Origin of the sequence: Tardibacter chloracetimidivorans (genome assembly GCF_001890385.1) — a bacterium.
Taxonomy (GTDB): domain Bacteria; phylum Pseudomonadota; class Alphaproteobacteria; order Sphingomonadales; family Sphingomonadaceae; genus Tardibacter; species Tardibacter chloracetimidivorans.
The window spans coordinates 776017-832422 of record NZ_CP018221.1 but is presented as its reverse complement, the minus strand read 5'-3'; the positions used below and the strand labels follow the sequence as shown (position 1 = coordinate 832422).

Sequence of the window (56406 nt, the reverse complement as noted above, 5' to 3'; positions counted from 1 at the left end):
CGCCCGTCACGACGCGGGCGCCATCCTCGCGGCCGGAATCGAAAAAACCCATCACCCGGGATAGCTGCTCGTCGGAAACCAGCGGACCCATCTCGCTGTCTTCGTCCAGGCCGGGGCGGACCTTGATCGCGTCTGCGCGATCGCTGATGTCCGCGACCACCCGGTCGAACGCCGATTCATGCACGTAAACGCGCGAACCGGCGCAGCATACCTGACCCTGATTGTAGAAGATGCCGGCTGCTGCGCCTTGGGCGGCCGCATCAAGATCGGCATCGGGAAAGATGATGACGGGGGACTTTCCGCCGAGTTCCAAGGTGAGCCGCTTCAGATTACCCGTCGCGGCCTTAGCGATCAGCTTGCCGACCTCGGTCGATCCCGTGAAGGCGACCTTGTCGACATAGGGATGCGCGGCAAGCGCCGCGCCGGCGGTTTCGCCGAAACCCGATAGGAAATTGACGGCGCCAGCCGGGAAGCCGACCTCCTCGAAGATCTCGGCCAGCTTGAGCGCGGTAAGCGGCGTCTGCTCTGCGCTTTTCAGCACAACCGAACAGCCGGCCGCCAGCGCCGGCGCGATCTTCCATGCGGCCATGAGCAGCGGGAAATTCCACGGTACGATTTGCGCGGCGACGCCGACGGGCTCGCGCGATGTATAGCTGTGGTGCGGGAAGCCGACGGAAAGCTCCATCGTTTCTCCGACGATCTTCGTCGCCCAACCGCCCATGTAGCGGAACATGTCGATCGCCAGGCCCACGTCGCCGCGCGACATCGACAATGGCTTTCCGTTGTCGATCGTCTCGAGCCTTGCAAACGCCTCGGCGTCGCGCTCGAGCAGGTCAGCGACCTTCCACAGCAGCCGGCCACGCTCCGCCGGGCTGACCCGCGACCATGCGCCGCCGTCGAACGCGGCGCGGGCGGCCGCCACGGCTATGTCGACATCCGCCTTGTCACCCTCGGCCACCTTGGTAAGGACCTCTCCGGTTGCCGGATCAAAAACATCGAAGGTTCGGCCCGAAACGGCATCGACCCACTTGTTGTTGATGAACATCCGGCCGGCATGTTTCAGCAGCTTCTGCTTTTCGTCATGGCTGCGCTCTAAAGTCGCCATCGCTACTCTCCTGTGAAGATCGAGATTGAATATCCGCTAGATACGCCGTCATTTGCTAGACGCCCGCATGCCACCCACCATCAACAATCAATTCCGCGCCCGTGATGAAGTTCGCTTCATCCGAGCAGAGGAACAATGACGCGGCCGCGATGTCGCGCGGAACGCCCTTGCGGCCCATCGGCGTCGCTTTCAGGATCGCTTCGACGTCGCCCGGCAGCGTGTCCTCGTGGCTCTTGGCCTCTATCGATCCGGGATAGATCGAATTCACCCGGACGTTCTTGGGGCCATATTCCGAAGCCGCCGCCATGCTCATCGATCGCACGGCACCCTTGGCCGCATGATAGGTGAAGCAGCGCAGGCTGCCGGTCAGCGCCATTGTCGAAGAGATGTTGATCACCGCGCCATGGCCGCTTGCCACGAGGTGTGGCATCGCCGTCTTCATGCCGAAGAACACGCCTGTCTGATCCACCGCGACCAGGCGATTCCAGCCTTGCGTGGTTTCGTCCTCAATGCCTGCGCCGTGGTAGATGCCAGCATTGTTGATCAGCGTGGTCAGCTTGCCATACCGCTCGACGGTCGCCGCAACCAAGCGCGCCCAATGCGTCTCATCGGTGACGTCCAGTTCCATGAATGTTACCGGATAGCCATCGTCGGCTAGACGCTCCGCCAGCGCCTTGCCCTCATCGATCAGGATGTCCCCGATCATCACGCCGGCGCCTTCCTGGGCGAACATTTCCACATGGGCAGCTCCGAGGCCGCGCGCCCCCCCCGAGACGATCGCCACTTTTCCCTGCAACCTTCCAGCCACCGACAATCTCCTGGTTTCCGGTCAGGCATGCATTTTTCGCTGCCTGTTCGGAGGACGGGTAACACGCGCCGCATGCGATCCGTCAACATGGATCTGATGCCTTGGCCGTCCCAAGTTCCAGCACCCAACTCCAGACTGAACTCCCGTCGTGATATTGTCAATAATCATTAGCTGAGAACGGCGGAGCAATATTCGACCACGGTAGCGGCGGGATAGTCCTGCTGCGGGCGGCGTAAAAGTCGTCCACCTTGAAGCCTTTCTGCCGAGTCAGGGAGGTGTGGGGATCTACAGCGTGGAACTTTATCTTCAGGTCCGTCTGGCTTGCGCGGATGGCATGAGCCAACGGGCGGCGGCGAAGCGTTTCAATGTGTCGCGCGATACGGTACGCAAGATGCTGTCGTTTTCATCGCCGCCGGGTTACCGGCGCCAGTCCGTACCGCAGCGCCCGAAGCTGGACGGGTTTGTGGCGATCATTGATGGATGGCTTGAGGGTGACCGCAGTGTCCCGCGCAAGCAACGCCATACGGCGAAGCGGGTATTCGACCGTTTGCGCACCGAGCATGGTTTCACCGGCGGCTATACGATCATCAAGGATTACATCCGGGAGCGCGAACAGCGCAGCCGGGAGATGTTCGTGCCGCTGGCGCACCCTGCGGGAGATGCGCAGGCCGATTTCGGGGAAGCGCTGGTGGAGATCGGCGGGGTGGAGCAGAAGGCCTACTTCTTCGCGCTCGATCTGCCGCACAGTGATGCCTGCTATGTGCGGGCCTATCCGGCGGCGGTGGCGGAGGCCTGGGTGGACGGACACGTGCATGCCTTCGCGTTTTTCGGCGCGGTACCGCGCTCGATCGTCTATGACAACGATCGCTGCCTTGTGGCGAAGATCCTGCCCGACGGCACGCGGCAGCGTGCCACGCTGTTCAGCGCTTTCCTGTCACATTACGTGATCCGCGACCGCTATGCTCGCCCGGGCAAGGGGAACGAGAAAGGCAATGTGGAGGGGCTGGTAGGCTATTGCCGGCGCAACTTCATGGTGCCGATCCCGAAGTTCCCGACCTGGGAGGCGTTCAACCTGTGGCTGGAGGAGCAATGCCGCAAGCGCCAGCAGGACAAGGTGCGCGGGCAGAGCGAGACGATCGGTGAGCGCTTGGAACGCGATCTCGCGGCCATGCAGCCTCTGCCCGCTACACCCTTCGAGGCCTGCGATCAGAAAGGCGGGCGGGTCTCCTCGCAATCCCTGGTGCGCTACAGGACCAACGATTATTCGGTTCCGGTGGCCTGGGGCCATCAGGAGGTCTGGATCAGGGCCTATGTCGATGAGGTGGTGATCGGCTGCCGCAGCGAAGTCATCGCCCGTCATCCTCGTTGCTATGCCCGCGAGGAGGTTGTCTTCGACCCGCTCCATTATCTCCCGCTGATCGAGCAGAAGATCAACGCATTCGACCAGGCTGCGCCTTTGCAGGGCTGGGACCTGCCCGAAGCGTTCACGACACTGCAGCGGTTGATGGAAGGGCGCATGCACAAACATGGCAAGCGCGAATATGTGCAGGTACTGCGCCTGCTGGAAACGTTCACCCTCGCCGATCTCCAGGCGGCGGTCGAACAGGCCATCGATCTTGGCGCCATCGGCTTCGATGCCGTCAAGCACCTCGTCCTGTGCCGGATCGAACGCGTACCGCCCAGGCTGGACCTGGACGTCTATCCCTTCCTGCCACGCACCACGGTCGAGAAGACCTTTGCCAGAGCCTATCTGAGCCTGCTCTCCGACCGGCAGGAGGCCGCATGAGCGATCAGGCCCCGGAGATCCTTCTCGCTCACCATCTCAAGGCGCTCAAGCTGCCTACGTGCCTGCGTGAGCATCACAAGCTCGCGCGGCAATGTGCCGCTGAAGGCGTCGATCATATCCGCTTCCTCGCCCGCCTCGTCGAGATGGAAATGATCGACAGGGAGCGTCGCATGGTCGAGCGGCGCATCAAGGCCGCGCGCTTCCCCGCCGTCAAAAGCCTCGACAGCTTCGACTTCGCCGCCATCCCCAGGCTCAACAAGATGCAGGTGCTCGAGATGGCGCGCTGCGAGTGGATCGAGCGGCGTGAGAACGCCATCGCTCTGGGGCCATCAGGCACCGGAAAGACGCACGTAGCGTTGGGGCTCGGACTGGCAGCATGCCAGAAAGGACTGTCGGTGGGCTTCACCACCGCGGCAGCGCTGGTCAGCGAAATGATGGAGGCCCGCGACGAGCGCCGTCTTCTGCGCTTCCAGAAGCAGATGGCCGGATACAAGCTGCTCATCATCGACGAACTGGGCTTTGTGCCGCTCTCCAAGACCGGCGCCGAACTGTTGTTCGAGCTGATCTCCCAGCGTTACGAACGCGGCTCCACCTTCATCACCAGCAACCTGCCCTTCGACGAATGGACCGAAACCTTCGGATCTGAGCGTCTCACAGGCGCGCTCCTCGATCGCCTGACCCATCACGTCAGCATCCTCGAGATGAACGGCGAAAGCTATCGCCTCGCGCACAGCCGGGCCCGCAAGGCCAAAACCAGACCCTGAAAATTACACCAATGCCGGGGGGAGTGGCCCTCGGGCTACGCCCTCACGCCACTCCCCCCGGCATGTAACACGATGGCCTGGTTTTACGCCGCCGAATGGCCGACTTTTGCTCCGCCGTTGACAACAGGGCATCTTCGATCGAGGCGCTTCGCGACCGACTTGCTGATGCTGCTCTGCAAATGGGCTTTCCCTTTGTTGCGCTCGTCCAGCATGGCGGCCTTCCACGGCTCGTCGAGCACTCGATGGTGGTTACGAACTACCCTGCGGAATTCGTTCAATCCTACAGAGAGAATCATTATTTCATCATTGATCCAGTCTATGACGTGAGCCAGCAGCTCGACCGGCCGTTCGGCTGGGAGGAGATCGCCAACTTCGTCGAGCTTGCCGACCACCAGCTGGCCCTGTTCGAGGAAGCACGGCGCTACGGTATCGTTCACGGCATCACCGTGCCGTTGTGCATACCGAGCGTATCCTATGCGTCCTGCACCTTCGCCCGTTCGGAGCCGATCGAAATAACGCCGTCGCTGATGACCACGCTCCAGATCGTCGCGGGTTTCGCGTTCAAGGCGGGCCTTTATCTTCATCACGCCATGCACGGCCGCAATGTTCCCAGGCTCACGCGGCGCGAAGCCGAATGCACGGCGCTGATCGCACTCGGCAAGACCGACTGGGAGATCGGCCAGATCCTCGGCATCGCCCAGACCACAGTGCGGTACTTCATTTCGCGAGCCAAGCAACGCTACGGCGTCTTCAGGCGCTCGGAGCTGGTCGCGCGTGCGATCGTCGATGCTCAGCTCATCCGCGATGGCCAGGACAGGGTGCCCGACAGCGCCGGCGATAAGCCAGAGTGTGAATAGTCTCCATGGTGCTCCCCGTGGTGTGATGGGAGCAAACTGTTGCCCAAATACGGCCTGGACCTTTTTGCGGCGAGCAGCGCGGAAGGGTGGAGGTTGGTTGAGGCGGGGTAGTAGAACCGGAAAGGTGGGGAGTGGGGAAGCGTGTTGAGGCCCCCCGAGCGTACCCGCCGTGCTCTTTTAAGGCGTACACTGCTTGACGAACTGCAGCGGAAGGGTGTACCTATTGAAGCCGTACGAGTGGAGGCACACAATGCCGCGAGCAGTAGTGGAAGACAACAGGCGCATGAGCCTGCGCATTCGGCCTGAGCAAAAGGCTTTGCTCGCCCGGGCGGCTGCGCTCAAGCACACCGATCTCACGACCTTTGTAACACGTTCGGCGCTGCGTGAGGCCGAGAACGTGATCGAAGAGGCGGAGCGGACGAAGCTGAGCGAGAGAGACAGCCTGCTCGTTCTTGATCTGCTCGAGAACCCGCCGCCGGCGAATGCGAAACTGCGCGCTGCCATCGCTGCGATGCCGAAGTTGGCATGACCCTTCCTTCATGGCACGAGGAAGCGATTTCGAAAGCGCATGATCGGGCTTCATTCGACTGCGGCGACAATGATCTGAACGTCTACTTGCAGCGCTATGCGCGGCAAAGCCATGAGGCAGGCGGGGCGAAGACGTTCCTCGCCATCGACGACACCGACAACAAGACGGTTCTCGGCTTTTACAGCATCGCTCCGGGCAGCATGGATCATGCGGATACGCCAGAACTGGCGAGGCGAGGACTCGCCAGGCATGAGGTGCCGGGCTTCCGGCTCGCGCGGCTTGCGACGGATGTGCGTGTGCAGGGGAAAGGACTCGGGGGTCAGCTCCTGGGCGCGATCGGGCGCAGATGCATTCGCGTCGCGGCCGAGGTCGGCGGGGTTATGCTGATCATCGACGCCAAAAACGAGCGCGCTGCCGAGTGGTATGCGAGCTACGGCGCAATTCCGCTGCACGACAAACCGCTGACACTCATATTGCCTTTTGCGACACTCGAACGTGAATTGAGAGCTGCTGGCCAGATCTAGGCGTTTAGGGTGCGATGCGCCGAGCAACGTCGTTCGCGTTGGACGTAAGTTCCACACTGGCGGGCACTCACACGACCATATCCCGCATCGAAACGCCAAGGCAGAGGCGCGCTCCAGATCAGCTTGCAGAGAACAGAATCAGCGGGATCAAACCAGTGTTCCGGTGCGATTTGCCGCACGAAACCGACTATGAACGATGGAACAATGACAAGATCTCTGCTATAGTCGCCTGCGAGGAACTATCGATGAATACCGCAGTCGACATGCCCCCAACCGACCCTGCAGCGACACGGCTGAAGCTAGGGTCCAAACTCAATCAGCCTCTTGAAAATCGTTGGTCTCATTGATTCAAGGCGTTTTCGCTGAAGAGGAGGCCTTGGGGATGTCGCGTTCGTTGTTCTGGCTATCGGATGAAGCGTGGACAGCAATCGAGCTCCACTTGCCCAAGAACCAGCCAGGAGCACGACGTGTTGATGACCGGCGGGTGATCTCCGGCATCGTTCACATGCTCAAGTGCGGCGGTCGCTGGGCAGATTGCCCCGCCGAATACGGGCCGGCGACGACGGTCTACAACCGATGGAACAGGTGGAGCCGGCGGGGCATCTGGACACGCATCCTGGCTGCACTGACCGAAGAAGGCTGGATCGCCGAGACCGGGCAGATCGATAGCAGCTACATCAAGGCTCACCGTAGCGCCGGTGGGGCAAAGGGGGGGCGCGAGCCAATGCCATTGGGATCTCGCGTGGCGGCCGGACAACAAAGATCCACGCCCTTGTCGACGTCCTCGGACGGCCGCTTCGTCTCGTCCTGACGCCCGGCAACACATCGGACGTGAAGGGCGCCGACCTGCTCATCAACGAAACAGCGGGAATGAAGCGGGTGATCGCCGACCGCGGCTACGACGCCAATCGCATTAGGACCATCCTGCGCGAACAGGGCACGACCCCGGTGATCCCCGGCCGCCGCAACCGCAAGCGCCCGATCCAATATGACAAACGCCGCTACAAAGATCGCTGGCGGGTCGAGGCTATGTTCTGCCGCCTCAAGGATTTCCGCCGGATCGCTACTCGCTACGACAAGCTTGCACGAAACTTCCTCTCAGCCGTAAGCCTCGCTGCCGCTGTGGCTTTCTGGCTCTGATTGAGTCTCAACCCTAGCCGATTGGCTGTGGCGTCCGTGGTATGCGAAGGCATGGTGGGCCGCGATCCCGGTCTGGTGGATCGGCATGGCGGTTTCCACCAAGGTCGCGCCGCTCGAAGCCTTTTACGACAGCGCGCTCCCCGGTTTTCTCAATGTCCTGTTCTTCCCGATGACCGCGCTCATGGTGTTGGGCATCGGCTATGTGCAGCATTGGTTGGCAGCGTTTTCGCCGCAGGGTGACGGTGTTCCGCTATCCGATGACGCACGGGCCAACATTACCCGGGTGTGGGAGGACCATGATCGGGCCATGGAAGCTCTCCGTGCTGGCAGCGATATTCACGATCCACGGTCCGGGGCGCTATACATCGGCAATCCGATAAGTCCCAACAATGGCGCTCGTATCAGCGTTTTTTGAAGCTGCTGTCTCCATCGCCGGGGCTGTTATCCAAATCGACCGAGAACCTTCCACCTTTCAGCACTGAGTTCTGCTCGATGGAAGTCAGCGGGCCGGTGATATCGAATGTCGCTCGTCCGGAATCCGCATCCTGAAGGTAGCGGTTACGCATGCCGTTCGGACCAAGGATACGGTCTGACAGTTCCCGGGAGAAGGCTGCTGCGGGATCATTGGATCGTGCAGCTGCACGCTCGGATGCCGCAATCGCTTCGCGCACGTCGTAGTTCACTATATCGAGACTCGATTGAGCATTCTCCGTCGTGATTCCGACATCACGGCTCTCGAAGCCCAGGCTGGCGCCAACCCGTCCCGTAGTGGAGCGACCCTTTTGGGTGGTTGGGGTTTGGCTCGATTGCTGCCCTTTTCCGCTGGGTTGTCCGCGACCTCCAATGGCTTCGGATTCGTGTGTGTCGACACTCCCTCCGAGGTGGGCACCGAGCGACGTGCCCATGGTTGTCTGATCCTGCGCGGACCGCGATAGCCCGCGCTGCCATCCGGTCTGCGCGATGATCGCCTGCACGTCCCTGGTCAGCGTATCCGCAACCTGCGGATTGAGTCGCCAGTTGCCGTGGCGATCCATCTCGAACCCGCCGCGAAGCCAGTTCTGCATCATGGCCTGCCCTTGCTCGCCGCCGCTCAGGAAATGCTCGATCGTATCCGGCCCGGCCTGTTTGCCGGCTTCGAAGCGCGTGCTGGTGTCATTGCGTGCTGACAACCCGACCGAACTCGAAACAAGGACGTCGTTGTCGGCGAATGAAAAGCGGGCACGCCCACCATTTGCGATGGCGCCGAGCTGGCTTTCGTTGATGAGCCCGCCCCGCCACATCTGGGCCGCGGTCTCTGGCGTCAGATTGAGGCTGAGGTCGCCATTCTGCGCCATGGCGATCTGCCGCTTCGACATCTGCACGCCGTGCTCGCCCAGCAATTGCTGCATGCGGGTCAGGCGCTCATTCTCGACGATGCGGGTGAGACGCTCGTTGCGGGCACGATCGGCGATGCCTGCCGCGCCGCCTTCGGCCATGTCGACCTGGTTGCCGGCGCCTTGGCTCAAGGTGCGGATAAAGCTGTCGAGCCGCGCCGCCTGCCGCACCGACATGCCGGCCGCCGCCGCGCCTTCCGCGAACCCCGCGTTGTCGGCTTGCCGCCGCTGCTCGCCGATCCGCGCGGCGGATCGCGTGCCGTCGTGACCGACCTCGCGCTGGGCATCGAGTTTGCCCGACCGCTCGGCGAAATCGTACCCTGCCGCCTCGCGCGTGCGGCCATAGACGCTGGTGCCTTCGCGCGCCGCCTCGGCGGTTGCTCCATCGGCAGTGCCGACCTGCGCGGCGGCATTGTAGGTTTCCAGCGCCCGCATGACTTGCGCTTCGTTGCGGCCCGTTGCGCGGGAGAGCTGGGAGATGGCGGTGGAGCGGGCTTCGCCCGAGAGGGCGTTGATGAAGGCGATGCGGCGCGAGGTTTCTTGAACGGGGAGACCGAGCATGGCGGAGGCGTTGCGCTGGCCCTCGTTGCTGCCCGTCCGGTGCGCCTGTTCGGTTGCGACATTGCCGCGTTCAATGCGAGCGACATTGTCGCCCGCGAAATCCCGGCGGCCTTCCATCGCGCCAACCTGCACCTGCGCTGCCGTCAGATCGTTCCTCAGCATCTGCTCCTGATCGAACGTATTGGCGATCAGCTTGGCGAAGGTCGGATCGGCCGAGGCCTGCGCGATCACCGTTGAGGCTTTCAGCGCCGCGTCCTTCTGGTCATAGCCGTTCCGCTCAAAATGCCGCTGAGCGCCGGACATCATCATGTCGAAGGCGCGCGTATCACCGAATGCCTTCCACTGGACCATCCTCTGCGCGAAGGCGGCAAAGGCACTTTCGCCAGCCTGGCCCTGTCCGAAGTAGCCCGTGCCGAGAGCACGGAGCGCATCCTTCTCCGCGAAATTGTGGATCGCCGACGTGGTCGCATTGTCGCGCACGGCGCGCATCGTCGCGGGATCGGTAAGACTGCGGCCGGTGAGCGCAGGAGATAGCCCGCCGAGCTCGCGCCCGGCATCGAGCCCGCCCATGCCAAAGGCGGCCGTCCCGTTCGCGCCGCCGCCATGTACGGCGAGCACGCGGCTCGCGGCGCCGAACGCCCGGTTGGCGCCGAAGGTCGTGCGCTCCCCGAAATCCCCGAAGTTCGAAGCCGCACCGCGCCGCGCCATGGTGCCGGCCGCTGCTGCCTGCGTTTCGAGCGCACCGGCATAGCCCTCGCTGGTCGCGAGCGGTGCGGCTGCCGCCGTCCCCTGGCCCTGGACGCCGAGCGCGCCGGAGGTGAACGACGTGAAAACATTGCCGCTGAACCGGAACACGGTGAATACGAACGCGCCAGCCAATCCCGCCGCGGCAGTGCGAAAGCTGCCGAAGATCGCCAGCGCTTTCATCGCTGAGGAGGGTGCGAGCATCCATGCGTTCGCGGCGACATTGTTTGCGCGCATCTCGGCCAGCACATCGGTCGCGCGGCCGAGCGTCAACTGATATATCCCGGCATCAATCACGCCCCACAGCGCCACGAACACGAACAGGCCGAGCGTGAAGCTGGCGACGCGCAGGTTGATGGGGGTCAGGATGAACAGGAGCGCGATCGGCATCATGAACAGCATGATTCCGAACACCGTAGCGCGGATGGTCGGCATCCACTCATTGGCGGTCGACATGGTGGCAAGGCCGGATGAGACGACGGCGCGGTTGGCCATGACGCGGGCGGCGGTCGCGGGGCTATCTTCGAACAGCACGTCGCCGACAGTGCTGCCGAGCATGACGTTGGTCAGGAATTGCTGAAGCGACTGCGGGGTGTCCATCATCATCTGACCCAGCTCGCCGATGTTCGAGCGGCAGCGCTGAAGCTGAGTGGTATTGGTGATGTCGTATCCGGTGCGCGTGCAGACCTGTGCGACATAGTTGTCGAACAGCGTGGGCTCGGAGAGCCGCGTCGAGATATGCTCCCAGGCCTCGTTGCAACTGACCGTCGTGCCGCCCTTGTCGGTCGAGGTGAATACCGTGCTGAAGGTCGCGGGCCCCGCCATGCCCGCAAAGGCGGCGGGCAGATCGGTCGCGGTGCGAAACAGCATGTCATCGTCGACGCCATAGGCGGGCGAGACCCGCGCCACCGGATAGCATTGGCGGACATAGTCCTTGATCGTCGCGTCGAGGAAAGTGTCGGTCATAGGACCGCGTGGGCTTGCGGCATTGAGGAAGAGATCGAACGTGTGGCCACCCGCGCCGAACTCGAGTTTCGCATGAGGATCGGTCGTATTATCGTCGATCACCTCGGCAAGCGCGCGCTCCATCATGTTGGTCATGCCCGCGACCAGCACGATGAGGTTGGGGACATCGCCTACCGGCTGATAGGCGTTGCGGACGCGGTCATAGACATGGACCGTGCCCGTCGTCGCCACCATGCCGACGAACAGGCCGACGCCGATCAACATCTGGAATCCGAACCCGACCAGCCCCATGCCCGAGCCGCGAATACTGGCGAGCAGGACGCCCAGGCCGATGCCGACCGCCGCGACGATCAGCACCAGCGTCTCGTAGCGCGGATCGCCGAAGATCATCGAGACCAGGCGGAAGGCGTCCACGGTCTCGGCAAAGCCGTCATAGGTATGGAAGCTGGTGTCGATCGCGAATGCGGGCGCGGCCGCGAAAAGCGCGATCAGGACTGACAGGGCGCGAAGGATGCGGATCATGGCGTGGCCCTCGCTCAGCGGTTGCGGTTGGCGGCAGCGCCGGCGGCGTCGCGCGCATCACGGTCGCGCTGGCGAACGACGCCGGCATAGTTCGCCGAGAGGTTCGCCTGGTTGAGCGCGGCCATATAGGACTGACGCATCTGCGCGCGCTGGCGCAGCACCTCGTCTCGAAGGTCCCCGAGCTGCTCGATCCCCTTGGAGAGGATGCGAGTCTGGCAGACCTTGGCATTGCCCGCGTCGCTGGCACCCGCCGCGCTCGCGCCGCGCTCGGCGTTCGACACGGCGAAATCGATGCTGCGCGTGAGGTCGTTGAGCATCTGATAGGCGAGCGTCAGCGCCACCAGTTCGTCGGTATCACCGATCACGCTCTCGACCATGCCCTGGCGCACGCCCCATTCGAGCAGCCGATAGACGGGAAGCGTGCGGACATTGGCGACGAACTGCCGTTCCTCCGGCGTCAACGCCGCGCGCGTGCGGATCTTGATGGCGATCGATTCCATTCGAGTACGTGCAAGGATGAGAGCACCCTTGCCATTACCGTCCACCGAGCAGTCCGCCGATTTCGGCGGAACCGACAGTGTGCGAGACTGGACCTTGCCGGTCAGAAAATCGTCGACGCTTTCGGTGTCCTGGCGCGGGCAGGCAGGTATGGCTGAGAAGATCGGCACCTTGTCGGTCGCATCCCAGCGCATATAGACGTCCCCGACGCGGGCGCGCATGACGCCGGCCCAGTCAGACGCGCCGACACGCGCGGCGGCGTGCGCCAGCAGCGAGCCGGTCTTGAATATCTCGGTGACTTCGGCGGGGCAGTTCTCCAGCGCATCCTTGAGGTCTTCCGTGGGATTGCCCTGATTGGCCTGGATCTTCTCGCGGCTCTGCTGATAGCTCTTGGAGAAGCCCGCGCGCACCGACTTGTAGCCGGTCATCTCCTCAATAATGCCCGACATGTTGTCGTCACCCTTGGCGATCTGCACCATGCGATTGGCAAGCCGGCAGTCATTCACCTGGATAGAATTAAGAAAATTCGTGGCCGCCTCCATCTTCGAGATGATGTTGCCCATCTTCTCGTCGAGCGTTTCGAGCAGATACTGGAATGCGACGGCGGGCGCGGCCTGGAGGATGCTTTCGAGCTTCTGAACGAGATAGTCCGGGTCAAGGAACGACATGCCGCCGAGGAACATGTCGATACCGCCGCATCCCGCGCGGATTTTTGGCAGCGTGACGCTCATCAGATAGTCGTTGTGGAAGTCGACCCGGCCCGACATGCCGCCTGCCGTGATATAGCCACGGGTCTGATCCTCGAAACTGCCCGGCGACGTGTATGTCACATTGTCGAACCAGCTCTCGGCCCAGCTTTGCGCGGAAGCGGGAGTAGTTGTTGATTTCCGTTGAGAGTTGACCCGGGATTTTCATCGAGAAGTGACCCTGGTGGATGTGTGTCTCCCGCGTTGCGGGATGTGGGTCAAGCTGGTGATTTTTCCTTTCTGGTTTTGGGTGCGGCAGAACTCGCCCTGAACCGGAAGCTGTCGTTGCCGGTTTCCAGGATGTGGCAGTGGTGGGTGAGCCGGTCGAGCAGCGCGGTGGTCATCTTGGCATCGCCGAACACGCCAGCCCATTCGCTGAAGCTGAGGTTGGTGGTGATGATCACGCTGGTCTGCTCGTAGAGCTTGGAGAGCAAGTGGAACAGCAGGGCGCCGCCTGACGGGCTGAACGGCAGGTATCCAAGCTCATCGAGGATGACGAGGTCGAGGCGCAGCAGGCGCTCGGCAAGCTGGCCAGCCTTGTTCATGGCCTTTTCCTGTTCGAGCATGTTGACCAGGTCGACGGTGGAGAAGAACCGGGCCTTCCTGCGGTGGTGTTCCACGGCCTGGATACCGAGCGCGGTGGCCATGTGGGTCTTGCCCGTGCCGGGGCCGCCGATCAGCACGACATTATCGGCGCCGTCGATGAACTCGCCGCGATGGAGCTGGCGGACCAGGGCTTCATTGACCTCGCTGGAAGCAAAGTCGAACCCGGCGAGGTCCTTGTAGGCCGGGAACCGGGCCGCCTTGATCTGATAGGCGATGGATCGCACTTCGCGTTCCGCCATCTCGGCCTTGAGCAGCTGGGAGAGGATCGGCACGGCGTCATCGAAGGCCGGGGCGCCCTGGGCGATGAGATCGCTCACTGCCTGGGCCATGCCGTACATCTTGAGACCGCGCAGCATGACCTCGACGGCAGCGCTGGCGGGATCATGACGCACGGCGCAGCTCCCGCAGGTTATCATAGCGGCCGACGTCGGCGAGCGGTTCCTGGGCAAGGCGCAGGGCTTGCGGCGCATCGATCGGTGATGCTGGCGGCGCCTTGCCATCGGTCAGCCGATGCAGGATGTTGAGCACGTGGATCTTGGTCGGAACACCGCCCTCCAGCGCCAGCTCGACGGCGCCCAACACCGCCTGTTCGTCGTGGTGCAGCACAAGCGAGAGTATCTCGACCATCTCCCTATCGCCGCCCGGGCGCTTGAGAAGATGCCCCTGCAACTGGCGGAACGCATCGGGCATCTCGGTAAACGGCGCGCCGTTGCGCAAAGCACCGGGCTTACGCTGGATCACCGCCAGATAGTGCCGCCAGTCATAGACGATCCGTCCCGGCAGATGATGTGAGCGGGCGATGATCCGCCCATGCTCGCACAGGATCCGCCCCTCGGCGGCGATGACGATACGGTCCGGATAAACTCGCAGACTCACCGGGCGGTTGGCGAAGGAGGCCGGCACTGAGTACCGGTTGCGCTCGAAGTTTACGAGGCAGGTCGGCGATACCCGCTTGGTATGCTCGACGAAGCCGTCGAAGGGCCGCCCCAGCGGCATCAGGCTGGCGACCTCCGCGGCATGCATATCGGCGATGCTGCCGGGTAGCGCGCCGTGGGGGATATGGCTCCACTGGGCGATGCATTGCTCCTCGAGCCAGGCATTGAGCGCATCGATATCCGCAAAGCTGGGTATCGGCTGCCACAGCCGGCGACGGGCATCCTGGACGTTCTTCTCGACCTGCCCCTTCTCCCACCCCGAGGCCGGGTTACAGAACTCGGGCTCGAACAGGTAATGGCTGGCCAGCGCCGCGAACCGGGCGTTGACCTGCCGTGCCTTGCCACTGCCGATCCGATCAACCGCGGTCTTCATGTTATCAAAGATCCCGCGCTGCGGCACACCGCCCAGCACCCGGAACGCCTGCGTCAGCGCATCGAACAGCATCTCGTGGGTCTGGAGCAGATAGGCCCTGACGATGAACGCCCGGCTGTGCGACAGCTTGGTGTGCGCCACCTGTAGCTTGGTCTGCTTGCCGGCAATGATCGCCCAATCCTCGCTCCAGTCGAACTGGAACGCTTCGCCAGGCTGAAACACCAGCGGCACGAAGGTCCCGCGCCCGCTGGTCTGGGCATCACGCTGGCGGTCGGCCTTCCAACTGCGCGCAAAGGCCGCAACACGTCCGTAGGAGCCATCGAAGCCCAGGGCGACGAGATCGGCGTGCAGCTGCTTGACCGTGCGCCGCTGCTTGCGCGAGCGACCAGCCTCGATCCGCAGCCAACCCGCCAGCTTCCCTGCGAACGGGTCCAGCTTGCTTGGCCGTTCGGGAACCTTGAACCTGGGCTCAACCGTGCCCGCCCGAAGGTACTTGCGGATCGTGTTGCGCGACAGTCCGGTCCGTCGCTCAATCTCCCGGATCGGCATCCCCTCACGAAAATGCCAGCGCCGGATTACGCTCAGTAACGCCATGTCGATCACTCCAATGTCCCCCGACGCATCAGCCAGGGGGAAGGTCAGAACATGGGTCACTTCTCAGTGGAAATTTATGCCCCTCCCGGGTCAACTCTCAACGGAAATCAACAGTGTTGCAATCTCGCCGATCCAACGGCTGCTATAAGGCTCGTCGCGATGGCAGTCAGTGCGAGGTCAGCAGCGCGGCGCGGATGTCGGCGATCGATCGCATAAGGATCGACGGATTGTCTCGCGCCGGAACAAAACCCCAGCTTTGCCAGTAGCGCTCCGCTTCGACGTCGATCGCGCGGACGACGATGGCGCGGCCACCAATGATCTCTGCGCCCGCTATGCAGCGCCGAAAGGCATCGGCGACGAGCATTGAACCGATCCCGCGCCCCTGCTGGCGGCGGTCGACCGCTATCTGACCGATCAGCAGACAAGGTATTGGATCGGGCGGCCGGCCGGTGCGGACACGGCGGGGCGCAGCGCTTGGATCGACCGCGCTTGGCGCGAGGCCATAGTAGCCAACGACCTTTCCATCCTCGTGGATCACCATGACGCGCGTGAAATCCTGGCGCTGGTTGGCGCGCGCAAATGTCCTGAGCCACTCATCGAGCGCAGGCTTGCCGCACTCGAAACCGTCGAGATCATGGGCGTCGGAAAGCGGCTCGACAGCCGAGAGCGGCACGATGAGTCAGGCCGGCAACACGTTTCGACCAAGGCGCTCGATCGCTTTGGCAGGCAGTGGCTGCACAGGACCATCGATCGCCGCCAGGAAATCGGCATAGGTCTCACTCGAGACGCGTACGACGGTCTGGTTGAGCATGGCGAGCTGAGCGTCGTGAAGGGCGGCACGGCGCACGAATTCCGTACGGGACAGACCAAGCAGCGCAGCGCCCCGATCAATCACCGCTAGATCGTCGTCGCGAAAGCGCATGGAAACCGGCGTTTCCTTGCGTGTCGCCTGCATTGCCATAGCTGAGTCCTCCAAAATGTAACGCATCTGTATATACAATCTGAAGTCTCAAGCCGCAAGAGCCTTTACTATCACGGCCGCCTGCCCGAGATGGGTCCGAGGTCCTCGGGGAATAACGACAGATGATCCTGCGGCCAGCGTTCGCTGTCCACGCACCGAAACTCGAAACAGCGCAGCCGGTCGACCAGCTGCCGGGCGATCTCGCCGATCGCGGCATGGCGGCGGCGTCCATCATTGTCGGCAAGGCCATCGAGCAGGGCAGCGGGCGAGGTGGCAAGCGCTACCTCCAGATGCGTGGTGAGGATATCATCGGCGACTCGGGACATGAGTCTAAAGAACAAATTGGGAACATTTAGTCAATCGCCGCGCATGACGCGTAGCGCGGCGGCGGGATGCGGCGCATGACGGCGTAGAGACGCTATCGCTCATATGGCGATCGGTGGGAGTCTTTCCAGGTCAGGACGAACCGTCCTTCCCGGAGCAAACCAGTGACCCCGACAAAATTGCTAATCGGCCAGATTCTCGTCGTTTTCGCGATCGTTTGTCTAGGCGTATGGGCGGCCACGCAGTGGGCCGCCGCGATGCTCGGCTATCAGGCGCAGCTCGGGGAAGCCTGGTTCACCCTGCTTGGCACGCCAATCTATCGGCCGTGGGCGATCTTCTGGTGGTGGTATTCGTTCGACGCTTATGCGCCGCATGTCTTCGACAAGGCCGGCGCGCTTGCTGGCGCGAGCGGCTTCCTTGGTTGCGGCGCGGCCATCGCCGGGTCGCTGTGGCGTGCGCGCCAGGCCCGGCATGTCACGACCTATGGCTCGGCACGCTGGGCAACGCCGCGCGAGATCGACCGCGCCGGCCTGCACCGCGACACTGGCGTTTTCCTTGGCCGGCTGCGCGGCCGCTATCTGCGCCACGAAGGTCCCGAGCATGTCATGGCGTTTGCCCCGACCCGTTCGGGCAAGGGCGTCGGTCTGGTCGTTCCGACGCTGCTGAGCTGGACTGGCTCGGCGGTCATCCACGACATCAAAGGCGAGAACTGGACGTTGACCGCCGGCTGGCGCGCGCTGTTCAGCCACGCGCTGCTGTTCAACCCCACCGATCCGCGCTCCGCCAAATATAACCCCCTGCTCGAGGTCCGCCGCGGCGAGCATGAGGTCCGCGACGTGCAGAATATCGCCGATATTTTGGTCGACCCGGAAGGGGCGCTCGAGCGTCGTAATCACTGGGAAAAAACATCGCACTCGCTTTTGGTCGGCGCGATCCTCCATGTTCTTTACGCCGAGGAAGAGAAGACTCTCGCCCGCGTCGCGACGTTCCTGTCCGATCCGCAGCGCCCGTTCACCGCCACGCTGCGCCGGATGATGACGACCAATCATCTCGGCACGGCGGATGCGCCGCGCGTCCATCCCGTCGTCGCGTCGGCCGCGCGCGAAGTGCTCAACAAGTCCGACAATGAGCGCTCCGGCGTGCTCTCGACCGCCATGTCGTTCCTCGGCCTCTACCGCGATCCCACCGTCGCCGAGGTCACCGCGCGTTGCGACTGGCGCATTGCCGATCTGGTCGAAGGCAAGCAGCCGGCCTCGCTCTATCTCGTCATTCCGCCGTCGGACATCAGCCGCACCAAGCCGCTGGTGCGTCTGGTGCTCAACCAGATCGGCCGCCGTCTGACAGAGAAGCTCGATGCCGACCGCACCCAAGGCCGCAAGCATCAGCTCCTGATGATGCTCGACGAATTCCCGGCATTGGGGCGGCTCGACTTCTTCGAAACCAGCCTTGCCTTCATGGCCGGCTATGGCGTGCGCGCCTTCCTGATCGCACAATCGCTCAACCAGATCGAGAAGGCTTACGGCGAGCATAATTCGATCCGTGCCTATCCGCTTGACGCATACACCCACTACATCTAGTGGCTGCCTTGTGGCGCGCGCCTGACTTTTCCTGCGGCTTGGTGCCACCCAAAGCGGTTGTAAAGGGTGGGGATTGTGGACGTTCTTGACCGCGACAAGCTGCCGTTCCCGAAATCCCTCCCCGAGTTCCAGCGGCTTTTCCCGGATGATGGCGCTTGCGCGTCCTGGCTTGAAAAAGCTCGCTGGCCTGATGGATTTGCGTGCCCACGCTGTGGCGTCGTCGGCGATCCGTTTCGTTTCACCACTCGGCCTGTCATCCTGATGTGCCGCTCGTGTCGCCGTCAGACCGGCCTGATGGTCGGCACGGCCATGGAACGAAGCCACATCCCGCTCAGCGTGTGGTTCTGGGCCGCTTACCTGGTTGCGAGTCAGACGACCGGCATATCTGCCGTCCAGTTGCAGCGCCAGCTTGGCCTGACCCGGTACGAGACGGCCTTTGGCCTGCTCCATAAACTGCGCGCCGCGATGGTGCGCCCCGATCAGGATCGGATCGGCGGGCAGAGCGGTCAGCATGTCGAGGTCGATGAGACCTGGATCGGCGGGCGAACGCGCGGCGAAGGCCGGGGAACCCACCACAAAACGCTGGTGGTCGCCGCCGTCGAAGTTCGTCACCGGGAGCCTGGCACTGGCCAGGACCGCCGCCGGAACGGACGCTATGCCGGAAGGGTTCGATTGGCCATCGGTGCAGACCGCAGTGCCGGTGCCCTTGGTGGCTTTGTACAGAGCGCGGTCGAGCCGGGAACGCTGGTCATCACCGATGATTGGAGCGGCTATAGCGGGTTGCAGGGCGGCGGTTACGACCATCACGCCATCGCCCAGTGTGGCGACCCGGAGGTGTCCGAAGAGTTCCTGCCCATCGTCCATCTGGTGTTCTCAAACCTCAAAGCGTGGCTCAACGGCATCCACCACGGCGTCAGCACCAAGCATCTGCAAGCCTACCTCAACGAGTTCACTTTCCGCTTCAATCGCCGCTTCTACCCGTTCAACGCCTTCCGATCCCTCCTCGGGATCGCCAGTGATATCGAGGCGCCGACCTTTGCCGAACTCTACTCAGGCCAATGGACCCACCATACCATATCTAGTGGGTGTATGCCTTAAGCGGATAGGCACGATTCGATCCTCGACAACTGCCATGTCCGGGTCGCCTTCGCCACCAACGACGAACGGACGGCCCGCCGCATCTCCGATGCGCTCGGCGTCGCGACCGAGCAGCGGGCGATGCGCAACTATGCCGGCCACCGGCTCGCGCCGTGGCTCGCGCACGTCATGGTCAGCCGGCAGGAGACCGCGCGCCCGCTGCTGACCCAGGGCGAGGTGATGCAGCTCCCGCCCGCCGAGGAATTGGTACTGGTCTCTGGCATGTCGCCGATCCGCGCGAAGAAGCTGCGCTATTACGAGGACGGCAATTTCCAGAGCCGGCTTGCGCCCGCGCCCGAGCTGGCACCCGGCGATTTCGCCGATCGGCCCGCGCCGCGCCCCGACGACTGGAGCGGCATGGTTCGCAGCGCCGATACCCGGCTGGCCGGGGCGGACGACGACGCCAGGGAAGCCGGCGATGAAGGCGGTCTCCAGCAGGAGCGGCATCCCGGCCTCGAACAGCCGGTCGCAAAGGCCGAGCCCGCGAAGCAGCTCGAACTGCCCGATATCGATCGCGACGACAGCGATGCCGCCACCGATAAGCGCGCGATGGACCGGGTGCGCACCGCGCTCGTGCGCGGCCACGCCATGAACCAGGGTCGCGGGCAAGACCTGCTGCCGGGACTCTAGACAATGAAGGTCCGGCAGAACCTCTATATCGACCGCGAACTGAGTGATGCGCTGGATGCGCTCGCCATCCGGCCCGGCGGCAACAAGTCGCGCATCGTCAACGAGGCGCTCGGCACCTGGCTCGCCCGCCGCGCAACCAAACAGGTCGACGACCTGCTCAAAGTCCGGCTGGACCGCATCTCGCGCGAGATCGGTGCGTGCCGCCGCGATATCGAAGTCGTGCTCGAAGCGCTGTCGCTGTTCGTGCGCTATCAGCTCACCGTCACCGCGCCGCTGCCCGAGGCGGATGCCGCCGCGCTTGCCGCCGGCAACGAGCGGTTCGACCGCTTCATCGCCCAGCTCGGCCGCCAGATCGCGGCGGGCAAGCGCACGCTCGATAGCGTCGATCCGTCGGACGCGCGCACATGAGCGAGGCCGTTTCCTTCGAGCGCCGCCGCGCGATGCTGCGCAGCGCGATGGGACCGACCATCGCCGCCGCGCTCGCCGATCCGGCCGTCATCGAGATCATGCTCAATCCGGACGGCGTCTTGCGCCTGGACCGGCTTGGCGAAGGCCGGGTCGATACCGGCACGCGCTACGATCCGGCACAGGTCGAGCGGATCATCCGGCTGGTCGCGTCGCATGCGCGGACCGAAGTTCATGCCGCGGCGCCGATCGTCTCGGCGGAGCTGCCGCCGCATGGAGAAGGGGCCGGGGAGCGCTTCGAGGGCGTGCTGCCGCCGGTCAGCCTCGCGCCGTGCTTCTCGATCCGCAAGCCCGCGGCGAGAATCTACACGCTGCTCGACTATGTCCACGACGGCATCATGCCGGCCGAGACCGCGCAGCTCCTGTCGATGGCGGTGGTCGAACGCCGGAATATCCTCGTCGCGGGCGGCACCTCGTCGGGCAAGACGACGCTCGCCAATGCGCTGCTTTCGGAAATGGCGCGTCTCGACGAGCGCGTGCTGATCATCGAAGACACGCGCGAGCTGCAATGCGCCGCCCCCGATGTCGTCGCCCTGCGCACGCGCTCCGGCGGTGCGACCGGGGTCGGCGGCGTCAGCATGGCCGATCTGGTACGCTCGACGCTGCGTCTGCGCCCCGACCGCATTATCGTCGGCGAAGTCCGGGGCAAGGAAGCCCTCGACATGCTCAAAGCCTGGAACACCGGACATCCCGGTGGGATCGCGACGGTGCATGCCAACAGCGCCGTGTCGGCGCTCTACCGGCTCGAGCAGCTCGTGCAGGAATCGGTCGTCACCGTGCCGCGTCGGCTGATCGCCGACGCCATCGACATGATCGTGTTCATTTCAGGCCGCGGGCTTGCCCGCCGCGTCGAAACGATCGCGGGCGTCGCCGGCCTCGACCCTGACGGCGGCTACGCCGTCCTCGACCTCACCCCTGATCCAACCCTCGACCCTCAAGGAGAATAGCCATGCGCCTGTCCCGTATTTCCGCCCGCGTTCCCGATCGCCAGAGCGTGTTTCTGACCGGCGGCGCCATCGGCCTTGGCCTCTCGCTCGCGGCAACCGCCCAGGCCGCCGGCTCCGGCATGCCCTGGGAAGAACCGCTGCAACAGGTTCTGGAATCGGTGCAGGGGCCGGTCGCCAAGATTGTCGCGGTCATCATCATCATTGTCACCGGCCTGACGCTGGCGTTCGGCGAGACGGCGGGCGGCTTCCGCCGATTGATCCAGATCGTGTTCGGCCTGTCGATCGCGTTTGCGGCGTCGAGCTTCTTTCTCAGCTTCTTCAGCTTCGGCGGCGGAGCGCTGATCTCGTGAACGGCACGGGCGCTCACATCGAAGGCTTCGAGGCGCCGATGCACCGGTCGCTCGCCGAGCCGATCCTGCTCGGCGGCGCTCCGCGCGCCATCGCGATCGTCAACGGCACGGTCGCCGCCGCACTCGGCCTCGGCCTCCAGCAATGGATCGCCGGGCTGGTGATGTGGGCGTTCGGGCACACGCTGGCGGTGTTCGCCGCCAAGCGCGATCCGGACTTCGCGCCGGTGCTCGCTCGCCACATTCGCCAGAAGGGATATCTCTCGTGCTAAGCCTGCGTGAATATCGGCAGCGCGCCGACCGCATGGCGGACCATCTGCCCTGGGCCGCCCTCGTTGCACCCGGCATTGTCCTCAATAAGGACGGCAGTTTCCAGCGCACGTCGCAGTTCCGCGGGCCGGACCTGGAAAGCGCGACCGAAGCCGAGCTGATCGCCGCCTGCGCACGGGCGAACAACGTGCTCAGGCGGTTCGGATCGGGATGGGCGCTTCACTTTGAGGCCCAACGGCGCGAGGCGCTCGGCTATCCGGTCAGCGACTTTCCCGATGCCGCCTCCTGGCTGGTCGACGAGGAACGCGGTGGTGGCTTCGAAAGCGCCGGACAGCATTTCGAGAGCCGTTATTACCTGACGCTCACCTTCCTCGCCGGACCCGATCAGGCGGATACTGCGGGCCGTGCGCTGGTCGAGCGCAGCGACGATGTGAAGGGGCGCGACTGGCGGCAGACGCTCGCCGCGTTCGTCGCGGAGACCGATCGCGCGCTCGACCTGTTCTCCGGGTTCATGCCCGAGGTCCGCGCGCTCGACGATGCCGAGACGCTGACCTTCCTGCACGGCACCATCTCCACGCGCCGGCATCCGGTCGGCGTGCCTGAAACGCCGATGTATCTGGATGGTCTGCTGGCGGACACGCCGCTGACCGGCGGCCTCGAACCGATGCTGGGCGACGCGCACATCCGCACACTCACCATTCTCGGTTTCCCCAATCTCAGCCGCCCCGGCATCCTCGACGCGCTCAATCATCAGGATTTCGCCTATCGCTGGGTGACGCGCTTCATCGCGCTCGACAAGACCGACGCGACCAAGGCGCTGACGAAGCTGCGCCGCCAATGGTTCAACAAGAGGAAGTCGATCACCGCGCTGCTGCGCGAGGTCATCTACAACCAGCCCGTCCAGCTGCTCGACAGCGACGCCGACAACAAGGTGGTCGATAGCGATCTCGCCTTGCAGGCGCTCGGCGGCGATCATGTGGCCTTCGGCCATCTGACCACGACAATCACCGTCGCCGACACCGATTGCGCCCGTGTGGAAGAAAAGGTCCGTGCCGTCGAGCGGATCGTCAACGGCCTCGGTTTCACTTGCATCCGCGAAAGCATCAACGCTGTGGAGGCGTGGCTGTCGAGCCTGCCGGGCCACGTCTATGCCAATGTCCGCCAGCCGCTCGTCCACACGCTGAACCTCGCACACCTGATGCCGCTGTCGTCGGTATGGGCGGGGCCGGCGCGCAACACGCATCTAGACGGCCCGCCGCTGCTCTATGCGGAAACCAGCGGTTCGACCCCGTTTCGGCTCAGCACGCATGTCGGTGATGTCGGCCATATGCTGATCGTCGGCCCGACCGGCGCCGGCAAATCGGTGCTGCTCGCACTGCTGGCGCTCCAGTTCCGCCGCTACCGGCAAGCCCAGGTCTATATCTTCGACAAGGGCTTTTCGGCCCGTGCGGCGGTGCTGGCGATGGGCGGCGCGCATCACGCGCTCGGCCTCGGCGGCGAAGATGCCGATACCGGGCAGGCCATCGCCTTCCAGCCGCTGCGCCACATCGACCGGGCCGACGAGCGCGCATGGGCGGCGGAATGGATCGCCGCGCTGCTCGCGCACGAGCATGTCGTCGTCACCCCCGAGATCAAGAAATCCTTGTGGTCGGCGCTGAACAGCCTCGCCACGGCGCCGATCGAGGAACGCACGCTGACAGGGTTAGCGCTGCTGCTGCAATCGGCGGCGCTGCGATCGGCGTTGTCGCCCTACACCTTGGAAGGTCCGTTCGGACGGCTGCTCGACGCGGCCGAAGACGATCTCGCCATCGCCGACGTCCAGTGTTTCGAAACCGAGGCGCTGATGGGACAGGCCGGCGTTGTTGCCCCGGTGCTCACCTATCTGTTCCACCGCTTGGAAGAGCGGTTCACCGGGCGGCCGACGCTGCTCATTCTCGACGAAGCCTGGGTGTTCCTCGACCACCCGCTGTTCGCGGCGCGCATCCGCGAATGGCTGAAAGTCCTGCGCAAGCGCAACGTCGCGGTGGTGTTCGCGACACAAAGCCTCGCCGACATCGCGGATTCGACGATCGCGCCCGCCATCATCGAAAGCTGTCCGCAGCGCATATTGTTGCCCAACGACCGCGCCATCGAGCCGCAGAGCCAGGCGGCTTATGTCCGTTTCGGATTGAACGAGCGGCAAATCGAGCTGGTCAGCCGCGCGACGCCCAAGCGGCAATATTATCTGCAATCGGCGCGCGGCAACCGGCTGTTCGAGCTGGGGCTTGGCCCGATCGCGCTCGCCCTGTGCGGCGCCTCCGATCCCGAAAGCCAGAAGCGCATCGACGCCATCCTCGCCGAGCATGGCGCGGCACGCTTCGCCGCCGATTTCCTCACGTCCGCAGGCCTTGAATGGGCGGCCGACCTGCTGGCCGATTTTTCCGCTGCCCGACTTCCAGCAGAAAAGGAGTAATCGACGTGCCCCGTATCCCCCTCCGCAAATATGCGATCGCCTCCGCGCTCGGTCTGAGCGCGACCGGCGCCCTCATCATGGGCGTCAGCATGACCAGCACGCCGGCGTCGGCGCAGATGAGCGTGTTCGATACGTCGAACTACACCCAGAACCTGCTCACCGCCGCTCGCACGCTCCAGCAGATCAACAATCAGATCCAAAGCCTCCAGAACGAGGCACAGATACTGATCAATCAGGGCAAGAACCTCAGCCGGATCGATTTCCCGCAGCTCAGCGAGCTTCGGCAGCGGCTTCAGCAGATCGACCAATTGATGGGCCAGGCGCAGGGCATCGACTTTCGAATCGATCAGCTCGACGATCGCTATCGCCAGCTATTCCCCGACAGCTTCGATCAGACCTTCCGGCGCGATCAGCGCCTGGCCCGGGCACGCGATCAGCTCGACACAGCGATGACCTCTTTCCGGCAGACGATGGGCGTACAGAACCGCATCGTCGACAATGTCCGCAGTGACACGCAGGCGCTCGCCGAGATCGTGTCGCGCAGCCAGCGCGCGGAAGGTGGTTTGCAGGCACAACAGGCGACCAATCAGCTGCTCGCGCTCACCGCCAAGCAGCAGCTCCAGATTCAGAATCTGATGGCCGCACAGTTCCGCAGCGAATCGATCGAGCAGGCGCGGCGCGGCCAGATTGCGCGCGAAGCGCAGGAATCGACACGGCGCTTCCTTGGCGACGGCAAGGCCTACACGCCGCGGCAATGAACTGAGGGAGGGCGGTCCCCCAGCTCCCCGGACCGCTTTCTCTCGTCGCGGGGGCCGTTGGGCTTCCCCCCTCATGGCCGCCGGCCCCCGCGACACCTCCCACGCAAAAGCAGGAACAGCGACTTGAACGACCTTAATGTCATCGATCAGTTCATGGAGGCGTTCATCGCCTACATCGACAGCGGCTTCGGGCTGTTGGGCGGCGACGTTGCGTTCCTCACCACCATCCTGATCGGCATCGACATCGCGCTTGCCGGGCTCTTTTGGGCCTTGGGTGGCGAGGATGACGTGATCGGGAAGTTCCTGAAGAAGATTCTCTATGTCGGCGTCTTCGCGCTGATCCTCAACAGCTTCTCGACGCTCTCCGAAATCATCTTCCGCTCGTTCGCTGGCCTCGGTCTGACGGCGGGCGGCAGCGCCATCACCGCCGATGATCTCCTACACCCCGGCCGTCTCGCGGGCACCGGCTTCGAGGCGGCCTGGCCACTGCTCGAGCGGGCGAAGGACTTGGTCGGTCCGATCGCCTTCTTCGACAATTTCGTCGAAATCGCCGTGCTAGTGATCGCCTGGATCATCGTCATCGTCGCCTTCTTTATTCTCGCGATCCAGCTCTTCATCACCATCCTCGAGTTCAAGCTGACCTCGCTCGCCGGCTTCCTGCTGGTGCCGTTCGCCTTGTGGAACCGCACGTCGTTCCTTGCCGAACGCGTGCTCGGCAACGTCATCAGCTCGGGCATCAAGGTGATGGTGCTCGCCGTCATCGTCGGTATCGGCTCCAACTATTTCGCTGACTTCGTAAGCGCCCTGCAGGGGCAGGAGCCCAATATCGACCAAGCCGTCTCGCTGATGCTGGCAAGCCTCGCGCTGTTCGGGCTCGGAATCTTCGGTCCCGGCATCGCCTCGGGCCTCGTCGCCGGGGCGCCGCAACTCGGCGCGGGTTCGGTTGTCGGCACCGCCGCACTCGCCGCCGGCGGGCTGGCGATGGGCGGTGCCGGCGCCGTCGCGGCCGCCCGCGGCGTTGCTGGCGCCGGTCTTGGTGCGATCCGGGCCGGCACGTCGATGGGAAGCGCCGCGTCCACCGCCTACAGGCTCGGGCAGGAGACATCCGGCTCCGCAAGCGTGGGCGCCGGCCTCGGCGGCATGGCGACCGCGGCCAGAGGTGCCGCCTCCAATTCGATGCGCGGCGCCTTTGGAATCCGCGAGGCGGCCGAACGCGGCCAGCAGGCCGCGTGGCAGGCAGGCTCCACATTCCCCGCACCGGCTGCGTCCGAAGGTGCCGCTTCCTCAGGATCGGCGCCCGCCTGGGCGCAGAAGCTTCAGGCCAGCCAGACCGCGCGGCACCGCCGTCAGATGGCGATCCACGCCGTTCGCGACGGCGACAAGGGCGGGGCCTCCGCCACTCCCGACATCAAAGAGAAGGACTGAGCTATGCGATTCAAACGCGCCTTGCAGCGCTACGGACAGACGCCCGAACCGGAGACGCCCTATCAGCGCGCCGGACAATTATGGGACGAGCGCATCGGCTCGGCGCGTGTGCAGGCACACAACTGGCGGCTGATGGCGTTCGGCGGGCTGTTCCTCACCACCGGCCTCTCGGGCGCGCTGGTCTGGCAGTCGATGCAGAGCCGCGTTGTGCCCTATGTGGTCGAGGTCGACAATCTCGGCCAGGCGCAGGCGGTCACCCCGGCCGCCAAGGATTACCGGCCGACCGATCCGCAGATTGCGTGGCATCTTGGCCGTTTCATCTCCAACATCCGGTCGCGGTCGCTCGACGCCGTGCTGATGCGCGAGAACTGGCTATCCGCCTACGACTTCGCGACTGAGCGGGGATCGCTGTTCCTCGGCGAATATGCGCGGACGGCCAATCCGTTCGCGGAGGTCGGACGGCGCACCGTGTCCGTACAGGTAACGAGCGTCGTGCGCGCATCCGACACCAGCTTTCAGGTGAAATGGACCGAACAGCAATATGAGCGCGGCAGCCTCGCCAGCACGTCGCGCTGGACGGCGATGGTGACGGTGAAGATCCAGCCGCCGCGCTCGGCCGACGTGCTGAGGAAGAACCCGCTTGGACTCTATGTCGATGCGATCGACTGGAGCCGCGAGCTGGAAACGCCGGCCGATCGGCCGCCCGCGCCGACGCCCGTGTCAGCGCCGCTACCCACGTCCGCACCGCCTGCTGATCTCCCGCTCGGCTCGCCGCTCGATCCCGGTCTTGGACAGCCGCCCCAGCCCCCGCAGACCCCGGAAAGGAACGCCCAATGATCCGACCCATTCTCCTGTCGGCGAGCCTGTTCGCGCTCGCCCCTCTCACTCTGGCACCCGCCGCCGCGCAGACGCGCGAGGCCGCATCGCCAACGGCCCGCGTGACCGCTGCTAACCGGGCGGCACTGCGAGAGCCGTCGAGCGCGGGTTATATCCATGCCGTGCAGGTCTATCCTTACTCGGAAGGCGTGCTCTACCGGCTCTATGCCGCGCCCGAGCGCGTGACCGACATCGCCTTGCAGCCGGGCGAAACAGTCACGTCGGTCGCAGCGGGAGATACGGTGCGCTGGACGGTCGGCGATACGACGAGCGGCAGCGGTGAGACCCGCCGCACACATATCCTCGTGAAGCCCTTTTCCGCAGGACTGCGCACGAACCTTTTCATCACGACTGATCGTCGCGCCTATCACCTGGCGCTGGAAAGCACCGCCACGACCGCGATGGCTGCGCTTTCGTGGACCTATCCCCAAGATGAGCTGATAGCGCTCCGCCGTACCCAGGCAGCAGCCGAGGCTGCGGCACCGATAGCGTCCGGCCTTGCCGTCGAGAGCCTCAACTTCAACTATGCCGTTTCCGGGGACAAGCCCGCTTGGCGGCCACTGCGTGCGTTCGATGATGGGCGGCAGACGTTCATCGAGTTTCCGGCGAGCATCGCGGTCGGCGAAGCGCCGCCGCTGTTCGTGACCGGCGACAATGGCGAAGCCCAGCTCGTCAACTACCGCGTCGCTGGCCGCTATTATGTCGTCGATCGCCTGTTCGGCGCGGCCGAGCTGCGCCTTGGCGAGAAGCGCCAGAAGATCGTCCGCATCACGCGCGGCGATCCCGCGCGCACTTCCCGGCGGAGGGCGTCGTGACCGACGCACCTATTCCGCCCGCCGCGCCCGCAGCCCCCGCAGCCAAGGCCGATCCGGAAACGCTGGTGCTGCGCGCGGCGCCCGGCCGCGTCACGCGGTTCCGGCGGGGGGCGATCATCGCCATTGCCGCCGCGGGTTCGACCGCGATCGTCGGCGTTGCATGGCTGGCGCTGAAACCCACGACGTTGAGCCTGGTCGCGTCGAGCGATGACAAACAGGTCGCTGCGAAGGCGCCACCAGACGCGCTCGCGGGCGCGCCGAAAGGATATGGTGATGTGTCGCAGCTCGGGGCACCGCTGCCCGGCGACCTTGGCCGGCCGATCCTCAACCATCAGCGCGGCATCGGCGCTGTAGCCCCGGTCGACCCTGCCACCGATGCGGCGGAGCGTGCCGCGCGGGACGCTGAGGCGGAGCGGCAGCGGATCGCGGCCGAGCAGAAGGCGGCACGGGAATCGGCCGTGATGTTGCAGATTGCGGGGACGACGCAGCGAGCCGCGGCGGCGCCGCCAGCATCGGATGCGGCGGCCAGTCCCACCGGCCCGGATAATGCCGCGGCGACAAAATCCCTCGATCCCGCGCGCGATCCAGGCGCGCAGGAGCGCAAGAACGCGCTGGTCGGCCGGTCAAATGCCGGGGACGACATTAATCCGCATCGGCTGACCGCGGCCCCATCACCCTACACGCTGAGCGCCGGTAGCGTGATCGCGGCCAGTCTGATCACCGGGCTGAACTCCGATCTTCCGGGGCTGGTAACGGCGCAAGTGACCGAGAACGCCTATGACAGCGTGACCGGGCGGATATTGCTTATCCCGCAGGGTTCGCGGCTGATCGGAAGTTACGATAGCGTCGTCGCGTTCGGACAGAGCCGCGCTCTTTTGGTTTGGCAGCGTATCATCCTTCCCGATGGATCGTCGATCCGCATCGACAATGTCCCGGCGACCGACACAGAGGGCTATGCGGGGCTGTCCGACCGGATCGACCGTCATACGTGGCAGCTCTTGAAGGGAGTCGCGTTGTCGACGTTGCTCGGCGTCGGCACCGAACTTAGCTTCGGCAGCACCGAAAGCGATCTTGTCCGCGCGATCCGCGAATCCGCGCAGCAGAGCGGCGCCCGCGCCGGCGATCAGTTCGTCACCCGCAATCTCAACATCCAGCCGACCTTACGGGTGCGTCCGGGTTGGCCGCTCAGGATCGTCGTACACAAGGATTTGGTATTGTCGCGGCCTTGGCGGACGGCGGAGCGTTGACCATGCCCGATATCAAGCTCCGCAGGCTTCCCGACCGGACACCGGTGAAGATCACCATCACCTTGTCGCCGGAATTGAAGAAAGCTTTGGACGCCTATTGCAAGTTTTACGAGAAAGCATACGGGCGCGCCGAGCAACCGGCCGAGGTTGCGTCGGCTATATTGGCGCATTTCCTCGAAAGCGATCGCGCCTTTCAACGCTCGCGGCCAACGGCCGAACACGGCACATCGTCTGACTGAACCGTCATGGCGCGCGCAGCGAACAAGGACGATCGGCTTTCCCCGATCGACTGTCTCACGGTCCGGATACCGGACGCCGCGCGGATGCTCGGGATCGGCCGCTCGACCTTTTACAAACTCATGCAGGCTGGGGAGGTCGAAACGATCAAACTGGGCAGGAGCACGCTAATTTCAGTTGCGAGCCTCGAAGCGCTCCTTAGCCGGCGACGGGGCGTAAAATAAAGGATGCCCCATCATTTGATGCGTTCGGCCCACTGGAACCTATGAGGAACCTATACAGAAAACTAGGTTCCATGCGGAGCGACGAGTTTTAAGAAAACACTGCAATTTCAAGGAGAAAGTGGTGGACGCACTTGGGCTCGAACCAAGGACCCGCTGATTAAGAGTCAGCTGCTCTACCAACTGAGCTATGCGTCCATTGCCGTTCCGGCAAGGCCCGATCCGGTCGGGAGCGCGCCGGGTAGCACTTCTCCGGGCGGGGGTCAAAACGAAAATGCGGCGCTGAAAGCCCCGCCGGAAAGCCAGCTCGGGTCGGCCTCTCCGCGCCTCAGGTCTCCCGCCGCCGCGCCTCGGCTCATCGAACGCCCGCCCGCACCGGACCCACCGCCTTGCGCTGCCGCCACTTCGCTCCGGCCCTACCAACACCTCCCCCTCAGATATGGCGGTAGGCCGCCGTCCTCCGGTTCGCGCGGTCTATGCCCAGCAGCACGCCCAGGCACAGCATCACCGTCATCATCGCCGATCCGCCATAGGAAATGAGCGGCAGCGGAATGCCCACCACCGGCGCCAGCCCCATCACCATCATCAGGTTGATGCAGATGTAATAGAAGATGCTGGCCGTCAGTCCGCCCGCCAGCAGCCGCTCGAACCGGCCTTCCGATGTCACTGCCAGCTTCCATCCCCAGCCCAGCACATAGGCGAAGGCCGCCAGCAGCACGATCCCGCCGGCCAGGCCCCATTCCTCGGCCATGGTCGCAAAGGCGAAGTCGGTGTGCATTTCCGGCAGATATTCCAGATGGCTTTGCGTGCCGTTGAGGAACCCCTTGCCGAACAGCCCGCCGGAGCCGATGGCGATCTTGGACTGGCTGATGTGATAGCCAGCGCCCAGCGGGTCGCTTTCGGGGTCAAGGAAGATCAGCACGCGCTTCTGCTGATATTCGTGCAGCTGCGTGTACAGCACCGGCAGCGCGGCTGCGATGACGCCGCCCGTGCCAAGGAACCACCAGAGCGGCAGCCCGGCCAGAAACATCACCGTCACCCCGCCGAAGGTGATCATCAGCGCGGTGCCCAGGTCGGGCTGCGCCAACACCAGCGCCGCTGGAACGCCGATCAGCAGCGCGGCCGGCCACAGCGCCTGCAGGCTGCGCAGATGGACGGCCGGCAGTCGCGAATAGAAGCGGGCCAGCACCAGTATCGCCGCAGGCTTCATGAACTCCGAAGGCTGCAGGCGGATCAGCCCCAGGTCCAGCCAGCGCTGGCTGCCGCCGCCGATCACGCCCATCGCCTCCACCGCGATCAGCGCGGCGAGGATCACCGCATAGACGGGAAAGGCCATTGCGGACCATCGCTCGGGCCGCACCCGCGCCAGAGCGATCATCGCAACGAAGAAAGCCACAAAGCGCACGCCCTGATTTGCCGCCCAGGGCGTCAGGCTGCCGCCCGCTGCCGAAAACAGCACGACAAGGCCGAACAGGCCGACGCCCGCCACCACCAGCAGCAACCGCCACGGCAGGCCCACCAGCGCGCGGGGCAGGGCGGGATGGCTCATTCGGCCTCTCCCGCGCCCATTGCGTTGCCGTCGTCGCCGGGCAGCGGTTGCCCGGTCCGGATCGCCTCCTCACGGGCGGCCTGTTCGGCTGCGCGCTGGGCTGCCTTGGCCTGCATCCGGTCCAGAATATCGCCGCCCCATTCCTTCTCAAGCGCTTCAAGCGTCTTCATCGCGCGCGCGGGGTCGTACAGCCAGGTCAGGCAGTCGCGGGCGATGGGGGCCGCCACGGCCGATCCGCCGATGCCATGCTCGATCACCACGGCGGCGGCAAAGCGGGGCGCGTCCACCGGGGCATAGGCGATGAACAGCGCATGGTCGCGCAGCCGCCACGGCAGCGCTTCGTTGCGGATCACGCCCCGGCGGCGCTCCGCCATGGAGATGCGGCGGACCTGGGCCGTGCCGCTCTTGCCCGCCATTTTGATGCCTTCGATCTGCATCCGCGCCCGCCCGGCGGTGCCCCCGCCGTTGACCACCGCGTTCATTCCGTCCCGCACCAGCTGGACATGGGCGGGGTCGATGGAGAGCGGCTTTTCCCTTGGCCGTTCGCCTCCAAGGAGGAGGGAGGGCGAAAGCGCCCGGCCGGACGCCACCCGGCTGCACATCACTGCAAGCTGAAGGGGGTTCGCCAGCACATATCCCTGGCCGATGGCGGCGGAAAGCGTCTCCCCCTCCAGCCATGGCTTGCCGTATTTCTTCTCCTTCCACGCCTGGTCGGGCACGGTGCCATATCGCTGCGAGGCGACCGGAAGCGCATATTCCTCGCCCAGTCCTAGCCGCCGCGCCATGTCGGCGATCCGGTCGATGCCGATGCGGCGGCCGAAGTGGTAGAAATAGATGTCGCAGCTCTGCGCGATCGCCTTGTTCAGGCTGACGACGCCGTGTCCGCCGCGCTTGTGGCAGTGGAAATAGCCCCCGCCCAGCCGATAGCGGCCGGTGCACACGACGGCGTCGGTGGGGGCGACCCCGTTTTCCAGCAGGGCGAGCGCGGTGGCCGGCTTGAAGGTGGACCCCGGCGGATAGAGGCCTTGCAGCGATTTGTTCAGCAGCGGCAGATGGTCGTCTTCCCGCAGCCCGTCCCACATGGTCTGCCTTATGCCGCCGCTGAAGGCGTTCGGGTCATAGGCGGGCATGGACGTCATCGCCAATATGTCGCCGTTGGTGCAGTCCATGATCACCACGGAGCCGCTGTGGTCGCCCAGCCGCCGCGCGGCATAGGATTGCAGCCCGCCGTCCACGGTCAGCCGCACCGTGTCGCCGGCGGTGGCGGGCAGGGTGGCGAGTTCGCGCAGCGGCCGGCCCCTGGCGTTCACTTCCACCCGCGCCGCGCCCGCCTTGCCGATCAGCTGCTTGTCCAGCGTCTTCTCAAGCCCGTCCTTGCCCACCTTGAATCCGGGAAAGATCAGCAGCGGGTCGCGCGTTTCCTGATATTGCTCGGCGCGCGCCGCGCCCACATAGCCCAGCAGGTGCGCCACCGCCGGGCCGGTCGGATAGACCCGCGCATAGCCCCGGATCGGCTGCACCCCGGCCAGTTCGGTCAGCCGCACGTTGATGGCGGCGAACTGGTTCCAGTCCAGGTCCTGCGCAATCTGGATAGGCTGATAGCCTTCCTTCTCGGCGACCTCCTCGCGGATAAGCGCAAGCTGCTCGGGGGAAAGGCCCAGAATGCCGCCAAGCTCAGCCAGCGTCGCCTCCAGGTCGCGCACCTGCTCGGGGATCAGCTGCACCTGGAAGTCGGGCCGGTTCAGCGCCAGCGGCTTGCCCGCGCGGTCCACGATCCACCCCCGACGCGGGGGGATGAGCTGCAGCGACACGCGATTGCTCTCAGCCAGCAGCTTGTAGCGTTCCTGCTCGAAGATCGAGAGATAGCCCATGCGCGCCGCCAGCAGCAGGCCGATGCCGCCCTGCGCCGCGCCCAGCACCAGCGCCCTGCGGGTGAAGCTGAACTGCTGGCTCGCTTCCGTCGGTGTCTGCGGTGTCAGTCGACGGCGAGCCACTGCCGCTCCGTCCACGCGGCAAGCCGCGCCATGATGGGAAAGAAGAGCACGGTGCAGATCATGCCGGTCAGCACGGGGGCGAAGGGCAGGGGCAGGTTCACCAGCGCCAGCAGCTTATAGGCGATCAGCTTGCCAAGGATGATGGCGGCCGCCGCCAGCGCCCAGTCCATGCGCTGGTCGCGCAAGGGGAAGCGCGGCTCGATGATCGCCAGCGCAAGCAGGGCCAGCGGCCACACCGTCGCCGATACGCCCACCGGCTGGCCCGTCAGGATATCGGCCACGATGCCAAGCGGCAGGCCCGCCCAGGGCGCGACCATGTCGGGCCGGTAGAGCCGCCATGCGATCAGCAGCGCGAATGCGAGATCGGGCAGGACCGGCAGCGTCGTGACAAGCGGCACGACCGCCACCAGCAGCAGCGCTCCCACGATCGTGAGCGAGGGGACGACCAGCGGCCAGCCGCGCGTAAGCTCGCGCACCCGCTCATGGCTTTCCATCTGCCGCCAGGGCGCGATCATCGACGCTGCTCCGGCAAGGTGGCTTTGCGGGTGGGGGTCACGCGCGGGACGAACGGCTCCTCGACGATGACGAAGCCCAGCTTTTCGGGCGCGACGGCGGGCCGGGCGAGCGCGCCCTCCACGGTCGGCTTCACTACCACCGCGACCGCGACGTCGGGGGGATAGATGCCGCCCGCGCCCGATGTGATCAGCAGGTCGCCGGGGCGAAAGGGATTGCGGTCGGTGATCACCGTCTTCACTTCCAGCAGCGCGTCGTTCCGCCCGAACACCAGCGCCGGAGTGCCGTCGCGCACCATGGCGACCGGAACGCGGCTGTCGACATGGGTCAGCAGCATCACCCGGGCCGCGTTGCTGCCCGTCTCGATCACGCGGCCGACGAGCCCGGACGGCTCCCGCACCGGCTGGCCAACGGCGACTCCCTGCCGCCTGCCTGCCGAAAGCACGGCCGTGCTCGACGGCGAGGAAGGTGATCCGCCGACGATCCGCGCGGATGCGATCATGCGCGGGTTCGGCTCGCTCAGGTCCAGCAGCGCCTTCAGCCTTGCGTTCTCCCGCTTCAGCGTGCGGGCGCGGACAAGCTCGGGCACGGCCTGCTCAAGCTGCGCCTGCAGCGCCCGGTTGCGCGATACGGCGCGGAAGTGATCGTCGATCATATCCACTCCTGCCGCCGCCCAGCGGAACGGCGCGCCGATGGCCGCTGCGATGGGCGCGGTCACGTCCAGCGCCACGCCGCGCGCGCCGCTGACATCGTCATTCCCGAAGGCCGACCTCACCAGCAGCACGACGCCCACGACGATCGCCAGCACCGACAGCACAAGGCCGACGAACGCGCCCATCTGGGCCCGCCTCGAAAATCCCGATCTACGCCATCCCTTGTCGGCCATGACAGGGCGGTCTCAGCTTCAGACGGACAACAGGACGCCGCGAAACACCGGATCCTCAAGCGCTCGCCCGGTGCCGAGCGCCACGCAGGTCAGCGGGTCTTCGGCCACCGTCACCGGCAGGCCGGTCGCTTCGCGCAGCACCTCGTCAAGGCCGCTCAGCAGCGCACCGCCGCCGGTCAGCACGATGCCCTGGTCGCAGATGTCGGCGGCGAGTTCGGGCGCGGTGTTCTCCAGCGCAAGCCGCACGCCCGACACGATGGTGGCGACGGGTTCCGCCAGCGCTTCGGCGATCTGGCCCTGGTTGACCGAGATTTCCTTGGGCACGCCGTTCACCAGGTCGCGGCCCTTGATCTCGATCGTGCGGCCGACGCCATCGGCGGGCGGGCGGGCCACGCCGACTTCCTTCTTGATCCGTTCGGCCGTGGCTTCGCCGATCAGCAGGTTGAAGTTGCGGCGCACATAATTGGTGAGCGACTCGTCCATCTTGTCGCCGCCGACGCGCACCGAAGTCGTATAGGCGATGCCGCGCAGCGAAAGCACGGCCACTTCGGTGGTGCCGCCGCCGATGTCGACCACCATCGATCCGATCGGCTCGGTGACAGGCATCCCGGCGCCGATCGCCGCCGCCATCGGCTCATCGATCAGATACACCTGGCTCGCGCCCGCGTTCGACGCCGCGTCGCGGATCGCGCGGCGCTCGACCGAGGTGGAGCCCGACGGTACGCAGATCACGATTTCCGGCCAGCGCGGGAAGCGGCGCGGCCCATGCACCTTCTGGATGAAGTGCTTGATCATCTGCTCGGCCACGTCGATGTCGGCGATCACGCCGTCGCGCAGCGGGCGAATTGCTTCCACGCTGTCGGGCGTCTTGCCCATCATCAGCTTGGCGTCGTCGCCGACCGCCTTCACGCGCTTCACACCGTTGATCGTCTCGATGGCGACGACCGACGGCTCGTTCAGAACGATGCCCCGTCCCCGCACATAGACCAGCGTGTTCGCAGTGCCGAGATCGATCGCCATATCATGGGACATGAAACTGAACAGACGACTGAAGATCATATAGAGCCTTACCCCGATTAGACGCCCCGTGGCCCGCCGGAACGGGCATGTGGACTTGCGTCCGCGCGCCCGGTGCTGATTCGCCTCTTTCCGTTGGACCCCGACCGGCACGCACAATGGCGGCTTGCGCTCGCTGCGTCCAATGGTTTTCCATTGGCGATGCGGCCACTTGATCGGCTAGTGCAGTGTCATGACCATTCGTCGTCTGCCGGAGCACCTGATAAACCGCATCGCCGCGGGCGAGGTGGTGGAGCGTCCGGCCAGCGCATTGAAGGAACTTGTCGAAAACGCGATCGATGCGGGCGCGCGGGCGATCCACGTTTCGCTCGCCGGCGGCGGCACCGGCCGGATCGAGATCGCCGACGACGGCTGCGGCATGACGGCGGGCGAAATGCGCCTTGCGGTGGAACGCCATGCCACGTCCAAGCTGGTCGGGGACGATTTGGAATCGATCGCCACCCTGGGTTTCCGGGGGGAGGCGCTTCCCTCCATCGCCAGCGTGGCCGCGCTCACCATCGAAAGCCGCCCGGCGGATGGGGAGGGCTGGCGGATCAGGGTCGACAACGGCCGCATGGTGGCAGACGAACCCGCGGCCGCGCCGCCCGGCACGCGCGTCACTGTCGAGAATCTGTTCGCGCAGGTGCCCGCCCGGCGCAAGTTCCTTCGCTCCGAACGGGCGGAGCTTGGCGCGTGCGTCGATGTCGTGCGCCGTCTCGCCATGTCCCGGCCGGACACGGGCTTCACCCTTGTGCACGAGGGCAGGCGGCAGATCGCCGTCCAGCCGGGGCAGGAGCGCGCCGTCAGGGTCGCCGCCCTGCTCGGGGGGGAGCTTGCCGACAACAGCATCGCCATCGATTTCGCACGCGGCGATCTCACGCTTGCGGGCGTCGCCGGGCTGCCGACCTACAATCGCGGCGTCGCCGATCATCAGTTCCTGTTCGTCAACGGGCGTCCGGTGAAGGACAGGCTGCTCGTCGGCGCACTCCGCGCCGCCTATCAGGATATGCTCGCGCGCGACCGGCATCCCGTCGCCGCGCTGTTTCTGGATGTTCCCGCCGATTTCGTCGACGTCAACGTCCACCCGGCCAAAACCGAGGTGCGGTTCCGCGATCCCGGGCTTGTTCGGGGCATGATCGTCGGCGGGCTGCGCGCGGCGCTGGACGGGGCGGGGCATCGCTCGGTCCAGCGGCCATCGGCGGCGGCGCTTGGAAGCTGGGTGAGCGAACCCTTCGCGCCCGGGTCATCGCCCCCGTCATTGCCGTCGCGCGGCTTTGCCTTTGCTTCGCCGCCCGCCCAGCCATCGGTCTGGGACCGGCCGCAGAGCTTCGCGCCGCCGCCCATGGCCCGCGCCGAACCGGCTCATGCGCCCGTGCCGCAGACTGCAAGCTATCCCCTTGGCGTCGCGCGCGGGCAGGTGCGCAACACCTATATCGTCGCCGAGGCGGAGGACGGGCTCGTCATCGTCGACCAGCACGCCGCCCATGAACGGCTGGTGCTGGAGCGGATGCGCCGCGCCATGGCCGATGGCGGCGTGTCGTCGCAGGCGCTGCTGCTTCCCGAAGTGGTGGAACTGGACGAGGCGGCCTGCGACCGGCTGGAAGCGCGGGCGGCGGAGCTTGCCTCCTTCGGGCTGGAGTTGGAGCGTTTCGGCCCCGCCGCCATGCTCGTCCGCGCGACGCCCGCCCTGCTCGGGCAGGGGGACGCAAAGGGGCTCGTCACCGATCTTGCCGATGAACTCGCCGCATTCGATGAAGCCCTGTCGTTGAAGGAAAGGCTGGATCAGGTGGCCGCCACCATGGCCTGTCACGGCTCGGTCCGTGCCGGGCGGCCGCTGTCGGTCGCCGAGATGAACGCGCTGCTTCGGGAGATGGAGGTCACGCCGCACAGCGGCCAGTGCAACCATGGCCGCCCCACCTGGGTGAAGCTCGGCCATGGCGATATCGAGAAACTGTTCGGGCGAAAGTGACCGGCGGGCCGAAAAATTCCGCTGTCCTACATCGAACCGTATCGGTTAGGTGATTCGGGTCTCGGCAGGTCGACATGCGCGGGACGGACGTTCTTCCAGCAATGGAGGAGATGACCGGCGCGGACGTCCCGGAAACAAGCCGAACGTTCGCAAGGCACATAGTCAGCAAGCCGACAGGTCCGTTTGTCCGTCATCGAGTGGCGGGCCGGGCTGCCGCTGGCGTCAAATCCCGACGTGCGATCACTCTCCAAATCCCAATCGTCGGGTCCGGGCACAAAACGCGGCAACTCCGCGCCGGTCATCAGTTCCCATTCCGCCACCCGGCAGGCAACCCGCCCGCCGGGCCAGTGGCGTGTGTGCTAGCGGCACTGCACTCCGTCACGGTCGATCGCGCGGCCGATCACAGCGCCCAGCCCGCCGCCGATGATGGTGCCAAGCGTCTTTGAATCGCCCGGTGCTATGATGTTGCCAAGCACGCCGCCGCCGACCGCGCCGATGATAAGGCCCGTGGTTCCGTCGTCGCGCTTGCAGTAATAGCGTCCGTCGCGCCCGCGATAGATGCGGTCGTCATGGCTCAGGCGGCGCGCCTTGTAGGACCGCCCGTCGCGGTAGTAGCGATCGGCATACCAGGCTTCCCGCGCGTCCTTGGCGCGCTTGCCATGGGCGGGCGCCCAGGGGGGCGGATCGGCAAGCGCGGGCGCTGCGATCGATGCGGCGATCATGGCTCCAAGCAACCGTGCCTTCATCTTCAATCTCCCTTTTCGTGGGTTTTCTCTATCCCCGATCCAGCACCATGTCATCTGACTGGATGCTGAAGCGACCGTTACGGCGGCGTTAATGTGGGGAGGGGTGTGTGTGTGTGTGTGTCCTACCAGACCGGCAGGCGCATCTTCATCTTCACCTTGCGGCCAGTCCATTTGAAGATCGTCTCCGGGCGGTCGCGGTACAGGCTGGGGGTGTCGGGCAGCATCCAGCGCGAAGCCATGAGATCGGCCGGTTGCCGCTTCGGCAATATCGGGAGGTGGCGCGCGGCCGAAACTGCCCCCGCCCTCGGCTGCGTATAGGCGGCCGCATTGGCCGCGTCCCGGATCAGAAAAGCGCCGATCATCGCAAGCGCCGCTTTCATCCAGCCGGGCATGACTTCCTCCGTTACGCTACGGAAAGAAGCCCTTGGTCAGCCGACCCGTTCCGCCCCGCAGCGGCAGGGCGTGGCCACGATTGGACAAAAGGAGTCGCCGGAAGCGTGTCCCGGCGGCTCTGCCTCATTTCAGGACAGGGTTGCCTCAGCCCGCGATGCGCGCGTCCGGCGCGGATTTGCCGCGCTTCACCATCAGCTTGTTGAGCGCGTTCACATAGGCGCGGGCCGATGCGACCATGGTGTCGACATGCGCGCCACGGCCCCGCACCGTCCGCCCGTCTTCCGAAAGCAGCACCGATACCTCGGCCTGCGCGTCGGTGCCGCCGGTGACGGCGTGAACCTCATAGCGTTCCAGCACCGACGTGTCGTGCGGCACGATCACCCTTATGGCGTTGAACAGCGCGTCCACCGGACCGTTGCCGCGCGACGTGACGGTCTTTTCCTCGCCGTCCACGTCCAGCGTCAGTATCGCCCGTTGCGGGCCATTGGACCCGCAATAGATCTCCACTTCCTTCACCTGGATGCCGTCGTGGCCGCGCAGCACCTCGTCGTCGACAAGGGCGATAATGTCCTCGTCATAGACGTGCTTCTTTGCATCGGCGAGCGCCTTGAAGCGGTGGAACGCATCCTGAAACTCGTTGTCGCCCAGCTTGTAGCCCAGTTCCTCCAGCTTCTGGCGGAATGCGGCGCGGCCGGAATGCTTGCCCATCACCAGGTTCGACGCGGTGAGCCCGACGCTCTCGGGTGTCATGATCTCATAGGTCGATGCGTCCTTGATCATGCCGTCCTGATGGATGCCGCTTTCATGGGCAAAGGCGTTCGCGCCCACGATCGCCTTGTTCGGCTGCACCTGAAATCCGGTGATGCCGGAGATCATGCGGCTGGCGCGGGTGATCTCGGTCGACACGACATTGGTGCGATAGGGCATCACATCGTGGCGCACCTTCAGCGCCATTGCGATTTCCTCGACGGCGGCATTGCCCGCGCGTTCGCCGATGCCGTTGATCGTCGATTCCACCTGCCGCGCGCCCGCCGTCACCGCCGCCAGCGTATTGGCGACGGCGAGGCCCAGGTCGTTATGGCAATGGGTTGAAAACACGACGAGATCGCTGTTCGGCACCCGCTCGCGCATTTCGCGGAACATGCGGCCATAGGTTTCGGGCGTCGCATAGCCCACCGTGTCCGGCAGGTTGATGGTCCGCGCGCCGGCCTTGATCGCCACTTCGATCGCCCGCGCCAGAAAGTCGGGATCGGATCGGGTGGCGTCCTCGGCCGACCATTCGACATCGGGCACCAGATTGCGCGCCAGCGACACCGATGCGTTGATCGCCTCCAGCACCTCCTCGGGCGTCTTGTTCAGCTTCACCCGCATATGGAGCGGGGACGTGGCGATGAAGGTGTGGATTCGCGGGCGCACCGCATGTTTGACGGCGGCAGCCGCGCGTTCGATGTCGGCGCTCGCCGCACGGGCGAGGCTGGCGACGGTCGCCTTCTTGCACTGGCGCGCCACTTCGCTCACCGCCTCGAAATCGCCTTCGGAGGCGATAGCAAAGCCTGCCTCGATAATGTCCACGCCCAGGTTTTCGAGCTGGTCGGCGACCTTCAGCTTTTCTTCCAGGTTCATGGAACAGCCGGGCGATTGCTCGCCGTCGCGCAGCGTGGTGTCAAAGATCAATACTGTATCGGTCATCTTGCGCACTCCGTTGCCCGTTATAGGGTCCGGATTGAAACTTTCGGGTGGAGTTTAGCCCTTAGGCGCTGATGCTCGAAGCCTTTATTCAGGCCAAGCGAAAACGGCACGCCTAAGGGCGTGTAAGTCGTAGAAGCGCAAAGGTGCAGGCGCAGTGCATGTCCGGGGCTTAACCAACCGCGCCCGAATTGTCCAGACCCTGTGGAAGGACAAGGCCGTCGACCCGACAGGTTTTTCGAAGTTTTCCTTCAAGATTTTGCCGGTTCCCTGGAACAGATCGCCGCAGCTATGTCTTCAAAGGCAGCGTCACAGCGCGGTCAGCGCGGCGGCGGAAGCTTCACGGAGTGTCCCATGAGCAAGATTTTGATCGCATTCTATTCACGCAACGGCTCCACCGAGGCGCTCGCCAAAGCCGTGGCGGAAGGCGCGCAGGCGGCCGGGGCGGAGGTCAGGCTGCGCCGGGCGCGCGAACTGGTGAGCGAGGAGGTGATGAAGGCCGCGCCGGGCTGGCTGGAAAATGCCCGGCGGATGAATGCGGCCTATGAAGCGCCCACCACGGCCGATGCCGAATGGGCCGATGGCATCATCCTCGGCACGCCCACGCGCTTCGGCTCGGTAACGTCCGAGTTGAAGGCATGGATCGACGGGCTGGGCGGGCTGTGGGCGAAGGGCGCGCTCAACGGCAAGGCGGGCAGCGCCTTTTCATCCACCTCCACCGCTCATGGCGGCAATGAGGCGACGATCCTCGGGCTCTATCCGCCTCTGGCGCATCTGGGTCTGGTGATCGTGCCGCCCGGCTATGCGGATCCGGTGATGTACGCCGCCGGTACGCCCTATGGCGCGACGAGCATTTCGGGGCAGAATGCGACCCCGCCCACCGATGCCGATCTGGCGGCGGCGCGCTTTCAAGGCAGGCGGGTGGCAGAGGTTGCTGCTGTACTTGCGCCCTTGCGCGGTTAAGCTGCGTGGTCTTTTTCGGAAGGAGAGCGGAGATGAGGGCATTTCTAGGATCGGTTGTCGCGCTGGGCTTGGCCGTATCGGCTCCGATGGCGTCGGCGCAGACAGCGCCCGGCACAACGAGCACACAGGGAATCAAGGCTGGCGTCTATCAGGTCGACCCCGCTCATACGCAGGTGGTCGCCAAGTATATGCATCTGGGTTTCAACCCCACCTACATCTTCTTTGGCGAACCATCGGGTTCGCTCACGCTCGATCCGGCCAAGCTGGCCAACAGCAAGGTGGAAATCACCATTCCCCTGGCCAATCTGCGGACCAATGTCGACAAGTTCACCGATCATCTGAAATCGCCCGACTTCTTCGACGCGGCTAAATATCCCGAGATCAGGTTCGTCTCCACCTCGGTCAAGCCGACCAGCGCGACGGAGGCGGACATCGCCGGCAATCTCACCGTTCATGGCGTGACCCGTCCGGTGACGATAAAGGCCGAATTTACCGGCCAGGGCGCAAATCCCATGACCAAGGCGGCGACCGTCGGCTTTGTGGGACGGACGCAGATTCAGCGCAGCGAGTTCGGCGTCGGAAAGTTCGTGCCGATGGTCGGCGACGAGGTGACGCTGAAGATCACCGCCGCGTTCGAGCAGAAAGCGGCGGAGTAACCCTTCAGGTCAAAAAGCCGGGATCAAAGCAGGGCGAACGCCTGCGCAAGATCGGCGATGATGTCGTCGGGGTGTTCGATCCCGATCGACAGGCGCACCACATCCGGCCCTGCGCCCGCGCCAACAAGGGCTTCGTCATCCAGCTGGCTGTGCGTCGTCGATGCCGGATGGATGATGAGGCTGCGCGTGTCGCCGATATTGGCGAGGTGCGAGAACAGCTTCACCGCGCCGACCAGCTTGATCCCGGCGTCACGTCCGCCTTTCAGGCCGAAGGTGAAGACCGCGCCGCCGCCCTTCGGCATGTAACGCTGCTGGAGCGCGTGATAGCGGTCGTCTTCCAGCCCGGCATAGGACACCCATGATACTTGCGGTTGGGCCTTCAGCCAACGCGCGACGGCGAGCGCATTTTCGCAATGGCGCTGCATCCGCAGCGGCAGCGTCTCGATGCCGGTCAGGATCATGAAAGCGTTGAACGGCGACAGCGCCGGGCCAAGATCGCGCAGGCCTAGCGTGCGGCAGGCGATGATGAAGGCGATGGAGCCGAAGGCTTCGGTGAAGACCTTGCCGTGATAGCTGGCGTTCGGCTGGCTCATGGTCGGATATTTGTCGCTCTTCGCCCAGTCGAACCGGCCGGAATCGATGATCGCGCCGCCGATCGAATTGCCGTGTCCGCCAAGGAACTTCGTCAGTGAATGAACGACGATGTCCGCGCCATGTTCGATCGGCCGGCAGAGATATGGTGTCGCCATGGTGTTGTCGACGATCAGCGGCACGCCCGCCTTGTGCGCCACTTCGGCGATCGCGGCTATGTCGGTGACGACCCCGCCCGGATTGGCGAGCGATTCGATGAAGATCGCGCGGGTGTTCTCGTCAATGGCGGCGGCGAAGGCGGCGGGATCGTCGGCGTCGACGAAGCGGCTTTCCCAGCCCATCTTGCGAAAGCTCTGGCCAAGCTGGTTGATCGAGCCGCCATAGAGCTTGTTCGCGGCCACGATATTGCAGTCCGGCTCCATAAGCGTGTGAAAGACGATGACCTGGGCGGCGTGGCCGCTGGCGACTGCAAGCGCCGCCGCGCCGCCTTCCAGCGCGGCAAGGCGCTCTTCGAGAACGCCCGTCGTCGGGTTCATCAGCCGGGTATAGACGTTGCCGAACTCTTCAAGGTTGAACAGCGAAGCGGCGTGTTCAGGGCTCTGGAAGACGTAGGACGTCGTCTGGTAGATCGGCGTGGCGCGCGCGCCGGTGGTCGGATCGGGCGCGGCTCCTGCATGGACCGCAAGGGTTTCGATCTGCTGCGGCGTCGCCTCGTCTGTCATGTGACCCTCCATCGTTTCGCCTTCTTTTGGGCGCGGGCGGGGAGGGGGATCAAGCCGTATTATTTCGCAATCGCCACCCACCGTCATCCCGGCGAAGGCCGGGATCCATGAACACGGTTTATCCCGAAAGGGCTGTGTTCATGGAGCCCCGCGCGCGCGGGAATGACGAATGGTGCCTGGTTCCAAAGGGCGTCCGGGACGACCTCAGTTCTTCGATTTGTCGACCAGCTTGTTCTTGGCGATCCACGGCATCATCGCCCGCAGTTCGGCACCGACCTTTTCGATCGGATGCTCGGCGGCCAGCTTGCGGGCGGCCTTCAGTTCGGGCTGACCGGCGCGGTTGTCGAGCACGAAACGGCTGACGAAGCGGCCCTGCTGGATGTCGGCGAGGACGCGCTTCATTTCCTTTTTAGTTTCATCGGTGATGATGCGCGGGCCGGTGTGGATGTCGCCATATTCGGCGGTGTTCGAGATCGAGTAGCGCATGTTGGCGATGCCGCCCTCATACATCAGGTCCACGATCAGCTTCACTTCGTGGAGGCATTCGAAATAGGCCATTTCCGGCGCATAACCGGCTTCGACCAGGGTTTCGAAGCCCGCCGTGATGAGGTGGCTGAGACCGCCGCAAAGCACCGCCTGCTCGCCGAACAGATCGGTTTCGCACTCTTCCTTGAAGGTGGTTTCGATGACGCCGGCGCGGCCGCCGCCGATAGCGGACGCATAGGACAGCGCAACGTCATGCGCGTTGCCCGAGCTGTCCTGAGCGATTGCGATCAGGCAGGGCACGCCGCCGCCGCGCTGATATTCCGAACGGACGGTGTGGCCGGGGCCCTTGGGCGCGATCATGAACACGTCGATGTCGGCGCGCGGTTCGATCAGGCCGAAATGCACGTTGAGGCCATGGGCGAACGCAAGCGCCGCGCCGGGCTTCAGATTGTCCTTCAGGTCGTCATTATAGATCGCGGCCTGATGCTCGTCAGGGGCCAACACCATGATGACATCGGCCCATTTGGCGGCCTCGGCGTTGGTCATCACCTTGAAGCCCGCGGCTTCCGCCTTCTTGCCCGTCGCGGAACCGGCGCGCAGCGCGACCGCAACTTCGCCGACGCCCGAATCCTTCAGGTTCTGGGCATGGGCATGGCCCTGGCTGCCATAGCCGACGATGGCAATCTTCTTGCCCTTGATCAGAGCGACATCGGCGTCGCGATCATAATAAACGCGCATTTCTTCTTCCCTTTTCTTGATGGCTCGAAGGCGGCCTCAGCTCGGTGTTGGCGGTCGCTCTAACGATTCACTTGGTCATGGACAAGCCGCCGCTTAGGGTCCGGGCCCTAGGTCAGTTCCTTGCCCCGCGATATGGCGGCCACACCGGTGCGCGCGACCTCCAGCAGTCCCACTTCCCGCATCAGTCCGACAAAGGTGTCGATCTTGTCGGTGGTTCCGGTCACTTCAAAGATGAAGCTGGATATCGTCGCATCGACCACGCGGGCGCGATAGACTTCGGCCAGGCGCAGCGCCTCGATGCGATGATCGCCGGTGCCGGCCACCTTCACCAGCGCCATCTCGCGCTCGACATGCGGCCCCTTTGCGCTCAGGTCATTGACCGAATGCACCGGGATCAGCCGGTCGAGCTGGTGGATGATCTGCTCGATCACCTCCGGCGTTGCCTTGGTGACTATGGTGATGCGGCTGACGGCGTGGTTTTCCGTCACATCGGCCACGGTCAGGCTCTCGATATTATAGCCGCGCGAGGTGAACATCCCCGCGATTCGCGCCAGTATGCCCGCTTCATTGTCGACGAGGATCGACAGTGTGTGCCGTTCGGCGGCTTGTTTCTTGATATGCATGTTCGTCCCTAAACCAGCGCCTTGGCTTCGTCGTCCAGTTCGCCCGCGACCTGCGTGCCCTGCAGGATCATATCGGTATGCGACGCGCCCGACGGGATCATGGGAAAGCAATTGGCGACCTTCATCACCCGGCAATCCACCATCACCGGGCCGGGGGTGTCCAGCATCTGCCGGATGCCCGCGTCCAGTTCCTGCGGCCCCTCGATCCGGATTCCGGTCCATCCATAGGCCTCGGCCAGCTTCACGAAATCGGGCAGCGCTTCCGAATAGCTTTCGGCATAGCGGCTGGCATAGGTCAGCTCCTGCCACTGGCGCACCATGCCCATATATTCGTTGTTGAGGATGAAGACCTTCACCGGCAGCCGGTATTGCACGGCCGTCGACATTTCCTGGATGTTCATCAGGATCGACGCCTCGCCCGCAATGTCGATGACAAGCGCATTGGGGTTGCCGATCTGCGCGCCGATCGCGGCCGGCAGGCCATAGCCCATGGTGCCGAGACCGCCGGAGGTCAGCCATTTGTTGGGGCCTTCAAAGCCGAAATGCTGCGCCGCCCACATCTGATGCTGGCCGACCTCGGTCGTGATGATCGGCTTTTGCATGTGGGTCGCCTCCCACAGCCGCCTGACGGCCTGCTGCGGCAGGATTTCCTCGCCCTGCTGTTCGAACGCAAGCGATTTGACGGCGCGCCATTCGTCGATCTGCCGCCACCAATCGTCAAGGTTCTGCGCTTTTTCCTGCCGTGCCTTCCAGAGCTTTATCATGTCTTCCATGACGCGCCCGGCGTCGCCGATGACTGCCAGATCGACGCGAACCGTCTTGTTGACGGACGAGCGGTCTATGTCGATGTGGATCTTGCGCGAGTTCGGCGCAAAGGCGTCCAGCCTGCCGGTCACGCGATCGTCGAACCGCGCGCCCAGGCAGACGATCAGGTCCGCCTGGTTCATCGCCCAGTTCGCCTCATAGGTGCCGTGCATTCCCAGCATGCCAAGCCATTGCTGGTCGGACGAAGGGAATGCGCCAAGCCCCATCAGCGTCGATGTGACAGGCGCCCCGGTCAGCCGCGCAAGTTCACGCAGGAGATGCGAAGCGCCGGGTCCGGAATTGATGATCCCGCCGCCGGTATAGAGGATCGGCCGCTTCGCTTCCGCCAGCATGTTGACAGCCTGCTCGATCACGGCCGGGTCGGCCTTGACCTGCGGCCTGTAGGTCTTGTGCTCGATCTTGCCGGGTCGGCTGTAGGGGGCCGTTGCGACCTGAACGTCTTTCGGCAGGTCGATGACGACGGGGCCGGGGCGCCCGGACGTGGCGATGTGAAAGGCCTCGGCCACGGTCGGGCCGATCCTCGCGGGGTCCTTCACCAGATAATTGTGCTTTGTGCAGTGCCGCGTCAGGCCGACGGTGTCCGCCTCCTGAAAGGCGTCGGAGCCGATCAGATGCGTGGCCACCTGGCCGGTGAGGACGACGATGGGGATCGAATCCATAAGCGCGTCGGTGATGCCGGTGATGGCGTTCGTCGCGCCGGGGCCGGAGGTGACGAGCACGACGCCCGGCTTGCCGGTGGATCGCGCGTAACCCTCCGCCGCATGCACGGCGGCCTGCTCATGGCGGACCAGAATGTGTCGGATGCGCTCCTGCTTGAACAGCGCGTCATAGATCGGCAGCACCGCGCCGCCCGGATAGCCGAAGATCACCTCGACGCCCAGGTCCTGCAGCGTCCGGACCAATATCTCCGCTCCGCCCATTTCACCGGTCGTCATCACAAACTCCTTTTTCGCCGCAGCGCGGAAAGGCGGCGTCGCTACCTATTAAAATATTCCGCGTCAACCTTGTTGTGCGTAACTTTATTACAAGCCGTCGCCGGGCCTTGAGGGCTATATAGCGAAAACGCCGCCCCCTTGTCAGGGGCGGCGTAAGATTTGCGGGGGCGGCGTAAGATTTGCAGACGTGATCCGCGGTCAGGCGGTGGCGAGCGTCCGGTTCCGGTGCCGCAGGCTTACGCCCACCAGGCCGAAGCCGGCGATGAGCTGGAGCCAGGTGGCAGGTTCGGGAACGCCGGGCACCTGATATTCACCCGCATAGCCGCCCAGATGAACCTCGCCGTTCTGGGTGAGCGAGCCGAACACCGCCGAGCCCTGAATGTAGTTGTGGATGGTGCCGTGCGCCAGCGGAGCCAGCACCGATCCGCCGAACGCCGTTTTGAAGTTCAGGCTGGTGGCTTCGTGAAAGTTCCAGATCACATGCTGGCCAAGATTGTTCGTTCCGCCCAGGAAATTGTCGTTCAGCAGCGCGCTTGACCCGCTCACATTGACGATCACGGTGTCAAATCCATTGAGATTGAACTGGATCTCGCCGAACTGGTTGAACTGGCCGGAAGACAGGTTGAACACCGCCAGCGACGACCCGCTCGCAAGCGGCGAGAAGGTCGCCCGGTTGGATGCGATGCTCAGGGTGTCGGTAGCGGACAGCCCGGCCAGATGCGCCGACAGTCCCTTCAGGTCGGTGATCATCGTGTCGCGTTCCAGCACCAGCGAGTCCTGGAAGGACGGGTTCAGATTCTGGCCCGTCAGCACGGTCGCGCCGTTCGCGTTGATATAGCCGCTGGTGCTTCCCCCGATAGTGATGGCGCTGCCGGAACTGCCGTTGATGTTCTTGGCCTTGCCGCCGATCTTCACGATCTGAGCGGAGCCGTTCAGATTGAAGCCGCTCGTCATGTCGCCGCCGACGAACGCGCCCGAGCTGTTGTTGAGGTTCTTCGTCCCGCCCGTCACATTGCCGACCACGGTCAGGCCGGGTGTGGACGATGCCGGCAGGCTGTTGCCCTTGATGAAATAGTTGCTGGAGCTGCCGGACAGGTTGCCGCCCACAAAGGCGCGGCCTTCCACTTCGGACTTGGAGGTGAGGTCGCCGAGCGTGATGAGGTTCCATTTCTTCATCGCGTCCAGTCCGTCCTGCGGCGCGGCTGCGGCGGGCAGGGACGAAGCGACGAGGACGATGGCTGAAACAAAGATGCCGCGAAACATGAAACTCTACCTTTAACGAGAATGGATTTGTCTCGTGTTCAGCAAGAGCCATGCCAACGCCTGATTTCCGGGCTTTCCGGACGATGCTGCTGATCTGGCTGTAAATCAGATCGACAGTTTAAGTCCCTCTTATACTTAATTATTTCTTAACATCAGGGCCGCCGCTTCCTCTGCTGAAGCTGCGCGGGACCAGCTCTCCGGCGGCTGGTTGCGAAACCATGTGAGCTGCCTCTTGGCATAGTTGCGCGTCGCCTGCCGGGCGGCGGCGGCGGCCGTTTCGAGGTCGATCTCGTTGCGCACATGCGCCGCCAGTTCCGGCACGCCGATCGCTCGCATCACCGGCAGGGTAGGGGGCAGCCCGCGCGCCAGAAGGGCGGCGACCTCCGCCGCCGCGCCACAGGCGATCATCTCGTCGAACCGGCGATCGCATCTTTCGTAAAGCCATTCCCGGTCGGGGATCAGCACCACCGCGCGAAGGTTGATCTCGCCGCCGATGCCGCCCGTGCGGTCCTCCCGCCATGTGAGGATCGAGCGACCGGTCGACCGGATCACCTCCAGCGCGCGGCCGATCCGGGTGCGGTCCGCCGGTTTCAGCCGCGCCGCGATTGCAGGGTCTTCCCGCAGGAGCGCGTCATAGGCGTCGTGCGTCGCCATTTCGCGCACGGCCTGCCGGATGCCGGGGTCGATTTCGGGGATCGGGGCAATGCCCTCTATCAGTGTGCGCAGGTAGAGGCCCGTCCCGCCGACCAGTATCGGCAAACGGCCTGCGCCATGCGCCCTGCAGATTTCGGCCTTCGCGTCCTCTGCCCACGTCGCGGCCGAGCAGGCGATGGCGCCGTCGAGATAGCCGAACAGCCGATGCTCGGCGCGGCGCTCTTCCTCGTGCGACGGGCGGGCGGAAAGCAGGCGCAGGTCGCGGTAGACCTGGCTTGCATCGGCATTGATGATGATGCCGCCCCTGCTTTCGGCAAGCGACAGTGCAAGCGACGACTTGCCGCTTGCCGTCGGTCCTGCAATGAGCGCCACCAAAGGACGGTCATCTGGAAGGGTTTCAATGCTCATCGCGACGCTGATAGCAGCCGGCGAACTGAAAGCGGGCGATATTTCTGCCGCGCGCGATGCGGTTGCGGCCGCTGGCGGCACGGCCGGCGCGGCGGATTGGCTCGATATGGGCAAGGCTGCGGATCTCGCGATTTCGGGGCTGGACCGGCAGGCGGCGAGGGCGGCGCTGGAAGACCTGCTGCCCCGCGTCGACGTGGTGGTTCAGACGCCCGGCCCGCGCAGGCGCGGGCTCATCATCGCCGACATGGATTCGACGATGATCACGATCGAATGCATCGACGAACTGGCCGATTATGCCGGGATCAAGGAACAGGTCGCAAAGGTGACGGAAGCGGCGATGCGTGGGGAGCTGGATTTCGTCGGCGCGCTCGACGCGCGGGTGAAGCTGCTTGGCGGGCTGGAAGCGGCGATGATCGACCGCTGCCGGGAAGAGCGCGTGAAGATCATGCCCGGAGCAAAGGCGTTGGTCCGCACGATGAAGGCCAATGGCGCGCGCGCGGTGCTGGTGTCTGGCGGCTTCACCGTCTTCGCCGATGAAGTGGCGCGGGACATCGGCTTTGATCGCGCCATCTCCAACACGCTCGGGATCGAAGGCGGCCGATTGACCGGAACGGTCGCGCGGCCCGTGGTCGATTCGGCGGTGAAGAAGGCGACCTTGCTTGCCGAGGCCGAGGCGGCGCGGATTCCGCTCGACGCGACCCTTGCAGTGGGCGACGGCGCGAACGACGTGCCGATGATCGAGGCTGCCGGGCTTGGCGTCGCCTATCACGCCAAGCCGAAGACGGCGGCCGCCGCGCATGCCCGAATCGAGCATAATGATCTTTCGGCGCTGCTCTATGCGCAGGGTTATTCGGCGTCCGAATGGTGGCGCGAGGACTGAGCCTAGCTGCTCGCCCGCTTGGTCAGCAGTTCGACCACAGCCAGATCGCCCGCCTTGATCATCTCCACCCGTTCGCGCCAGCGGTCGGCCTCTTCGATCAGATGGGGGATGAGCGTGCGCTGGCGCTTCTTTGCGCTTACGAGGCGGATGAGATCGACGGCGGGCGCCCAGCAGGCGTCAATCGCCGCACTATGCTGATCGGCCGTGTCCGCCTCGTCGATGATCTCGAACCCGATCCGCTCCACCTGGCGCAGCAGTTCGGCGCGCGTCGGCACGCGGGGGCGGGCGGGTTCCGTTTCCACCCAGCGGCGGTGACGCTCGCCGTCGCGGATCGCCCCATCGGTCACGCAATAGCCGCGCACGATCATCCAGCCGCGCGGTGAGGCCAGCGCAGCCGCCGGTTTCAGGAACGGCGCGATATCCCCGGCGCGGTGGCCAAGCCCGTCGATCACGACATGGTCAAAGCTGTGCTCGGTCTTGACGGTAATGGAATCGAGCGAGCGTAAATGGCCGTTGCGCCTGTCGGGGCACAGGCGGAGAAGCACGTCCGCCTGCTCGAACCCCGTGACATGGCAGTGGCAGATGCGCGACAGGGCAAGTCCGAAGCCGCCCAGCCCCGCGCCCAGAAGCGCAATTCGCGTGCCGCGCCTGGGCTTCACCCATGCCGCCAGAAGCGACAGCTCGTCGGGAGAACAGGGGCCGAGCAGCGAATGACCCCAGACCATCTGCGCGGCTCTGAGGCTTTCGGCCGTCCATTCGCCCCAATAATGGCCCGGGACATGGGATTCGCCCCAGGGTGTCGCCGCATGACCGCCGTCGACGGCGCGAAGCCTGGGCCGGTCGCCGCCCCACAGCGCGCGCAATCTACGGGTCAGCGGATGCCCGTCGCCATCGGTCAGTCGGCGCAGCAGTTGCATCAGAGGTCCATCGGTCCCGCGCGGCTCATGTCGGTCACGATCGCTGTCAGCGCAAAGGCGGCGGCGGGGGCGGACCCGTCAAAGCTCAGTTCGATGCCGTCGAGGCCATGCGCGCGCACGGCCGCCGCGATCTGCCCGGCATCGGGATGCAGCAGTTCGACGCGGCCGCCTATGTCCGGCCGGGCGTTGGTTTCCAGAAACGCGCCATTGGCCGACACGTCGCGCAGACTTGCGGGGAAGGGCCGTTCGCACACCAGAACGCACATGCGCCGCCGTCGCCAGCGTGTCGCCATTCCCGATTCGGTATTGAAGCGCCTTCTAGCGGCCATTTTTCGCGACCTTCCCCACCGGTGAGATTTTCGTGGCGGCAGAATAGGAGGCGATGCGCTGACGAAAGGTAAACGGCCCGAAGTCAGTTCTGGACCGGAAAGCACCCTTTGCCCGCAGCCGTAAGCCTGGCGCAGATGCGGGTCGCGGCGGCGCGGTCCGGCACGGGTCCGGCCTGCAGGCGAATCATTTCGCCGGCCGTGACATAAAAGGGTGAAAGGCTTCGCAATTCGGTAAAGCCGCCCGTAAGTGTCGACCAGGCGGAAGTCGCTGCCGCCCGGCTGGAAAATGCGCCGAGCTGGACCCGCAGACCCTTGCCCGCCTGCTGCGCGGCGGCCGCCGGGGGTGCGGCCGTGGCGGCCCGGCTGGAGGCGGCGGACTCGTCAATTGCCCGGCGGGCGGGTGGCTTGTCCACCGATGCGAGCGCTCTCTGGCGGTCGGCGAGCGGAATCCGGGCGTCCATCGCGTTCAATGCGTCGCGCGCCTGCGGGAGGCCGGATGCGGCGGCCGCCGTCATCAGGCGATAGGCGCGAAACCAGTCCTTCGGCACGACGTCGCCGTTGAAATACGCGACTCCAAGCAGATACTGGCTGTGGGCGTCGCCGCGCCCTGCGGCGCGCTGGAGCATCGGCAACGCCTCTTCCCGCCTGCCGGTCTGGAACAATATCCATCCGAGATTCGCCTCGGCCGGTTCATGCCCCTGGTCGGCCGCCTTGCGGTAGAATTCGATGGCCTTCTGTGGGTCGGCGGCAACGCCGCGTCCCAGCTTATAGGCCTGGCCAAGGTTGAACTGGGCGTCACGATTGCCTTTTGCGGCCGGTTCCTTCCATTCGGCGACTGCTCCGGCATAATCGCCCGCCCGCCATTTCCGCACGCCATCCTCGACACCCGCAAGCGCGGGCGTCGCCAGCCCGGCGGCGATCGCAAGGGCCAGCCATGAGCGAACGGAACGCATATCCATCTCCTGATCTGGTCCAGCCTCTCTAGCGCCGCGAAGCTTTCACCGCCAAGCCCGCCGAAAACCCTTAACCGTTTCTTAGCCGGATTGGTGGCAGTTTCCTGTGCGAATATCGGCTGATTGAGGAATTTCCATGCGTGTACTGGCTCTGGCATCGCAAAAGGGCGGTTCAGGCAAGACCACCTTGTCCGGCCATCTGGCCGTGCAGGCCCAGCTTGCGGGAGCTGGTCCGGTCGTCCTGATCGACATCGATCCCCAAGGCTCGCTTGCCGACTGGTGGAACGAGCGCGAGGCAGAAATGCCCGCCTTTGCACAAACCACGGTCGCGCGGCTTCAGGCCGATCTCGATTCGCTGCGACAGCAGGGCTTCAAGCTCGCCGTCATCGACACGCCGCCCGCGATCACCATGGCCATCCAGAGCGTGATTTCCGTCGCCGAACTCATCGTCATTCCGACCCGCCCCAGCCCGCACGATCTGCGCGCAGCCGGCGCGACCGTCGATCTGTGCGAGCGGGCGGGCAAGCCGCTGCTGTTCGTCGTCAACGCCGCCACGCCGCGCGCCAAGATCACCTATGAGGCGGCGATCGCCCTGTCGCAGCATGGCACGGTGGCCCCCGTCACCCTCCATCACCGCACCGATTTTGCGGCCTCGATGATCGACGGCCGGACGGTTATGGAAGCCGATCCCAAGGGCAAATCCTCGCGTGAAATTCAGGATCTCTGGACCTATGTGTCCGACCGGCTGGAAAAGAACTTCCGCCGCACCGTGTTCAACGCACCGGGAATCGCCGGTTCGGTCGTCGCACCTCGTGCAGCGGCCGGCGGCTTCGGCCGCCGCGCGGTCGGTCAGTGATGCGGGGGAGCAAGGATATGAGCGAACCGAAATCCTTCGCGTCCCTGTCGTCCAGCCTGCTCGCCCGCAAGGGTCAGGCGCGCCCGGCAATGCGCCCGCAACTGATCACCACCAGCAGCACGCTGGAAGATCTCGGCTGGAACGACATGGGCTTCGATCCCGCACCGGAAGTGCCCGAAGCGGCCGAGCCGGTTCAGGCGACTCCTGAGGAAAACCCGGTCGGCAAGGCGCAGAACAGCATTGCGGAAGCCTTTTCGCCCGCGCCCGCTCTCAGCAGCGGCATGGTGCGCAAGCCCGCCCTTGTTCCGCCGGTCAATGGCGCCAAGACCCCCGTCGGCCGGGCCGCGCCCGGATCCAGGGGCAAGGCGGCGTTCACGCTGCGCCTGGACAATCAGCGCCATCTGAAGCTCCGGGTCGCCTGCGCGATGAGCCACCGCTCCGCCCAGCAGATCGTCACCGACGCGCTGGACCAGTTCCTCGACACCTTGCCGGATTTCGACTCGTCCGGCTGGGCCGGCGTCACCCGCAACTGATCTTCAAAAGGACGGCGCCATGAATAGCCCTGCGACTGCCATGACATTGCTGAAGCTGTCGGCGTCCTCGCTGATCGTCGCCACGGCTCTGGCCGGGTGCGGATCGACCAATTATGCGCAGCGGCCGAAGTCCGCCGGGGTGACGGTCGACATCACATCAAGGCTTGCGAACAAGATGGCGGAGCAGTCCGCTCGCGCCATGGCCGCAGGTGATTATGCCCAGGCCGTGGACATGGCGCAGCGGGCCGTCGCGGGTGCGCCCGAGGATGCGGGCTATCGGACACAGCTGGCCCAGGCCTATCTGCGGGCGGGCCGGTTCCTGTCGGCCGATCAGGCGTTCGCCGACGTGATCCATCTGATGCCGGACAACGACAAGGCGCGCGTTGGCCAGGCCGTTGCCCGCGTGGCGCAAGGGGATCGCGCGGGCGCACGGGCCGCGCTTGCCGAGGTTCGCAACGCGCCCGCCGACGATTATGGTCTCGCGCTTGCGCTGGCCGGGGACACCGCCCGTGCGGTGGAGGTGCTTGAACCCGCCGCTCGCGGCATGCGCGGCACTTCGCGGACACGGCAGAATCTCGCGCTCGCCTATGCGCTCGATGGTCAATGGGCAAAGGCGCGCACGGTTGCCGCGCAGGACGTGTCTCCCGCCGATCTGGATCGCCGGATGGAAAACTGGGCAAGGCTCGCCTCGCCCGAAGCGCGCGACATGCAGGTCGCCTCGCTGCTTGGCGCGACTCCGGTTGCCGGAGACCCCGGCCAGCCGCAAATGCTCGCGCTTTCAAAGCCTGCCAACGCTGCCGCAGCGCCGGTGGAAATGGCTTCGGCAGAGCCGATGCTGGCCGATGTCGCCACTGCTTCCCAAGCGGCCGCAGCGAGCACCGAAGCGGCGATTACCGCCCCGGTTGAGCCGGCAGCGACCATCAGCCCGGTGGATGTGCCTGCGTCGGCCGTTCCGCTCGCCCCTGCGGCTCCGGCTGTTTCGGCGTCCGTGGTGGAAACCGCATCGGTGCCTGAAACCGCATCGGTGCCGGAAACCGCGCTAGCGCCTGAAGCGGTCGCCGCCGTCAGTGCTGAAACGCCCGTTCCTGCCGCTCCGGCCCAGCCCGAGCCGGCGCCGAAGCCCGCCGTGGTCACCTCCGCCACCGTCAAGCGCGTGGCCTTCGAGCCTGCGCCGCTTGAAAAGCCGATCCAGCCCGGTGGCGAATGGTTCGTGCAATTGGCGGCCTACAAGCACACGCGCTGGATGGAGCCGGGCTGGGTCCATCTGACCGATAATTTCAAGCGGCTTGCCCAATATGCGCCGTCGCACAGCGTCTATACCGTGTCCGCCACTGGCGCTGTGTTCCACCGGCTGTCGGTGGGCGGGTTCGATGGTTATGCGGACGCCGCGTCGCTGTGCAGCTCTCTCAGGCAGCAGGGGGCGGATTGCTTCGTCCGGCGCGAGGGTGGCGACAGGCCGATGCAGATGGCCGGTGGCAAAAGGCAGCAGCTCGCCGGGCTTTGAGCCTAGCGGCTTACGATCTCGCCGCCCTTGATGGTGGCGGTCACCTTGCCTTGAACCGGCAGCCCGTCGAACGGGGTGTTTCCTGCCTGGCCCTGCATCTTGTCGTCATCGACCCGCCATGGCGCGTCGGGGTCGAACACGACCAGATCGGCGTCACCGCCCACCTTCAGCTGGCCCGCAGGCAGGCCGAGCAGGCTGGCCGGAGTTGAGCTGAGCATCGCCACAAGCCGGGGCAGGCTGATGACCTCGTCTCGCACCAGCGTGAGCGACAGCGCGAGGAGCGTTTCCGCGCCCGCCATGCCCGGTGCTGCATCGGCATAAGGCAGGCGCTTGTCGTCGGTGCCACGCGGGTCGTGGCCGGAACAGATGAGATCGACCGTCCCGTCCCGCACCGCCTCGATCGTCGCCAGCCGGTCGTCCTCGCTCCGAAGCGGGGGAGATAGCCGCGCATAGGTGCGGAAAGCGCCGATCGCGATATCGGACAGCAGCAGATGCGCAGGCGAAACGCCGCAGCTTACCCTTACGCCCCGCTTCCGCGCCTGCCGGATCAGATCGAACGATGCCCGTGTCGATAGCTGGCGGAAATGGACATGCGCGCCCGCCTGTTCGGCAAGCATCAGGTCGCGCGCCACCGCCAGCGCCTCTGCTACGGAAGGGG

General features: G+C 65.0%; 53 protein-coding genes, 1 tRNA gene and 3 pseudogenes (2 of these 57 cut by a window edge). 29 read left to right on the top strand and 28 right to left on the bottom strand.

Features of this window, described 5'->3' with window-relative positions:
• A protein-coding gene (locus tag BSL82_RS04280) for an aldehyde dehydrogenase family protein (RefSeq protein WP_072596185.1) crosses the window boundary here: on the bottom strand, positions 1-1105 show its 5' portion. It extends 383 nt beyond the left edge of the window; only the first 1105 of its 1488 coding nucleotides appear in the window; its start codon is at positions 1103-1105; the stop codon falls past the left edge of the window.
• Between the two features lie 55 nt (positions 1106-1160).
• On the bottom strand, positions 1161-1913 hold the full coding sequence (locus tag BSL82_RS04275; RefSeq protein WP_072596184.1) for a glucose 1-dehydrogenase: 753 nt from the start codon (positions 1911-1913) through the stop codon (positions 1161-1163).
• A gap of 292 nt (positions 1914-2205) precedes the next feature.
• On the opposite strand from BSL82_RS04275, the gene istA (BSL82_RS04270) reads away from it, so the two are divergent.
• The 7 genes and pseudogenes from istA (BSL82_RS04270) to BSL82_RS04235 all read left to right on the top strand — a co-directional run bounded on the left by istA (BSL82_RS04270) (position 2206) and on the right by BSL82_RS04235 (position 7928).
• Positions 2206-3699 (top strand): IS21 family transposase, encoded by a 1494-nt coding sequence (gene istA, locus BSL82_RS04270; protein WP_083579292.1) that lies wholly within the window; start codon positions 2206-2208, stop codon positions 3697-3699.
• The gene (gene istB / locus BSL82_RS04265) at positions 3696-4463 is read left to right on the top strand and encodes an IS21-like element ISSsp5 family helper ATPase IstB (RefSeq protein WP_007686288.1); all 768 of its coding nucleotides are present in this window, start codon (positions 3696-3698) and stop codon (positions 4461-4463) included. Before istA (BSL82_RS04270) ends, istB (BSL82_RS04265) begins: the two co-directional genes overlap by 4 nt.
• Before the next feature lie 95 nt (positions 4464-4558).
• Positions 4559-5320: a LuxR family transcriptional regulator gene (locus tag BSL82_RS04260; RefSeq protein WP_158010677.1), complete on the top strand. Its 762-nt coding sequence runs from the start codon at positions 4559-4561 to the stop codon at positions 5318-5320.
• A gap of 250 nt (positions 5321-5570) precedes the next feature.
• Positions 5571-5849, top strand: a complete 279-nt coding sequence (locus BSL82_RS04255) for a type II toxin-antitoxin system TacA family antitoxin (RefSeq protein WP_031290683.1) — start codon at positions 5571-5573, stop codon at positions 5847-5849.
• Positions 5846-6373 carry a GNAT family N-acetyltransferase gene (locus BSL82_RS04250; RefSeq protein WP_072596182.1) on the top strand — a complete coding sequence of 176 codons (528 nt, stop codon included), beginning with the start codon at positions 5846-5848 and terminating at the stop codon, positions 6371-6373. The genes BSL82_RS04255 and BSL82_RS04250 overlap by 4 nt, the downstream gene beginning before the upstream one ends.
• Before the next feature lie 382 nt (positions 6374-6755).
• Positions 6756-7513: pseudogene (locus BSL82_RS21720) on the top strand (IS5 family transposase).
• Positions 7514-7598: 85 nt separating this feature from the next.
• Positions 7599-7928 (top strand): hypothetical protein, encoded by a 330-nt coding sequence (locus tag BSL82_RS04235; protein WP_226998612.1) that lies wholly within the window; start codon positions 7599-7601, stop codon positions 7926-7928.
• Here the strand turns inward: BSL82_RS04235 and BSL82_RS04230 are convergent.
• The 7 genes and pseudogenes from BSL82_RS04230 to BSL82_RS04200 form a co-directional block, all read right to left on the bottom strand.
• Positions 7915-11679 (bottom strand): conjugal transfer protein TraG N-terminal domain-containing protein, encoded by a 3765-nt coding sequence (locus BSL82_RS04230; protein WP_072596181.1) that lies wholly within the window; start codon positions 11677-11679, stop codon positions 7915-7917. The two genes, BSL82_RS04235 and BSL82_RS04230, sit on opposite strands and share 14 nt — an antisense overlap.
• Positions 11680-11693: 14 nt before the next feature.
• Positions 11694-13058, bottom strand: a pseudogene (locus tag BSL82_RS04225) (conjugal transfer protein TraH); the annotation flags it as partial.
• 83 nt (positions 13059-13141) lie between these two features.
• Complete coding sequence (istB, locus tag BSL82_RS04220; RefSeq protein WP_072596180.1) at positions 13142-13921, bottom strand: IS21-like element helper ATPase IstB; 780 nt, start codon at positions 13919-13921, stop codon at positions 13142-13144.
• Positions 13911-15431: an IS21 family transposase gene (istA, locus tag BSL82_RS04215; RefSeq protein ID WP_072598586.1), complete on the bottom strand. Its 1521-nt coding sequence runs from the start codon at positions 15429-15431 to the stop codon at positions 13911-13913. Before istA (BSL82_RS04215) ends, istB (BSL82_RS04220) begins: the two co-directional genes overlap by 11 nt.
• Positions 15432-15597: 166 nt before the next feature.
• Positions 15598-16104 (bottom strand): GNAT family N-acetyltransferase, encoded by a 507-nt coding sequence (locus BSL82_RS04210; protein ID WP_072596179.1) that lies wholly within the window; start codon positions 16102-16104, stop codon positions 15598-15600.
• A gap of 6 nt (positions 16105-16110) precedes the next feature.
• Positions 16111-16392, bottom strand: coding sequence for a type II toxin-antitoxin system TacA family antitoxin (locus BSL82_RS04205; RefSeq protein WP_072596178.1), 282 nt, complete (start codon positions 16390-16392; stop codon positions 16111-16113).
• Positions 16393-16463: 71 nt separating this feature from the next.
• On the bottom strand, positions 16464-16718 hold the full coding sequence (locus tag BSL82_RS04200; protein WP_072596177.1) for a hypothetical protein: 255 nt from the start codon (positions 16716-16718) through the stop codon (positions 16464-16466).
• A 162-nt stretch (positions 16719-16880) separates the two neighbouring features.
• Here BSL82_RS04200 and traG point away from each other — a divergent pair.
• From traG to BSL82_RS04125, 15 genes and pseudogenes are all read left to right on the top strand, one after another.
• A pseudogene (gene traG / locus BSL82_RS04195) lies at positions 16881-18254 on the top strand (IncP-type conjugal transfer protein TraG); the annotation flags it as partial.
• A gap of 114 nt (positions 18255-18368) precedes the next feature.
• A complete protein-coding gene (locus tag BSL82_RS04190; protein ID WP_048575010.1) occupies positions 18369-19391 on the top strand; it encodes an IS1595 family transposase in 1023 nt (340 codons plus the stop codon).
• Positions 19392-19409: 18 nt separating this feature from the next.
• Complete coding sequence (locus tag BSL82_RS04185; RefSeq protein WP_083579028.1) at positions 19410-20060, top strand: type IV secretory system conjugative DNA transfer family protein; 651 nt, start codon at positions 19410-19412, stop codon at positions 20058-20060.
• Between the two features lie 3 nt (positions 20061-20063).
• The gene (locus tag BSL82_RS04180; protein ID WP_072596175.1) at positions 20064-20468 is read left to right on the top strand and encodes a CopG family transcriptional regulator; all 405 of its coding nucleotides are present in this window, start codon (positions 20064-20066) and stop codon (positions 20466-20468) included.
• Positions 20465-21472 (top strand): P-type conjugative transfer ATPase TrbB, encoded by a 1008-nt coding sequence (trbB, locus tag BSL82_RS04175; RefSeq protein WP_072596174.1) that lies wholly within the window; start codon positions 20465-20467, stop codon positions 21470-21472. The genes BSL82_RS04180 and trbB overlap by 4 nt, the downstream gene beginning before the upstream one ends.
• A 2-nt stretch (positions 21473-21474) precedes the next feature.
• Positions 21475-21822, top strand: a complete 348-nt coding sequence (locus tag BSL82_RS04170; RefSeq protein ID WP_072596173.1) for a TrbC/VirB2 family type IV secretion system protein — start codon at positions 21475-21477, stop codon at positions 21820-21822.
• Between the two features lie 38 nt (positions 21823-21860).
• Entirely contained in the window at positions 21861-22091 is a 231-nt protein-coding gene (locus tag BSL82_RS04165; RefSeq protein ID WP_072598585.1) for a VirB3 family type IV secretion system protein, read from the top strand.
• A complete protein-coding gene (gene trbE, locus BSL82_RS04160; RefSeq protein WP_072596172.1) occupies positions 22085-24541 on the top strand; it encodes a conjugal transfer protein TrbE in 2457 nt (818 codons plus the stop codon). Before BSL82_RS04165 ends, trbE begins: the two co-directional genes overlap by 7 nt.
• A 5-nt stretch (positions 24542-24546) precedes the next feature.
• Positions 24547-25299, top strand: a complete 753-nt coding sequence (trbJ, locus tag BSL82_RS04155; RefSeq protein ID WP_072596171.1) for a P-type conjugative transfer protein TrbJ — start codon at positions 24547-24549, stop codon at positions 25297-25299.
• Between the two features lie 123 nt (positions 25300-25422).
• On the top strand, positions 25423-26724 hold the full coding sequence (gene trbL / locus BSL82_RS04150; protein ID WP_072596170.1) for a P-type conjugative transfer protein TrbL: 1302 nt from the start codon (positions 25423-25425) through the stop codon (positions 26722-26724).
• 3 nt (positions 26725-26727) lie between these two features.
• On the top strand, positions 26728-27561 hold the full coding sequence (gene trbF / locus BSL82_RS04145; RefSeq protein ID WP_072596169.1) for a conjugal transfer protein TrbF: 834 nt from the start codon (positions 26728-26730) through the stop codon (positions 27559-27561).
• Positions 27558-28415 (top strand): P-type conjugative transfer protein TrbG, encoded by an 858-nt coding sequence (gene trbG / locus BSL82_RS04140; protein WP_072596168.1) that lies wholly within the window; start codon positions 27558-27560, stop codon positions 28413-28415. Before trbF ends, trbG begins: the two co-directional genes overlap by 4 nt.
• Positions 28412-29662 (top strand): TraB/TrbI/VirB10 family type IV secretion system protein, encoded by a 1251-nt coding sequence (locus tag BSL82_RS04135; protein ID WP_072596167.1) that lies wholly within the window; start codon positions 28412-28414, stop codon positions 29660-29662. Before trbG ends, BSL82_RS04135 begins: the two co-directional genes overlap by 4 nt.
• Positions 29663-29664: 2 nt before the next feature.
• On the top strand, positions 29665-29901 hold the full coding sequence (locus BSL82_RS04130) for a DUF2274 domain-containing protein (RefSeq protein WP_072596166.1): 237 nt from the start codon (positions 29665-29667) through the stop codon (positions 29899-29901).
• A 6-nt stretch (positions 29902-29907) separates the two neighbouring features.
• Positions 29908-30123, top strand: coding sequence for a helix-turn-helix domain-containing protein (locus BSL82_RS04125; RefSeq protein ID WP_072596165.1), 216 nt, complete (start codon positions 29908-29910; stop codon positions 30121-30123).
• A 119-nt stretch (positions 30124-30242) separates the two neighbouring features.
• Here the strand turns inward: BSL82_RS04125 and BSL82_RS04120 are convergent.
• From BSL82_RS04120 to BSL82_RS04095, 6 genes are all read right to left on the bottom strand, one after another.
• Positions 30243-30318: transfer RNA gene (locus BSL82_RS04120), tRNA-Lys, on the bottom strand.
• 235 nt (positions 30319-30553) lie between these two features.
• A complete protein-coding gene (rodA, locus tag BSL82_RS04115; RefSeq protein WP_072596164.1) occupies positions 30554-31669 on the bottom strand; it encodes a rod shape-determining protein RodA in 1116 nt (371 codons plus the stop codon).
• Positions 31666-33663, bottom strand: coding sequence for a penicillin-binding protein 2 (mrdA, locus tag BSL82_RS04110; protein WP_072596163.1), 1998 nt, complete (start codon positions 33661-33663; stop codon positions 31666-31668). The genes rodA and mrdA overlap by 4 nt, the downstream gene beginning before the upstream one ends.
• Positions 33645-34178, bottom strand: a complete 534-nt coding sequence (gene mreD / locus BSL82_RS04105; RefSeq protein ID WP_072596162.1) for a rod shape-determining protein MreD — start codon at positions 34176-34178, stop codon at positions 33645-33647. The genes mrdA and mreD overlap by 19 nt, the downstream gene beginning before the upstream one ends.
• Positions 34175-35014: a rod shape-determining protein MreC gene (mreC, locus tag BSL82_RS04100; RefSeq protein WP_158010676.1), complete on the bottom strand. Its 840-nt coding sequence runs from the start codon at positions 35012-35014 to the stop codon at positions 34175-34177. The genes mreD and mreC overlap by 4 nt, the downstream gene beginning before the upstream one ends.
• Before the next feature lie 66 nt (positions 35015-35080).
• The gene (locus BSL82_RS04095) at positions 35081-36121 is read right to left on the bottom strand and encodes a rod shape-determining protein (RefSeq protein WP_072596160.1); all 1041 of its coding nucleotides are present in this window, start codon (positions 36119-36121) and stop codon (positions 35081-35083) included.
• Positions 36122-36311: 190 nt separating this feature from the next.
• On the opposite strand from BSL82_RS04095, the gene mutL reads away from it, so the two are divergent.
• Positions 36312-38087: a DNA mismatch repair endonuclease MutL gene (mutL, locus tag BSL82_RS04090; protein WP_072596159.1), complete on the top strand. Its 1776-nt coding sequence runs from the start codon at positions 36312-36314 to the stop codon at positions 38085-38087.
• A gap of 359 nt (positions 38088-38446) precedes the next feature.
• Here the strand turns inward: mutL and BSL82_RS04085 are convergent, their stop codons facing one another.
• From BSL82_RS04085 to BSL82_RS04075, 3 genes are all read right to left on the bottom strand, one after another.
• A complete protein-coding gene (locus tag BSL82_RS04085; RefSeq protein ID WP_072596158.1) occupies positions 38447-38833 on the bottom strand; it encodes a glycine zipper 2TM domain-containing protein in 387 nt (128 codons plus the stop codon).
• 122 nt (positions 38834-38955) lie between these two features.
• On the bottom strand, positions 38956-39225 hold the full coding sequence (locus BSL82_RS04080; protein ID WP_072596157.1) for a hypothetical protein: 270 nt from the start codon (positions 39223-39225) through the stop codon (positions 38956-38958).
• A gap of 145 nt (positions 39226-39370) precedes the next feature.
• Positions 39371-40915 carry a 2-isopropylmalate synthase gene (locus BSL82_RS04075; protein WP_072598584.1) on the bottom strand — a complete coding sequence of 515 codons (1545 nt, stop codon included), beginning with the start codon at positions 40913-40915 and terminating at the stop codon, positions 39371-39373.
• Between the two features lie 351 nt (positions 40916-41266).
• On the opposite strand from BSL82_RS04075, the gene wrbA reads away from it, so the two are divergent.
• On the top strand, positions 41267-41875 hold the full coding sequence (gene wrbA, locus BSL82_RS04070; RefSeq protein ID WP_072596156.1) for an NAD(P)H:quinone oxidoreductase: 609 nt from the start codon (positions 41267-41269) through the stop codon (positions 41873-41875).
• A gap of 32 nt (positions 41876-41907) precedes the next feature.
• A complete protein-coding gene (locus tag BSL82_RS04065) occupies positions 41908-42531 on the top strand; it encodes a YceI family protein (protein WP_072596155.1) in 624 nt (207 codons plus the stop codon).
• A 23-nt stretch (positions 42532-42554) separates the two neighbouring features.
• Here the strand turns inward: BSL82_RS04065 and BSL82_RS04060 are convergent, their stop codons facing one another.
• The 6 genes from BSL82_RS04060 to miaA all read right to left on the bottom strand — a co-directional run bounded on the left by BSL82_RS04060 (position 42555) and on the right by miaA (position 49776).
• Complete coding sequence (locus tag BSL82_RS04060) at positions 42555-43844, bottom strand: O-acetylhomoserine aminocarboxypropyltransferase (protein WP_072598583.1); 1290 nt, start codon at positions 43842-43844, stop codon at positions 42555-42557.
• Positions 43845-44048: 204 nt separating this feature from the next.
• Complete coding sequence (gene ilvC, locus BSL82_RS04055) at positions 44049-45068, bottom strand: ketol-acid reductoisomerase (protein ID WP_072596154.1); 1020 nt, start codon at positions 45066-45068, stop codon at positions 44049-44051.
• A 107-nt stretch (positions 45069-45175) separates the two neighbouring features.
• Positions 45176-45691, bottom strand: a complete 516-nt coding sequence (ilvN, locus tag BSL82_RS04050) for an acetolactate synthase small subunit (RefSeq protein ID WP_072596153.1) — start codon at positions 45689-45691, stop codon at positions 45176-45178.
• 8 nt (positions 45692-45699) lie between these two features.
• On the bottom strand, positions 45700-47451 hold the full coding sequence (locus BSL82_RS04045) for an acetolactate synthase 3 large subunit (RefSeq protein WP_072596152.1): 1752 nt from the start codon (positions 47449-47451) through the stop codon (positions 45700-45702).
• A gap of 198 nt (positions 47452-47649) precedes the next feature.
• A complete protein-coding gene (locus BSL82_RS04040) occupies positions 47650-48714 on the bottom strand; it encodes a collagen-binding domain-containing protein (protein ID WP_072596151.1) in 1065 nt (354 codons plus the stop codon).
• Between the two features lie 135 nt (positions 48715-48849).
• Entirely contained in the window at positions 48850-49776 is a 927-nt protein-coding gene (gene miaA, locus BSL82_RS04035; protein WP_072596150.1) for a tRNA (adenosine(37)-N6)-dimethylallyltransferase MiaA, read from the bottom strand.
• Here miaA and serB point away from each other — a divergent pair.
• Entirely contained in the window at positions 49769-50656 is an 888-nt protein-coding gene (gene serB, locus BSL82_RS04030) for a phosphoserine phosphatase SerB (RefSeq protein ID WP_072598582.1), read from the top strand. The two genes, miaA and serB, sit on opposite strands and share 8 nt — an antisense overlap.
• Before the next feature lie 2 nt (positions 50657-50658).
• Here the strand turns inward: serB and BSL82_RS04025 are convergent, their stop codons facing one another.
• The 3 genes from BSL82_RS04025 to BSL82_RS04015 form a co-directional block, all read right to left on the bottom strand.
• Positions 50659-51573: a hypothetical protein gene (locus BSL82_RS04025; protein WP_072596149.1), complete on the bottom strand. Its 915-nt coding sequence runs from the start codon at positions 51571-51573 to the stop codon at positions 50659-50661.
• A complete protein-coding gene (locus BSL82_RS04020) occupies positions 51573-51902 on the bottom strand; it encodes a hypothetical protein (RefSeq protein WP_083579027.1) in 330 nt (109 codons plus the stop codon). Before BSL82_RS04020 ends, BSL82_RS04025 begins: the two co-directional genes overlap by 1 nt.
• An 83-nt stretch (positions 51903-51985) precedes the next feature.
• Positions 51986-52855 carry an SPOR domain-containing protein gene (locus tag BSL82_RS04015; protein WP_083579026.1) on the bottom strand — a complete coding sequence of 290 codons (870 nt, stop codon included), beginning with the start codon at positions 52853-52855 and terminating at the stop codon, positions 51986-51988.
• A gap of 136 nt (positions 52856-52991) precedes the next feature.
• Here BSL82_RS04015 and BSL82_RS04010 point away from each other — a divergent pair, with 136 nt between their 5' ends.
• Genes BSL82_RS04010 through BSL82_RS04000 form a run of 3 tightly spaced genes read left to right on the top strand, consistent with a single transcriptional unit; the run spans position 52992 to position 55748 of the window.
• A complete protein-coding gene (locus BSL82_RS04010; RefSeq protein ID WP_072596147.1) occupies positions 52992-53711 on the top strand; it encodes an AAA family ATPase in 720 nt (239 codons plus the stop codon).
• 17 nt (positions 53712-53728) lie between these two features.
• Complete coding sequence (locus BSL82_RS04005; protein WP_072596146.1) at positions 53729-54244, top strand: hypothetical protein; 516 nt, start codon at positions 53729-53731, stop codon at positions 54242-54244.
• Between the two features lie 19 nt (positions 54245-54263).
• Positions 54264-55748: a tetratricopeptide repeat protein gene (locus tag BSL82_RS04000; protein ID WP_083579025.1), complete on the top strand. Its 1485-nt coding sequence runs from the start codon at positions 54264-54266 to the stop codon at positions 55746-55748.
• Between the two features lie 2 nt (positions 55749-55750).
• Here the strand turns inward: BSL82_RS04000 and BSL82_RS03995 are convergent, their stop codons facing one another.
• Positions 55751-56406, bottom strand: the 3' portion of a protein-coding gene (locus tag BSL82_RS03995) for a dihydroorotase (RefSeq protein ID WP_072596144.1). Its footprint extends 577 nt past the window's final position; only the last 656 of its 1233 coding nucleotides appear in the window; its start codon lies beyond the right edge, outside the window — the gene reads right to left on this strand; its stop codon occupies positions 55751-55753.

What these genes read in the sequence shown, in the direction of transcription:
- istB (WP_007686288.1), top strand. Translation starts at nt 3,696, where the DNA reads ATGAGCGATCAGGCCCCGGAGATCCTTCTCGCTCACCATCTCAAGGCG.
- BSL82_RS04260 (WP_158010677.1), top strand. Translation starts at nt 4,559, where the DNA reads ATGGCCGACTTTTGCTCCGCCGTTGACAACAGGGCATCTTCGATCGAG.
- BSL82_RS04255 (WP_031290683.1), top strand. Translation starts at nt 5,571, where the DNA reads ATGCCGCGAGCAGTAGTGGAAGACAACAGGCGCATGAGCCTGCGCATT.
- BSL82_RS04250 (WP_072596182.1), top strand. Translation starts at nt 5,846, where the DNA reads ATGACCCTTCCTTCATGGCACGAGGAAGCGATTTCGAAAGCGCATGAT.
- BSL82_RS04235 (WP_226998612.1), top strand. Translation starts at nt 7,599, where the DNA reads ATGGCGGTTTCCACCAAGGTCGCGCCGCTCGAAGCCTTTTACGACAGC.
- BSL82_RS04230 (WP_072596181.1), bottom strand. Translation starts at nt 11,679, where the DNA reads ATGATCCGCATCCTTCGCGCCCTGTCAGTCCTGATCGCGCTTTTCGCG.
- istA (WP_072598586.1), bottom strand. Translation starts at nt 15,431, where the DNA reads ATGGCGTTACTGAGCGTAATCCGGCGCTGGCATTTTCGTGAGGGGATG.
- BSL82_RS04205 (WP_072596178.1), bottom strand. Translation starts at nt 16,392, where the DNA reads ATGGCAATGCAGGCGACACGCAAGGAAACGCCGGTTTCCATGCGCTTT.
- BSL82_RS04200 (WP_072596177.1), bottom strand. Translation starts at nt 16,718, where the DNA reads ATGTCCCGAGTCGCCGATGATATCCTCACCACGCATCTGGAGGTAGCG.
- BSL82_RS04180 (WP_072596175.1), top strand. Translation starts at nt 20,064, where the DNA reads ATGAAGGTCCGGCAGAACCTCTATATCGACCGCGAACTGAGTGATGCG.
- trbB (WP_072596174.1), top strand. Translation starts at nt 20,465, where the DNA reads ATGAGCGAGGCCGTTTCCTTCGAGCGCCGCCGCGCGATGCTGCGCAGC.
- BSL82_RS04170 (WP_072596173.1), top strand. Translation starts at nt 21,475, where the DNA reads ATGCGCCTGTCCCGTATTTCCGCCCGCGTTCCCGATCGCCAGAGCGTG.
- BSL82_RS04165 (WP_072598585.1), top strand. Translation starts at nt 21,861, where the DNA reads ATGCACCGGTCGCTCGCCGAGCCGATCCTGCTCGGCGGCGCTCCGCGC.
- trbF (WP_072596169.1), top strand. Translation starts at nt 26,728, where the DNA reads ATGCGATTCAAACGCGCCTTGCAGCGCTACGGACAGACGCCCGAACCG.
- trbG (WP_072596168.1), top strand. Translation starts at nt 27,558, where the DNA reads ATGATCCGACCCATTCTCCTGTCGGCGAGCCTGTTCGCGCTCGCCCCT.
- BSL82_RS04130 (WP_072596166.1), top strand. Translation starts at nt 29,665, where the DNA reads ATGCCCGATATCAAGCTCCGCAGGCTTCCCGACCGGACACCGGTGAAG.
- BSL82_RS04125 (WP_072596165.1), top strand. Translation starts at nt 29,908, where the DNA reads ATGGCGCGCGCAGCGAACAAGGACGATCGGCTTTCCCCGATCGACTGT.
- rodA (WP_072596164.1), bottom strand. Translation starts at nt 31,669, where the DNA reads ATGAGCCATCCCGCCCTGCCCCGCGCGCTGGTGGGCCTGCCGTGGCGG.
- mreD (WP_072596162.1), bottom strand. Translation starts at nt 34,178, where the DNA reads ATGATCGCGCCCTGGCGGCAGATGGAAAGCCATGAGCGGGTGCGCGAG.
- mreC (WP_158010676.1), bottom strand. Translation starts at nt 35,014, where the DNA reads ATGGGCGCGTTCGTCGGCCTTGTGCTGTCGGTGCTGGCGATCGTCGTG.
- BSL82_RS04095 (WP_072596160.1), bottom strand. Translation starts at nt 36,121, where the DNA reads ATGATCTTCAGTCGTCTGTTCAGTTTCATGTCCCATGATATGGCGATC.
- mutL (WP_072596159.1), top strand. Translation starts at nt 36,312, where the DNA reads ATGACCATTCGTCGTCTGCCGGAGCACCTGATAAACCGCATCGCCGCG.
- BSL82_RS04085 (WP_072596158.1), bottom strand. Translation starts at nt 38,833, where the DNA reads ATGAAGGCACGGTTGCTTGGAGCCATGATCGCCGCATCGATCGCAGCG.
- BSL82_RS04080 (WP_072596157.1), bottom strand. Translation starts at nt 39,225, where the DNA reads ATGCCCGGCTGGATGAAAGCGGCGCTTGCGATGATCGGCGCTTTTCTG.
- BSL82_RS04075 (WP_072598584.1), bottom strand. Translation starts at nt 40,915, where the DNA reads ATGACCGATACAGTATTGATCTTTGACACCACGCTGCGCGACGGCGAG.
- wrbA (WP_072596156.1), top strand. Translation starts at nt 41,267, where the DNA reads ATGAGCAAGATTTTGATCGCATTCTATTCACGCAACGGCTCCACCGAG.
- BSL82_RS04065 (WP_072596155.1), top strand. Translation starts at nt 41,908, where the DNA reads ATGAGGGCATTTCTAGGATCGGTTGTCGCGCTGGGCTTGGCCGTATCG.
- BSL82_RS04060 (WP_072598583.1), bottom strand. Translation starts at nt 43,844, where the DNA reads ATGACAGACGAGGCGACGCCGCAGCAGATCGAAACCCTTGCGGTCCAT.
- ilvC (WP_072596154.1), bottom strand. Translation starts at nt 45,068, where the DNA reads ATGCGCGTTTATTATGATCGCGACGCCGATGTCGCTCTGATCAAGGGC.
- ilvN (WP_072596153.1), bottom strand. Translation starts at nt 45,691, where the DNA reads ATGCATATCAAGAAACAAGCCGCCGAACGGCACACACTGTCGATCCTC.
- BSL82_RS04045 (WP_072596152.1), bottom strand. Translation starts at nt 47,451, where the DNA reads ATGACGACCGGTGAAATGGGCGGAGCGGAGATATTGGTCCGGACGCTG.
- BSL82_RS04040 (WP_072596151.1), bottom strand. Translation starts at nt 48,714, where the DNA reads ATGTTTCGCGGCATCTTTGTTTCAGCCATCGTCCTCGTCGCTTCGTCC.
- serB (WP_072598582.1), top strand. Translation starts at nt 49,769, where the DNA reads ATGCTCATCGCGACGCTGATAGCAGCCGGCGAACTGAAAGCGGGCGAT.
- miaA (WP_072596150.1), bottom strand. Translation starts at nt 49,776, where the DNA reads ATGAGCATTGAAACCCTTCCAGATGACCGTCCTTTGGTGGCGCTCATT.
- BSL82_RS04025 (WP_072596149.1), bottom strand. Translation starts at nt 51,573, where the DNA reads ATGCAACTGCTGCGCCGACTGACCGATGGCGACGGGCATCCGCTGACC.
- BSL82_RS04020 (WP_083579027.1), bottom strand. Translation starts at nt 51,902, where the DNA reads ATGGCCGCTAGAAGGCGCTTCAATACCGAATCGGGAATGGCGACACGC.
- BSL82_RS04015 (WP_083579026.1), bottom strand. Translation starts at nt 52,855, where the DNA reads ATGCGTTCCGTTCGCTCATGGCTGGCCCTTGCGATCGCCGCCGGGCTG.
- BSL82_RS04010 (WP_072596147.1), top strand. Translation starts at nt 52,992, where the DNA reads ATGCGTGTACTGGCTCTGGCATCGCAAAAGGGCGGTTCAGGCAAGACC.
- BSL82_RS04005 (WP_072596146.1), top strand. Translation starts at nt 53,729, where the DNA reads ATGAGCGAACCGAAATCCTTCGCGTCCCTGTCGTCCAGCCTGCTCGCC.
- BSL82_RS04000 (WP_083579025.1), top strand. Translation starts at nt 54,264, where the DNA reads ATGAATAGCCCTGCGACTGCCATGACATTGCTGAAGCTGTCGGCGTCC.